Raw genomic sequence first — 57,671 nt, 5'->3', positions numbered from 1 at the left:
GCCGACGCTGATTAAATACACCGCTGATCTGGTGCAGCAAAATGCCACCCTGCAAGACTTTTCTGCTTCCAACGGGTGGAGAAATCGGCTGATCCAAGGGGCTAACTGCTGGAGTACCGAGGTGTTTCAACGGGTATTGTTTGCGCTGTATAGCTGCATTTGGGCTACCACTCCCCGGTTTCAGCAACGCCTTGGGCAGCACTATGGCGTGGCTGCCAGCAAAATTGTCCTGCTGCCAAACTTTATTGACTTGCAACCTTTTAGGGCGATCGCGCGCCACCGCCCCATTTCCCAGCCCTCGGCCCCGCTAGAACTGCTCACCGTGGCCCGGTTGTTTCCTGTCAAGGGGTTAGACCTGTACCTGCGCGCCCTGGCTCGGCTGCCAGATCTGCCTTTGCGGGCGCGGATTGTGGGCAGCGGCTCGGAGACCTATCGCCAGCAGCTACTGGCCCTGGTGCATGAGCTGGACCTGGGCGATCGCGTCGAGCTGAGCGGCGCTATTGACCCTGAGGCGATCGCCTCAGCCTACGCCACCGCCGACCTGTTTGTGCTGCCGAGCCGCCATGAGCCCTTTGGCATTGTGCTAATTGAGGCGATGGCGGCGGGGTTGCCCATTGTGGCGACTGAGGTGGACGGTATTCCCCAGGTGGTGGAGGCGGGGGTGTCTGCCGTGCTGGTGCCGCCGGAGAATGTGGAGCGCCTGGCGATCGCCCTGCGCACCCTGGCGACAGATTCCCAGCGCCGACTGGCACTGGCCCACGCGGGCCAGCACCGCGCCCAAAGCTTTGGTCTAGAAGCAGGGATTCAGGGCTGCCTAGCCATCTATGCAAAACTCAGTCCGCACCCTTGGGAATGCCTTGCCCTAGGCTCCGAGGCAAGGCCCCAGGAGCACCATCGCCTCGGGTGACGCAGCCAATCCACCCTCCGCTCACCGCCATGAACCATCTGTCTTTAGCTCCCCAGGTCCCTGCGCTAGACGCCAGTGCGTCGCCCTTTGTGGCAATGACGCCCCTGCACCGATTTGCGGTCGGGGGGGTGTTGATCGCCTCCTTAGTCTGGCTGGGAATCTACCACTTTCTCCACCCCACCGGCCTGGAGGAAATGGAGGGCCTGTTTCTCGCCCTGGGCTTGAATGGGCTGCTGCTGTTGGCGCCGGTGATCGCGTACCAACCCACCTTTGGCTGGTTTCACCCGCTTGTTTTTGGGCTGTTGTTTACCTACCTCGACCACCTGCGCCGCGTCGACGTGTACCTCCATGGGTTGCAGTGGCACGCGGCCCTGCCCGGCTGGAGTGCCGAGAGCCTCACCGCCCTGCTGAACCAAGAACTTCTGCTGCAAGGGCTAGGGTTGCTGGCCTGGTACGGAGGATATTTTTTGTCCCCAACCCTGCCGGCCCCAGCGGTGCAGTTTCATCGCCCCCGCCACCTGGCGGCCAAGGTGAGCGGAGCGGTGCTGTTTTCGGCGGCGCTGTTTTCGGTCTATATGCAGAGCCGGGGGGGCATTGTCAGCCACATTTTGTCGTGGGGAGCAGGGCGCAACGAGGCGCTGGCCGGGGCCTTTTACTGGCAGTTCTTTACCCAGCTGGGGCTGATCGGCTGCCTCAGCTGGCTGGTCCTTGATCTGCGCTCGACAGCGCAGCCGCTATTTTGGGTCTGCACCCTGCTCAGCTTGGCTATGGCTTACTTAACCGGCGGGTCGCGCTCTAGTGTGATTTATTTCATGATTATGGGGGTACTGGCCTGGCTGATGCGGGAGCGCAAAATGGCCGTGATCCAGCTGGTGGCGATCGCCCTGGTGGGTCTGTTTTTAATGGGCATTTTGGGCAATCTGCGGGCCAGCACCTACGGCGGCACCATCGATTGGAACGTGCTGCGCGGCGGTGCGCCCACGGCATCAACCGGGGGCGAATCGGCTATGACCAGCGGGCTGAGCGAGGTGTCGCAGCGCACTAGCGTCTATTCTGGGGTGTTTCCCATCATTGGGCTGGTGCCCGACCAGGTCGATTTTATCTACGGCAGCTCCTACCTAGCGGTGCTAACGCTGCCGGTGCCTCGGGGCCTGTGGCCTGAGAAGCCAGGGCTGGTGGCGGGCATGGTGGGCGAAACGTTTTTTGACATGCCTGTAGGGATGCCGCCGGGGGGCGTGGGCGAAGCCTACTGGAATTTTGGCGTGCCGGGGGTGGCGATCGCATTCTTTCTATTTGGCATCTTTACCCGCTGGCTGACCGACAGCTTTCGGTACTATGCCGACCAGCCCGCTGCCATTGTCTTGTATGTCATTACGCTGTTTTTATTGGCAGAACCTTCGGGTCTGAGCATCATTGCCTGGCTGATGATGCTGGTGCCTGCCGTTGCTTTTTTAATGGCCATTGGAGCAATGACTCTAGGCCGGTCTCCAGGTGATTGATCTTGGCATCCTGGGGAAAAAGTTAGGAAAAGTTATGGCGATCGTCAACGCGGTTCTATAGATAAAACTACCGTTGGCGACCTTGTGCAAATATGAACGGCTGCACCGAGCAATAAACTAATTGTTTAATCGACTCATGCCCGAGGGAAAACAGCGGTAAGCGTCTGTCTAAAAATGCCGCCGCCTCCAGTGCTGCACCTGTAAGTAAGGATATTTAACATAAATTGGGGCCAGAAAACGATCGCTTCAGATGGCAAACTGGCACCCACGGCGGCGGGGTTCAAGCAACAATTTGTCCAGAGTATTACTACCTGGTTACGGCATGAATAGCATCGACCGTCTACCGTCGGGGTTGTTTGTCAAGGCAGATTTACCCACGCATAATTCACAGTCTAACCACGCTTCAATTCGTACATTAAAGCTTTTATTTTTTACTGCCTCCCTTGGCAATGGGGGAGCAGAAATGCATCTTTTGCGGTTGATCAACGCCCTTGATCGCAGTCAGTTTCAACCCTCAGTGGCCCTGGCCCAGCTGGGGGGCAGTTACGAGGCGGCTTTGGCCTCCGATGTGCCGGTGTTTGGACTTAATCCGCCCGGCATTTCCTCTAGCACCCTGCGTATGGTGCGGGCTGTGGCTCCCTTGCGCCGGCTAATTCAGGCCCAGCGGCCCGATGTGGTCTGCGCTGTCCTCGACCACGCCAACCTGGCGGCGATCGCGGCCTGCCGGGGGTTGCCCCACCGCCCTAAGCTGCTGGTGTGTGCCCAAAACTCACCTCTCAATCAGTACCACCGGCCTTGGCACCCGCTCGATCGCGCTATGCGGGGGCTGCTGGCCCGCCAGCTTGCTGAGGTCGATGGGCTAATCGCCCTCTCCCAAGGAGTAGCAGAGGAGTTTGCGTCGCTGATGCAGCCGCCCCAGCCTCCCATCCACGTCATTTATAACGCTGGCGTAGATGAGCAGGTGACCACTGGGGCGATCGCTCCCCTGATGGCGGAAGATCTGCCCCTGCCGCGCCCGCTGATCGTGGCCTGTGGGCGCCTGTGCGAACAAAAGGGCTTTACCTATCTGCTTGAGGCCCTGGCCAAAGTGCGGCAGACCGTGCCTGCCCACCTGTGGATTGTGGGCGAGGGGCCGCTACGCCCCCAGCTAGAGCAACAGATCCGGCAGCTGGGCCTCGATGGGGCAGTGCGGCTGCTGGGCTTTCGCCCCAACCCCTACCAGCTGATGGCGGCGGCGGATGTGTTTGTGCTGTCGTCGGTGTACGAAGGCTTTGGCAATGTGGTGGCCGAGGCCCTGGCTTGCGGAGTACCGGTAGTCTCAACCGATTGCCCCCACGGCCCGGCAGAAATCCTAGAGAACGGCGCAGCGGGGCTACTAGTGCCCCCCCGCGATGGGGCGGCTCTGGCGGTGGGCATTTTGCGCCTGCTCTACGAACCAGAGCTAAGGGCTCAGCTGGCGGCGCGGGGCCAGGTGCGATCGCAGCAGTTTCGCGCCGAGGCGATCGCCCGCCAGTATGCCGCAGTCTTTCGCCACGTGCTGCAACCGTTGACCTAACCTAAGTATCGCCATGCAATCTCTAGAATCTAAGCCACTGGCCCCCAGCCTCGGGCCTCAGCCAGCGGCACCGCCCCTGCGGGTACTCTACTACCTGGCCTATTACCAACGCATGGCCGGGGCTAACCGGGTGCTGTTTGAGCTGATTACCCATCTGCCCAATACTGTCACCCCTCTGGTGGTGCTAGCCGGGGAAGGTCGCGCCGCCGACGCCTATCGAGAGGCTGGTTTTGAGGTCGAGGTTTTACCCCCCGGTAAGCACCTCAACCAGTTTGGCAAGGCAATGTTGCAGTGGTCCACCTGGAAGCGCACCCAGGTGGTAATGACCGAGCTGCTGCCTTACACCTGGCAGTGCCTAGCGCTGATGCAGGAGTGGCAGCCCGACCTAGTGCATGTCGATGGCGGCCGAGGCACCCTGATGATTGGCGCGGCGGCAAAGCTATGGGGCTGCCCGGTAGTGGGGCACATGCATGGCCAGCTGCCCTTCGCGGGCATTTCTCACACCTATTTTGAATGGATTTCGAGCCGCATTGTCACCGTGTGCGATGCCATTCAAGCTGACCTCACCCCAACGGGCCGGGCCAAGGCCACCACCATCTACAACAGCGTGCGTCCCAGCCTGGCTCCCGGCCAGCCAAGCGCTTGGCTCAAGGCGCTCAAGCGCGAGGGCAAGTTAATAGTTAGCTGTTTTGCCTCAGTGGTGCCCTTCAAAGGCCATCACCACCTGCTGGAGGCGGTCGCCGAGCTGAACCGACGGGGCTGGGCCGATCGCCTAGTGGTGCTCTGCGTGGGGGATATTGAAGCCGAGTACCAGCACCACGCCGGCTGGCTGATGCAGCGGCGGCAAGCGCTAAACCTGCACAACGTCACCTTCACAGGGTGGCAGTCGAATCCCTTTGGGTTTTACCAGCTGACCGACATTGAGGTGCTGCCCTCGGTGAGCTATGAACGGCTTGACTACGGCGATTTCGAGATCGGTGCTGGCTCCAAGCGGGCTCTCGCTAATGGCCTACCGCAGGCGACGGGTCCTGCAAATCGCGTCGTTGAGATCGGCGGCAATGAAGGGTTCCCCACGACCCACTTGGAGGCCATGGCCTTTGGTCTGCCCATCGTCGGCACTGATATCGCTGGCGTGCGCGAACAGATCGAGCCGGGCGTCAACGGTCTGGTGGTGCCCCCCGGCGATCCGCTCGCCCTTGCCGACGCCCTTGAAACCCTGCTCCAGGATGGCGGCCTGCGATCGCAGCTGGGCCAAGCCGGGCGCGATCGCGTCCAGCGCGACTTTTCTACCGAAGCCCATGTCACCGCCATGGTCAACCTCTACCGTGACCTGCGCCCGCACACTAAACAGTCCCTCATCCCCGCCCACTAACTCCCGCCCCGCCTTTCTCCTCACACCATGCCCCCGTCCCGTCCTCTCATCGGCAGTCTCGTTGCTCTCACCACCGCTGGCCTGGTGGGGCTGGCCCACAGCCGTGCCCCCTCGGCCATCCTGCCGCCGCTGGCGGTCGTCGATCGCCCCGACGGTCAGCCCGAAGCCTATTACGCCGTGGGGGATAAGGCTCTGACCACCGGCCTAACGCTGCTCACTAACTATTGGACTACGCTGGTGAACGAACAGCCCAACTTAGCGCGGGGCCATGTGGATCACTACCTACCGCCCGCGCTCAAAGATCTGGGCTACCGCCCCGCCGATGCCCTGATGGCCCAGCTGGCCGAAACCTTCTTTGCTGCCCGCAATCCGCAAACGGGGCTGATTCCCTATGCCTACGATGCCGAGTTGCCCAGCGACCCCAATGACCCCAGCACCCGCACCACGACCGGAAACAAGCAGCCTGTAGGATTGATCGACCGAGCCGCTGAGCTGTGCCAGTGGTCTCCGGACGATCGCGCCCTGCAAACCCGTTGCCTAGAGCTAGCCCAGAGCACCCTGGAGCATTTCGATGTGCCCCAGTCCACCGCCGAACCCACCGGCCTGTGGGGTTGGGTCGATGTCACCAGCGGCGCGGCTCCCCGCCATGCCCTCACCCTGACCCAAGACTATGGCCAGGTAGCCCTGGGCATGGTGAAACTGGCCGATGCGAACTCCGCCTTGCAGCCCTGGGCCGACCAAAAACTCAGGTTTGTCTGGCAACATCCCCAGAACCCCACTCTGCCCCTGCTTTACGAGCAGTTTGTGCTCACCCAGGGGCTAGAGCGCCCCGAAGAACCCTCCAGCGACACCGACACCCTGTACTTTGTGCGTCAGCTGTTTGAGCTGTGCAACCTGACCGGTAATTCCCAGTACTGCGACTGGGCCATGGCCACGACCCAAGTCTGGGTTGAGCGGGCCTGGATACCGGAATGGGGGCACTTTATTCGCAAGCTTAACCCCGACGGTAGCCCGGCGGTCGATAGCCTCTACGGTGACGCCAAACATAACATTCTCTACATACTGGTGCAGGCCTATCGAGTAACGGGCGATCGCGCCTACCTCGACCGCCTTCTGCTCGCCTGGAACAATCTCAAAAACTTAGGCAAAAATGGCCTCGCCCCCGAGACGGTGCGCCAGGGAGCGATGGTGGCCGACCAGGGCCTTGACCCCGAGCAGACGATTTTTCTCGATATTCTGCTGGAGGCCTACGCCGCTAGCAGTGACCCAGTATTTCTGCAGGCGGCTGAGGACCTGGGCGATCGCATCCTAGAACAGGGCGAATCGGCCATGCGGCTAGACAGTGGTCAAGCTGGGGCAGCGCTGCTGAAGCTGGCCCAGGCTCGCTACCCAATCGGGCGGCTAGAGCTGGATCTGCCCACGGCTGGAACCCAGCTGACCCTGCGCCGCGGGGAACAAACTCTGCTGCAAACCCAGGTGCCGAGTGAGATTGCGATCCTCTACTTACCCCAAAGCACCTACACCGTCATTGCCCAGTACGAGGGAACTACCCACACCATACCGATCCAACTCAGCGAATCAATGCAGATCACGGTTCCCTGAATCCTGGGGGTCTATTTGCTTGGCACCGGATTGTTGAATTCAGTTTTTCTGCTGTAGCCGTAGTCAAGCTGATTAGGACGTTTAAAGATTCATCTGGGAAATATTGCAACTAGACTGGCTATGTTGCAGATGTCCAGTTGATTAAGACACCGGCTGAGGCAAATGCCGCGCCCAAGGACTGCTTGAAAGCCCTAATTCTCTGCTCACTTTCAATAGCTATAAAACCAGCCTGGAGCACCGCCAGTAACACCACCCAGACAGAGCGACAAAACACCTGAGGGTTGGCAAAATGGCACGACTTAATCTCTAGACTTATATACATTAAACACAGAATTCAGCCTACTTAGAACCACGAGATTGTGCTTAACAAGGCAATAATGCCTTGCCCAATTACTTTTTTCAAAAATGAAAGTTTTACATATTTGTGCGGTGGGAGCGACCACCCTAAAACTGCTGCGCCCCCAGATAGACTATCTACTAAATTGCGGGCTTGAGGTCGAGGTAGCTTGTTCCCCTGATGTTGAGGCCGAAACCTTTCGGCAGCTTGGCTACGTGGTGCGTCCGGTGCAAATCGATCGCGAAATTTCACCCGTCAAAAACCTGAAAAGTTTAATTCAGCTTGTACAGCTGATGCGGCAGCAGCAATATGATCTGGTGCATGTGCATACGCCCATCGCCGCTGCCCTGGGTCGTATGGCGGCTAAAATTGCTGGCATTGAGCGCGTTGTTTACACGGCTCACGGATTTCCCTTTCACGATCTGCTGTCGCCTCGGCAATATGCCAATTACTTCGCGATTGAGAAATTTTGTGCCCAGTTTACCGACCTGATTCTGACTCAAAGCTACGAAGATTTTGTCACCGCTCAACAGAAAAATCTTTGCTCGGCCCACAAAATTCGCCATCTCAATAACGGGGTTGACAGCCACATTTTTTCTCGACAGCGACTCAGCCTAGAGGATCAAACCAGACTGCGCGAGCTTCTAGGCATTCCCCATGACGCGTTGGTGGTAGGCACCATTGGGCGGCTGACCCGACAAAAGGGGTTTGCCTATCTGGTAGAGGCGATCGCCCAGTTGCGGCCCCGTTTTCCCAAGCTGCGCCTGCTGATTATTGGCGGCGAACTGAGCACCGACCCCGAACCCTTTCAAGCCGAACTGTTGAGTCTGGTACAGGGGCTGGGACTGCAAGACTGCGTTGTCTTTACCGGCTTTCGCGACGACACCCCTGAACTGCTGGGGCTGCTGGATGTGTTTACCCTACCCACCTACTTTGGCGAGGGGCTGCCTCGCTCCATTCTCGAAGCCATGGCCATGGGGTTGCCGATTGTCACCACCGATATTCGCGGCTGTCGCGAGGCGGTCATTCCCCACGAAAACGGGCTGATTGTGCCGCCTAAAGATAGCGATGCTTTAGCCAGAGCCATAGCGCAGCTGCTGGGCGATCGCGCCCTGCGGCAGCAGTATGGCGCAGCCAGTCGCCAGCGGGTAGAGACACTCTACGACGAGCGCTATGTCTTTGAGCGCCTGGCCACCTGGTACCAGGAGCTGGGGCTGCAGATGGCGGCTCCAACCTTGGAGAAGGTCACGGTTCAAACGCTGTCGGCTCCTAGCGCCCTTTGCTAGATTTCCAGTTTTTTGGGCTTCCCTGCGCGATCGCGCGCATTGCCCAATCGTACTTACACAACCGGAGGTGGTGTCCGTGCAAACCTATTTTGAAACCCGTTCTCTGGCCCAGTGGACTCTGATCGAGCAAGCTCGCCTCGATCAGCGCCAAGGCATCAAATTTCAGCTAGCGCTGAAGCGGTTGCTAGATGTGGTGCTGGCGGCGGTGGGGGTGGTGATGATTGCCCCGCTCTTGGTTGCGATCGCGATCGCCGTCCGCCTCAGTTCCCCTGGCCCAATTCTCTTCATACAGGAGCGCATGGGCAAGTTTGGCCAGCCCTTTTATATCTACAAATTCCGCACTATGGTCGATGGGGCGATCCATTTTGGGGCCGGCATTAACACCTTTGAGGGCGATCCTCGCATTACAGCCGTGGGCAAGATTTTGCGGGATTATCACCTGGACGAATTGCCCCAGCTCTTTAATGTGTTGCGCGGTGAAATGAGCCTGGTGGGGCCTCGTCCCCTGCTGATGTCAGCGCTCAAAACCTATACACCTCAACAGCAACAGCGCTTGCTCATGCTGCCGGGCATGACTGCCTGGGAAGCTGTCAAGGGAGGCTTAGACAACAGCCTAAACGATCGCCTTCGTCTGGATGTTTGGTATGTCGAAAAGTGGTCGCTGGGGCTGGATCTTTGGATTTTGCTGCTTACGATCCCGGTGGTTTTGCGTAAGGAAGGGATCTATGAACAGCGGGACATAGAACTCCCTTAAATCCACCTAAATCCACCGTAGCCAATGTAGTTGTTTCACGTTTATCTACCATGACTATCGCCGCCATTCACCAGCCCCAGTACCTGCCCTACCTCGGTTTTTTTCATAAGCTTGCCCAGGCCGATGTGTTTGTTGTCATGGATAACGTTGAGTTTTTGCGGCGAGGCTTGCAGCACCGCAATAAAGTCAAAACCAGCCAGGGCGATCAGTGGCTTACGGTGCCGGTTTTGCACCAGCAAAATCAGCACATTCTCGATGTCAAAATCAACCCCGACACCACCTGGAACCGGAAGCACTGGGGCACTCTAACCACCAATTATTCGCCTGCGCCCTACTTCGATCGCTACGCCACAGATTTGCAGTATTTGTTGCAGCAGGATTGGCAGAATCTCTGCGCTCTAAACATGGCGCTGATCAAGTGGGTCATGCAGCAGCTCGACATCCACACTCCCATGATTCACCTGTCGGAATTGCCGACTCAGGGGCACAAAAGCGAGCTGCTGCTCTCGGCCTGCAAAGCCGTGGGAGCCGACACCTATCTCTCGGGGCCGGGGGGGCGCGACTATATGGATCTTGCCCTTTTCGATGCCGCCGGAGTGAAAGTTGTCTGGCAGGAGTTTGTGCCGCCCCACTATACCCAGCTCTTCCCCGAGGCGGGTTTTATTCCTAACCTATCGATTTTAGACGTGCTGTTTTGCTGCGGCCCTGATACCCGGTGGTTTTTAGAGGCGCCGGTGAAGCAATCGCGGCCCCTAGCCCTAGGCATTGCTTGACGCCAGAAATTGCCCTCCCTGCCCTTGGGTTTGGCTGTCGCTGCCCCCAACTGATGCGGATCCTCTTCCCTTCCTCCAAACCGTTCTATGAGTCAGTCTGTTTTAGTAGTCGCCCCCCACCCCGACGATGAGGTCTTGGGCTGCGGCGGCACCATCGCCCGCCACGCCGACGCGGGGGACAGGGTGCATGTGGTGATTATGACCAAGGGCGACCCCGATCTCTACCCCGACGACGACCAGGCCGCCCTAAACCAGGATATTCGCGCCGCCCACCATGCCCTCGGGGTAACCAGCACCACCCATCTCGATTTTCCGGCTCCCCGGCTCGACAGCCTGCCAGGGTACCAATTGGCCAATGCTATTGGCGAGGCGATCTCGCGCGCGCGGCCCACAATTCTATACCTGCCGCACCGGGGTGATATTCACGCTGACCACCAGCGGGTCTACCTGGCGGGGCTGGTGGCGGCGCGACCCATTAACGGCTGCCCGGTGCGGCAGGTGCTCTGCTACGAAACCCTTTCGGAAACCGAATGGGCCTCGCCGGAGGGTGACCAGGTGTTTCGGCCCACAGTGTTTGCCGACATTACCCCCTACCTAGAGACCAAGCTCAAGGCAATGGACTGCTACCGCGACGAGGTGAAGGCCTTTCCCCATCCGCGATCGCTGCCCGCGCTGAAAGCCCTAGCTCAGCTGCGGGGGGCCACAGTGGGCGTCGCCGCCGCCGAGGCCTTTGCCCTGGTTCGCCAAATTGTCTGATGCCGTTTATCTCTGCTGCTGGTGCCCGTTTATAAGGATGAGCTGAGCTATGACTACCACCCTCCAACCGCTGCCATCACCGCCCTCCTTAGCTGAGCCCAAGGGCTACCCGGTGATTGGCCACGCCCTCAACTATCGATTGAACCCACTCAATTTTTATAGCCGCTGCGCCGAGTACGGTGACTTTGTGCGGCTACGATTTGGCCCCCACCCGGTCTATTTTCTTAACCACCCCGATTTGATCAAAGAAGTCTTTGTCACTAAGGGGTCGAGCTTTTTGGCGCGGGCCGAGGGGCGCGAATCGCGCTTTTTTGACCCGCTGTTTGGCAACGGACTGGCCGTGAGTGAGGGCACCTTTTGGCGGCGGCAGCGGCGGCTGACGCAGCCGATCTTTCAGCGCTCCCACCTGGTGAATTACGGCGATTTGGCGGTGGCTCAGATGCGCGCCCAGGTCGACACCTGGAGCGCTGGCGACGTGTTCGACATTCGTCCGGTGATGACCCGCTGTGCCCGCCAGATCATTGCTCATATTGCCTTTGGGGAGGCGGGGCTGGCCCACTTGAACAGCATTGAGGCGGTGTTGAATGCGGCACTGACGGAGTACGACAACCGCGATCGCAACTGGCTGCTGTACTTGATGCCCGAGCATTTTCCCACCCCCAGTAACCGCCGCTACCACGAGGCGGCCGAGGCCATGGATCGCTGGATTTACGAGGTGATTGAGACCAGGCGGCAGCACAATTCCAATACTGGCGACATGCTCTGCCAGCTGCTCAAAGTGCAGGATGACACGGGAGTGGGCATGAGCGATCGCGAGCTGCGCGACGAGTTGGTTAACGTCATCGTCGGCCACGACACCATTCCTGACGTGTTTTGTTGGGCCTGGTGGCAGATCGCCCACTACCCCGACTGGGAAGACCGCCTGGTCGAGGAATGGCGAACGGTGCTCGGGGGGCGATCGCCCAGTATGGAGGACATTCCGCGCCTGCCCTTGACCGAGTGGACAATTAAAGAAACCCTGCGCCTGTACCCTCTGGCTTGGGTAACGGGCCGGGTGGCCACCCAGGCCTGTGAAATTGCCGGGCAGCCCATTCACCCCGGCGAAAACGTGGTGATGTGCCAGTGGGTCACCCATCGCGACAGCCGCTGGTTTGATGACCCCCACCGCTTCAACCCCCTGCGCTGGGCCCCCGATGCGACCCAGCGCATTCCTCCCCAGGCCTACTATCCCTTTGGCGGCGGCCCCCGCGCCTGCACTGGCCAAGGGCTAACCATGCTGGAGACGGTGCTGCTGCTGGCCGATATTGGCCAGCGGTTTCAGCTGCGGCCGTTGCCAGGGCAGAACATGGAGCCCCACCCAGGGCCGTCGTTCTCGCTGCGGCCTCCCCAAGGCCTCCAAGTGCAAATTTTAGTTCGGTAGGCGGATTGAAACCGACCTCGTAGGGACACCCCCAGGCACTGCCCCTACCCACCGGATCGCAAAAGACTTTAGCTAGCGTGAGGAAGCGCCTATGCAGCTCGATGTTTTGACCCCCGATAGCTCGCGCTGGCGATCGCTGCTCGACCAAATACCCCACGACATCTACCAGCTGCCAGACTACCTGTTGGTAGAAGCGGCCCGCACCCGCACTCTACCCGAGGCCATGGTGGTAGAAGATCAGGGCCAGATGCTGCTCGCCCCCTACCTGCTGCGCCGCTGCGGCGACCCCACCGCTGACGAGTGGGACGCCGCCGACCAGCTCGATGCCGTGTCGCCCTACGGCTATCCTGGGCTGCTGCTCAATGAGGCGGCCCGGGGAGATGCAGAGTTTATCGATCGGGCGCTCGCTCAGCTCTGCGGGGGGCTCAAAGAAAAGGGCGTCTGCTCAGCCTTTTTTCGGCTGCACCCGCTGCTGAATGCGGATTTTAAAACCGATATGTTTGGCTGCACGGTGGTGGACCACGGCGCAACCGTGGCGATCGATCTCATCCAGCCCGAGGCACAGCTGTGGAACCAGACTAAGTCGGGCCATCGCAACAAAATTAACCGCTGCCGCCGCCAGGGTTGGGTGGCCAAACTGGTGCCCTGCGCCACACACCTGCCGGTGTTTGTCGACATCTACACCGAAACCATGGCGAGGGTGGGGGCCACCGGCACCTACTTTGAGTTTGACCAGGACTACTTCGAAGGCCTACACCGAGCCCTGGGCGATCGCCTGCACCTGTGCGTGGTCGAAACCGAGGGTGAAGCCGCCTCAGCGGGCCTCTATACCGAGTCCCACGGCATCGTACAGGCGCTGTTTGGCGGCACCCGCACGGCCTTTCTCAAGCAGTCGCCCACCACCTTAGAAACCGACTTTGTGCGCCAGTGGGCCAAGGGGCGCGGCGCCCAAGTGCTGCACCTGGGCGGCGGTGTAGGGGCCGCCCAAGACCCGCTATTTGAGTTTAAGGCCGGGTTTTCACCGGGGCGATGGCGGTTTCAGAGCCTGCGGCTGGTGAGCGACCCAGCCCAGTACCAGGCCCTGGCCAACCGGCGGGCTAAGGCTTTAGGCGTCGTTCCCGAGGCCCTGACCCAGGGCACCTTTTTTCCCGCCTACCGCGCCACTATAGAGGAGTAAGCCATGCCGAAACCCATTTTGCTATCGCCCCCTCACCTGGGCGAGGCCGAGCTCGAGTACGTCAAAGAGGCCTTTGCCACCAACTGGATCGCCCCCGTCGGCCCCCATATCGATGCGTTTGAGACCGAATTTTGCCAGGCTGTGGGATCGCCCCACGCGGTGGCGGTGAGCTCGGGCACGGCGGCGCTGCACCTGGCCCTGCGGCTGCTGGAAGTAGGGCCGGGGGACGAGGTGCTCTGCTCAACCCTCACCTTTGTGGCCACGGCCAATCCGATTGTTTACCAGGGGGCAACGCCAGTCTTTATCGACAGCGATCGCACTTCCTGGAATATGGACCCCAACCTACTGGAAAGGGCCCTGGTCCAGCGCGCCCGACGAGGTAAACTGCCCAAAGCCGTGGTGCTGGTGCACCTCTATGGCCAGAGCGCCGACCTGGATGCCATTGGGCAGCTCTGCGATCGCTACGGCGTGCCCCTGATTGAAGACGCCGCCGAGTCGTTGGGAGCCACCTACCGGGGGCGGGCTACTGGCACCGTTGGCCACCTAGGGATTTTTTCTTTCAATGGCAACAAAATTATCACCACCTCTGGCGGCGGCATGCTGGTGACTGCCGACTCGGCCCTCGCCCGCCAGGCCAAGTTTTTGGCTACCCAGGCCCGCGACCCCGCTCCCCACTACCAGCACTCGCACTTGGGCTACAACTACCGCCTTAGCAACGTGCTGGCGGGCATTGGCCGGGGGCAGCTGGCGGTTCTGGGGGAACGGGTTGCTGCCCGTCGCCGCAACTTTGCTACCTACCACCAGGCTTTGGGCTACCTACCAGGGATTACCTTTATGCCCGAAGCCGCTTACGGCACGGCCACCCGCTGGCTCACCTGCCTGACCGTAGATGAGGAAGAATTTGGCTGCGATCGCGAAACCATTCGCCTAGCCCTAGAGGCTGCCCACATCGAGTCTCGTCCAGTGTGGAAACCGTTGCACCTTCAACCCGTCTTTTCAAACTGTGAAGTGGTGGGTGGGGCCGTCGCCGCCGATCTGTTTCGGCGGGGGCTGTGTTTGCCCTCAGGCTCTAGCCTACGCCCCGACGAACTGGGGCGCGTGGTTTCCCACGTGGCCCACCAGCACCAGCCCGCTTGGGCGACCGCCATCCCCTGCTAGGTTGGGGGGTAAACATAACGGACTCAATCAACTTTTCATCAACCCTGGGGCAGCGCCCAACGTTCCACTTTGCATAGGTCCGGTTCCCCTAGCGCGCCCATGGGGGTAATGCCAAGCGCCACCGCCACCAAAGCCATAGACAGGTGCAAATCGGCCCCTAAAAGTGTAGAAACGCCAATCAGCCATAGAAGCTATCACCGAGCTACAGACTGGCTTCAACGTTGTCGGTGATGAGGTTGTTGAGCGGCAAGTTTTTATCGTGAGCAAGCTGTAGAGCAAAGTTCGGGGCATTGTGATAGTTGACCTGGCTGCACACCAGACGGGCATCGCCAGTGCCGCTATCGTCAATGTTGCAGAGCTCTACCGCATAGCGAGAGAGGTAAACAGAATAAAACCGAGAGATTTGAGTCACGGTGCTGTGAAATTAGCTGTGAAATTAAAGGAATAAAATCGTTGCAAGCTTGGGACTAATTCACCCTAACCTTTCGGAAAGCCGAGGAGTAGCTTAGTTCACAGCAATCAAGTTTTTTAATATCAAAAATCCAGGAAGACTGCTGAGACTGGCACAAGAAGCAACGCGCTTTAGCTAAACATATTCTGTGGGCGAAGCAAAAAACTTGCATAAAAAACCTCTCCTGAAATCGAATCCATGTGAACTTCTAGAGTGTCTTAGGATCGGCCTAGAAATGGACTCTTTCTTGCGGTAAAACCGTGTATCCAAGGAATTACCTGTATCAACGGATCTCACGAAGAATTTGATTTCTCAAACAGTTTACTGTTTTTACACAAACTGTTTAAAAAAGATTAGCGAAGTCAGATACTTCTCTAGGAAGACTGTATAAGGGTTTTTAACCCAAGTGTTTGAGGAATTGAAGGAAACAAAAACCGCAATGTCAGGGCCTAAATCAACCAAAATCCTCTTGCCCTTATAGGGCTTAACTTGGCATCGCTCCTAGTTTGCTTCATATTTATTCCCACGCTCCGGGTTGCCATTTACATAGCTATCGTCATATAGGTTGCTCATAACGAAAACGTTCATTACAGAACGGGGTAATGGTTGAACAATATCGAGTTTTGCAGTGGCAGTCCATCCAGAAACATATCCTTTCTAGAGAACGGAACCTTAAGCTAGGGCAGTGGCGTTCAAAAACTTATCTTAGGTCTAACGGTTTGTTGTGAGGGAATTGTGAGGAGAGAAAATTATTTTCCTTTTCGTCACTAATCCGAAAATATATTCAACAATTCTTTGCGGAAAGTCGTCTTTTTGGAGTTGATGATAGCTTTGTTTAAAGCGCTGCTCAATCTTGATGCTAATTACTGGTGCAGCGGCAAGACCCCATTCTCAGCGGGTTTTAGTGGGCGCTAACATCTTTGGTGCACCTCCATTGCCGGAGATAGGCGGGCCGAGTTAGGGAAGGCCAGGAGCAGAGGCAACGATGACCAACAATTCAGATTTAGCGCGCCAAATAGAAGCAGTTCAAACTTGGCTGAGCGAGATACAGCAGGAGACGATCGCCGATCTGCCTGCCTACCCATCACCGCTATCGGTCTCAATTGCGGAAACCTCGATTGTCCTGGAAGAATTGCATGTGGTCGTCGAAGCAATGCGTTTGCAGAACGAAGAGCTGCTCGCGGCCCATTACAGCCTCGAACATGAGCGCCAGCGCTATCAAAACCTGTTTAACTTTGCTCCTGACGCCTATGTGGTAACCGATGCCCGGGGCACCATTGAGAATATCAATGGGGTGGCGGCCCAATTGCTCAACGTGCGTGCTTCTTTGGCCCAGGGCAAACTCTTGACATTGTTCATTGCCGAGGCTGACCGCGCCTTTATCAATGGTCAGCTCTACTCTATAGCTCCCCCCGGAGCCGCTTCCGCAGCCGCAGCGGAAGCCATTGGCTCAGTGGGAACGGTCTTTTTGCAGGACCAAGAGCTATCGATCTTGCCGCGTGGGCGGGGGCCGTTTAAGGTAGCGCTGTCGGCGACGGTAGAGCGCGATCGCCAGGGCCGAGTTGTGCGTCTGTACTGGCTGCTGCGCGACATTGACGATCGCAAGCAGCTAGAGCTGGCACTACAAACCTCTAAGGCTCAGCTCAGCCAAATTTTAAATAGTGCGGTCGCCGTCATTGTTAGCTTTCAAATCTTTGAGAATGGTGACTGGGAGTACAACTACTTTTCCTCGGGCTGCGAGAGCATTTTAGGCTACCCACCCGAAGCTTTTATGGCTGACAAACAGCTGTGGCGATCGCGCATGCATCCTGACGATCTGGCCACCTTGGATCAGCAGTTTGCCGACCTGTTTGCCGAGCGTAGCGCCGTTTGGGAGTATCGCTTTCGACACCGCGACGGGTCGCTGCGCTGGCTATCTAGCACCTACGCTGCGCAGAAAATTGCTGAGGGCTGCTGGCAAATCACTGTGGTGGGTCATGATATCACCGAGCGCAAGCAGGCGGAAACAGCCTTGCGCAAGTCAGAGGCTAAGTATCGCTGGCTGTTCAATGAAATCGATAAGGGTTACGCCATCGCCGAGAGCATTGTGAATGAGCAGGGTGAACCGGTTGATCACCGTCTGATCGAAGTGAATCCGCGCTTTGAAGCATTGACTGGTTTATCCCGCGACATTGCCCTGAGCGGCCGCACCCTTCGCGACATTGCCCCCAAGATCGATGACCACTGGCATCGGACCTATGGCCAGGTGGCCATCACCGGCACTCCTACTCGCTTTGAGCAAAAGGTCGACGGTTGGGGCCGCTGGTACGATGTCTATGTCTTTCGAGTGGGGGACCCAGCTCTGCGCCAGATTGGCATCTTATTTAGTGACATTAGCGATCGCAAGCAGGTGGCCCTCACCCTCCAGCGCCAAATTCAGCAAGAATATCTGCTTAACGACATCAACGAGGATGTTCGCCAATCTCTTGACCTAGAGGCGGTACTGGTGCGGGCAGTGGAGCGCAGTCGGGCCGTGCTAGAGAGCGATCGGGTGATTGTGTTTCGGTTTGTGGGCAGTGGCGCAGGTCAGGTGATCGCCGAATCGGTGGGCAGCGAGTTTGTGTCTATTCGGAGCGGCACCATTCATGACCTCTGCTTTAGCGATCGCGACATTGAGGCCTATCGCCAGGGCCGGGTAGGGTCGATTGACGACCTAGAGCAGGCCGATATAGAGCCCTGCTACGCCAATCTGCTGCGGCAGTTTCAGGTCAAGGCCAACCTGGTGGTTCCCATTCTGCGTAGTGAGCCAGGAGCGCATGGGAACCACCAGAACAACGAGCCCTGGGGCCTGCTGATTGCCCACCAGTGTGCTGCCCCTCGCCAGTGGCAGCCCGCCGAAATTGCCCTGCTCAAGCGCATTGCTAGCCAAACTAGCGTTGCCATTCAGCAGTCAGAGCTCTACGGGCAGGTGCTGCAAGATCTGCAGGAGCGCGAACGGATGCAGCAGGTGTTGCAAGAGAGCGAGGCCCGGTTTCGCACCCTCAGCGCCACTGCCCCCATCGGCATTGGCCAAATCGATGGTCAAGGTCACTGCGTCTACACCAACGCCCGCTGGCAGGCGATCGCGGGACTGAGCGTCGAAGCATCCCTGGGGGAGGGCTGGCTGCAGGTGGTGCATCCCGATGATCAGCCGCGCTTGGCCCAGGCCTGGGAGGAGTATCTGGCGGGACGCCGCCCGTGCCTCCCCGAGTTTCGCCTGCTCACCCCCACGGGCGACCTGCGCTGGGTCGAGGTGGCGATCGCCCCTATACATACCGCTACAGGCAACATCAGCGGCTACGTCAGCACGGTCGAAGACATCACTCAGCGCAAAAAGGCCGACCGCCAACTTCGGCAGCAGGCGGCCCTACTCGACATCGCCTCTGACGCCATTTTTGTGCGTGACCTCGACCACCGCCTGCTCTATTGGAATCATGGGGCCGAACGTCTCTACGGTTGGAGCGCCGCCGAGGCCCTCAATCGCCCGGTGCACGACCTGCTGCGCGGCGACCTGCCCCAGCTGAGCAGCATTATGCACACCCTCTACACGGAGGGCGAGTGGCGTGGCGAGCTGCACGAGGTCACCAAAACTGGTGAGGCAGTTACCGTATCGGCCCGCTGGACGTTGGTGCCCGACGAGGCGGGTCAGCCTCGCTTTATTCTCTCGGTGGAGACCGACATCACCGAGAAAAAAGCGCTTGAAGCCCAGTTTTACCAGGCTCAACGGCTAGAGAGCTTGGGCCGTCTCTCCAGCGGCATTGCCCACGACCTCAACAATGTGTTTACCCCTATTTTGACCATGGCTCAGCTGCTGCGCCATACCCAAACGGACCTCAGCGGCAATGCCCAAGATCAGCTGCGTCTGCTCGAAGACAGCGCCAAACGGGGCATCAGCATGGTGCAGCAAATTCTGTCGATCACCCGCCCCAGCAGTGGGATGCGCACCGAGGTTGACCTGCCGCCGCTGCTGCAAGACCTCAGCCGCATGCTGGAGCAGAGTTTGCCCAGGCAAATTACGCTGCGACAGGTAGGGTTTGAGCCTGGGGCAGTGCTGCCCCGCGTCAGTGCCGACCCCACCCACCTGCACCAGGTGCTGATGAATCTCTGCGTCAACGCCCGCGACGCCATGCCCAAGGGAGGCACGCTCACTATTGTGGCCGAGCCGGTGGCGATCGATGCCACCACTGTGGCCATTAGCCCCGACGCCCAAGTGGGCCAGTACCTACGGCTGACCGTGGCCGACACCGGCACTGGCATTGACCCGGCCGTGCGCGATCGCATCTTTGACCCCTTCTTCACCACCAAGGGCCAGGAGCAGGGCACCGGGCTGGGGCTGGCTACGGTGCTGGGCATCGTCAGAGGCAGCGGGGGCTTTATGCGGGTCGAGAGCGAGGTGGGGCAAGGCACTCAAATGCAGGTCTATCTGCCTGCCCTATCCACCACCCAGAGCAACAGCCTCCAGGCTACCGAGCCGGAGGCTCCGCAGCCTGGTCAAGGAGAGGTGATTTTATTGGTCGATGACGATGACTCGGTGCAGCGGGCCGTGCGATCGCTGCTCATCAACTACAACTACAGCCCCCTGGTTGCCAGCAGCGGCCTCGAAGCCCTCGATCTCTGTACCCGGCACCAGCCTAAGCTGGCAGTGCTCGATATCATGATGCCTGGCATGGATGGCCTCACCCTAATTCAGCACCTCATGGCCAGCCAGCCCGATCTCATCATGGTTGCTACCAGTGGTCTGGCGACTTACCAGCCTGCCGCCCTTGCCGCTGGGGCTAGGTTTTTTTTGCCCAAGCCCTACGATTTTCGCGATCTGCTTTCGACGATGACAGACCTGCTGCGTTAACCCTCTCCCGATTTGAGATTAGATCCTCTCTTCGTCAGCTTTGACTAGCTTCTAGGAGGCAAAATTCTACGGCTGCTCGTCTTCATCGTACTCATCATCTGCAATCCAAGTGCCGACCGGGCGTAGGACATCAGGAATTGTCGCATCATCGGTGAATTCCAGCACGGTCTCCCGATAGCCCAGATATCCTGACTCTGTGAAGGTCAGTAGCATGCGTCCCAGCGCTGGCCACACTATATCGGCAAACTCCCAATCGTGGTTAAACCCGGCGCGGTCAGCGATCGATCGCAGCGCCCAAAAATAGCTGTTGCGCACCACTGAGCCTGACTTCTTGTAGGCCGGCACGTCCTTCTGATGAAGATAGAGAATGTCTTGATCAATTCGAGCGCGCACAGCTAACCAACGGTAGATGGGTGATACGGTAAGGCTATTAACAATAAGTTACAGACGGTCCTGGGTTAAAGACTCGTTGGTCAGATTCAGCTTCGATCGCAGTAACTTAACTTCTGGAGCTTGCCCTTTTCATGTCCGCTGCGGTCTGTCTGCAAAACGTCCACAAAGTCTACAACGGCGTATCTGTCGTTAACGATCTCTCTCTAAATATTGAAGCCGGAGAAGTTTTTGGTCTACTTGGCCCCAATGGCGCGGGCAAGTCAACTACCATTCGCATGGCTACCACCCTGACCCGGCCCAGCGACGGCCATGTAGTTGTCGCTGGCTATGACGTTAACCGCCAGCAGCTCGACGTGCGTCGCCAAATTGGCGTAGTGCTGCAACAAACCAGCGTCGATGGCGACCTCACCGTGTGGGAAAACATGGAGCTGCACGGACGGATGCACCACATTCCTGCTGGGCAGCGCCGGACTGCTATCGACACCTGGCTAGAGTATGTCGAACTGGGCGATCGCCGCGATGACAAGGTCAAAACCCTCAGCGGCGGCATGAAGCGACGGCTACAAATTGCCCGCGCCCTGCTCCACAACCCCAAAATTCTCTTTCTCGATGAGCCCACCGTGGGCCTCGACCCCCAAACCCGCCGCCGCCTGTGGGAAATCATTCGCGGCCTCAACCAGCAGGGCATGACCATGCTGCTCACTACCCACTATATGGAAGAGGTGGAGTACCTGTGCGATCGCATCGGCATTCTCGACCAAGGCAAGCTGATTGAGCTGGGCACTCTAGAGCAGTTTCGCCAACGCCACGGCGAAGGCATCGTCATGACTCAACAGGGCGATCGCTGGGACTACCAGTTCTTTCCGACCCTAGATGCTGCCAACGCCCACCTCGACCAGCAGCCCGACAAAACCGGCATGATGACCCGCCCCTCCAACCTCGAAGATATCTTCGTCGAGCTGACAGGTCGCAATCTAGATTAAAGCTTGATGACGGTGCATTGCTTCTATAAGGCGACTTTTAGAAAACTTTCTCCCCAATGGTGAGCAGTGCCCACCCTACGGTGGCTACTTTTATAAGCTCTTTAGATGGTGCATTGCTGCGCGAATGCACCCTACGAAGCCTGTTCTTATAGGAGCCTTAAGCCTCTAATCAACCACTTTGCAAAATATAGGTTTAAACCGATGATCGGTTACTCCTTTCCGTGGGGTGAAGGGCGGCGGAACGCCCTTCGAGACGGGGGTCTGGGGCCAGCGAAATGGCCCCAGCGGCAGATCTGGCTTTGCCCCTAACTGTGCACCGCACCCACCAAATCTTGCTGAGTGAACCCATTCGGCAGGGCAAACGACGTTTGCCCTTACATGGATTGTCTTACCTCCCCAAATCAGCCGTTTCCCACAATCGGCGTTAGGCTTGAGGATGGTTTCAGGGTACTGACAATCTATGCCTGGTCTGGCCACCACCATTGAAGCGATTTTGTACCTCAAGGGGCAGCCCCTCGACATTGCCAAGCTGGCAGAGCTAGCCCGCTGCGATCGCGAAGACGTCGAAGAAGGGCTGATCGAGCTAATGAACGACTATGCCCACCGGGACGGAGCCTTAGAGATCGTTGAAACCGTCGATGGCTACTGCCTTCAGCTCAAAGAGCGCTATCGGTTTTTAGTAGATTTACTGATTCCCATCGATTTGGGAGTAGGGGCACTGCGAACGCTGGCGGCGATCGCCCTCAAAGGTCCCATCAGCCAAACCGACCTCGTCGATCTCCGCGGTTCCGGCGTCTACCAGCACGTGCCAGAGCTAGTCGCCCAGGGCTTTGTGCGCAAGCGCCGCCAGGCCGAGGGGCGATCGTCCTTAGTCCAGGTCACCGACAAGTTTTATCAACACTTCGAAATTGATGCGCTGCCCCAGCTCCGACCTAAAAGTTCAACCGCCCCCGCCATGGCAGAGACAGATGCTAACGATGGGGATGAACTCGAGTTTGAGTCCGAAATCGAGGAAGCCTCGTAACGCTCCTCGCCGATGCCATCAAACTATTGTAAAGACAATAATCGCGGCTGCTGCGCGTCAAATCGCCTTCTAGACTGGGTTTGAGTCAAACAGCGTGAACCCAAGCGACTGCGCCGACGCAATATTACACGATTCGTTACGCTATCATCGGGAATATTAGTAGGTATAGGCAGGCCAGGGGTTGCCCTTGTTGCATGGATTTTATCACCCCAATATTTGGTACTCGCCGTCGCCTACGTTGTGACCAAAGGTCTTTGAGATTCTATGGTATTTAACCCTGAAGATACTGAATTCATTAGCATGTCGGCCAATAGCGACCACCCCAATGAGTTGCTTAAATATCTCCAGCACCAATCTCCAGAAGTGCTCACTCGGGTGGCCCAGGCAGTCAGCGGTGAAATCAAGCAGATTATTGCCCACAACGTGCAGGGGTTAGTCGGTGTGCTGCCAGGGGACGGATTCAACGTCCAAGTCACCACCGATCGCGAAAATCTAGCCGGGCTGCTAGCCTCCGCCATGATGACTGGCTACTTTCTCCGCCAGATGGAGCAGCGCATGGAGCTAGAGCACACCGTGTCGGGGTCCCTCTTTGGGGCTGACTTCGGCTCTGACGATCTCGACTTCGACGATTAGGGCTAGCCTGGCTTCCGCTCCCTTTGCCCTGACTAACCCACCGGGAACGGATGCTGCTGAATGGCTCTGGCTAAGTTTTCTGGAGTGCCAATATCCAGATAGCTGCCCTGGGTAAAGGGCTGTGCCTCTATCCGCAAACCCGACGCCAACGCCGCCTGCATGACATCCCCAATCGGGACTTCAGTGTAGGGCGGCAGGATAGTTAGATGCTGGGGAATTTGGGTGCCGATCAGAGCCTGCTGGCGATCGCGCACAAACCCATGCAAAAAGTCTGAGAAGCTGGGCCGCCAGGCGGCGATCGCCCACATGTAGGGCAGATGAGTCAGGCCAGACTTTTCGTAAATGCCCCGCACTACGCCGCTCTCGTCAAAATCGACCACCCCCACCTTCTCCGGCTGATCGGTAGGAAACAGCCCCAGCACCACATCCGCTGTGCCGCCGTGCAGCCGCTCCAGCAACACCTGATAAGCATCTCCCGGCTCAAATAGAATATCTGGAAAACCAAGCACCACCGTTGCCCCGCGTAAAAAAGGGTAGGCCTGGTTGAGGCTGAAGGGCACCCCAAAGGGCACATGCACCGTCAAGTAGCTCAGGTGCATGCCTAAATCGGCCCCATCACCCAAAAAGTTGGGGATATCCCACTTACCGGACCGCAGAATGAAAAACGCCTGCTCCACCCCGGCCCGCCGCATTTTTTCCAGCAAATAGTGGCACACCACCTTGGGGCGAGGCCCCGATTGATTCGTTAGCATGCGAAAACCAATCGGAAATAGTTCTTTGCTCATCGGCAAGGGTGAAATGCGCGTGCCTTGCCCAGCGGCGGGAATTAAACCAATGGTGGGTAGCGATGTAGGCATCGGAATCGGGAACCTCGACGGCGAATCAATCGTCCTTAATTATCCTGGTAGTAGGCGTGGGCTAAGCATGATGCACCAATTCTGGCAGGCCACCAATCAGCTGTCTTCACTATCTTTGGCGCTAGGGCAACGCTTCGGCCACAGCGTCACTGCGCTGGCTCTAATGGCGACCTCCTTAGCTGGGCTGGCCATAGCCACACCCCAGGCCAGCGCCGCAGAAGACATTCACATCACCTACGGGTCGTTAGAAGCGCCGCCCATTTCTGTCAGCGACTTAGAATCATTCGCCACTACAGGCATTGCTAGCCGCGACCTACAGCTGCTGCTCAACGTGCTTCGCATTGAGGAAGAGCAGGCCCGCCAAGTGCTAACCCAGAACGTGCTGGTGGATGTAGACACCGTGCGAGAAATGTCGGACACCTTCGCCGGGCAGTTTCTCTGGCGGCTGCTAGCCACGACCATTGAGTTTTCTGATAACGATACCCCTGGCTGGGAGCTGCTGCGCAACGCCGTTTTAGATACGGCAGCCACCGGCCAGCTCACCCTAATCGACGTACTCCGCACCATTGAGGCAACCACGCTGCAGGTTGACGGTCGGCGGGTGATGGCGATCGCATCTCAAATCGACCTTGAAAGGGCGGGTAGCTTAGCCTCCATACTGCTGGGCAAGTAACGGTATTAGGGCCATCACTAGCGATCGTCTCCTGCTTTAAACAGCGGCTTAGAATGGTGGAAATGGGACCGCCCTAGGCCTTTGTCTATGTCCAAAATCGACTCAACTCCTACAGGTCAGGCTGTGGCCGTCGGCAATCTCTACGCCGAAGACTTCTACGCTTGGACTCAGGCTCAGGCAGAACTGCTTCGCCATCAGGCCTGGAGCCAGCTTGACCTACCCAATTTAATTGAGGAAATCGAATCCTTGGGCAAACAGCAGCGCCAGGAACTTCGCAATCGCCTCAGCATACTGATTGGGCATCTATTGAAATGGCACTACCAGCCCCAGGGGCGCAGCCGCAGTTGGCTAGCCACCTTACGTATTCAACGGCTAGATATCGCTGACTTGCTAGACGATAACCCTAGCCTCAAACCTTATCTAGCCGAAGCCTTTGGTAAAGCCTATATCAAGGGAATTGAACTCGCTGCGGGCGAAACCAATTTGCCCAGCAGCACCTTTCCCTCCCAATGCCCCTACAGCCTGACCAAAGTGCTGGATGCTAAATTCTTCCCTGGCGAACCCAGCGATCTGATCGCTGAGGAAAACTAGACCCTGCGCTACGGAAATATCGGCTTGCTGTCGCCCCCGCCGAACGACCGATGCCTCTATCCTGTGCAACAACCGTTACATTCCGTTGCATGGATTGGAAAGTTTACGAATGTATAGAAAGATCGCTTGGGGTTTGGTGGCAGCAGCGGTTTGGGAAGCGCGCGCGGCAAAGACTGGTCGCTATTTGGGGTGCGATCGCCTCCCTCATCCCCCAAAGCCCACTCTCAGACAGGCGATCCCTTAGATTCAACCCTCTCTCAACGATCCAAGCTGCCTACAGACAAGCGTTTCAGAATGCCCAGTGCCCCAGAAGATTTAAGATTCTCTTATTTGCTATTGTTCTGTATTAATAGAAGTCAGAACCTAAATTTTGATCTGATGCTTTAAAGGCTTTTAATAGCCATTTTTGCAGTCAGGACATTCCTCGGTTAAGCTCAGCAGGCTTTGAATTGATTTTGCGGGGCTGTCTATTCTCACTCCCCCTTCCCAATGCCTAGGCGGTGTCGTCATAATCCAAACAGCCGAAACACCTTGGGCCGCGTAGTCAACTGCGTAGACCCTATTTGTTGACCAGCCGATCCACGTCCAGCGGGTAGAACATCTATCCAAACAGATGGCCCCTGGACCTGGGTTTGGCTCTATCCGCCCTAGACGAGTATTTTCCCCTATGGATCACCAGACTCTCAAGCTTTCTGTGTACGGGAAAGGGGGCATTGGTAAGTCCACCACCAGCTGCAACATCTCGGTGGCCCTGGCCAAGCGGGGCCGCAAAGTCTTGCAGATTGGTTGTGACCCCAAGCACGACAGCACCTTTACCCTGACCGGGTTTCTGATTCCCACCATCATCGACACCCTGCAAGAAAAAGACTTCCACTACGAAAACGTGTGGGCCGACGATGTGATCTATAAGGGCTACGGCGGTGTGCACTGCGTTGAGGCGGGCGGTCCTCCCGCTGGTGCAGGCTGCGGCGGCTACGTAGTGGGCGAAACCGTGAAGCTGCTGAAGGAACTCAACGCCTTCGACGAGTACGACGTCATTCTCTTCGACGTGCTGGGCGACGTGGTCTGTGGTGGCTTTGCAGCCCCGCTAAACTATTCTGACTACTGCCTGATTGTGACTGACAACGGTTTTGACGCGCTATTTGCCGCCAACCGCATTGCCGCCTCGGTGCGGGAGAAAGCTCGCACTCACCCCCTGCGATTGGCAGGGCTGATCGGCAATCGCACCTCGAAGCGCGACCTGATTGATAAGTACATCGAGCATGTGCCCATGCCGGTGCTAGAGATTTTGCCCCTGATCGAAGACATTCGCATCTCGCGGGTGAAGGGCAAAACGGTGTTTGAGATGGCCGAAACTGACCCGGCTCTAGATCCGGTCTGTCAGTACTACCTGAACATTGCCGACCAGATCTTGGCTCGTCCCGAAGGCGTGGTGCCCAAGGATGCCGCCGATCGCGAACTGTTTAGCCTGCTATCTGATTTCTATCTCAATCCCCCTGCGGATGCGCCCCAGCAAGAGAAGGAGGAGATGGATTTGATGATGGTTTAAGCGCACGGTGGGCATTGCCTACTCTACTTAATCCCTTGCTGCAAAAATCCCCCTCGAACCAGTTCTAATCTTGAAGTGCTGCATTATCATCGGTACGCGGCTGTGCAAACTCGGCAGCTACCGATAAGCGATTTAGCAAAAAGTCAGGATTATGGCCTTTTTCGAGAACTTTACCCAAGTCATTCGCCAAAAGTGGTTGGACTACGTGCAATCTAACCGGGCCTGGTTGACGCTGCAAATGCAGCAGACCTCAGTCCGGACCCCCGATGGCGGTCGCCGTCCATCTTCCTTTTTGGTGTTGGGCGTGGTGAATGCTCTAGAACCCAAGCTGTCGAACTTGATGGTGCCCTTCTACAAGCTCAACTCTGACGAGGACGCGCTGGTAGAAGTGCTGGGGCTCAACTTTGACCCCGAGATGGTGCTGGATAACCCCGACCATACTCAAACCATTGAGGCCAACGACGAGCAGCCGCTCTTGCCCGATAGCCCAGATATGTAGCCCCATCTAGACCAGGCCGGGAACTGCCGTTTTTAGCCGGTAGAACTCCACTTCTGGGCTGGGATACAGCCAACAAGATAGACTCGGACGGTAGCGGTTTTCTGGTTTAATCAATCTCTGAACATGAGGTTGGCGAACCCCGCCCGAGGCATCTGTGAACAGCAAACAACTGCGGCGATCGCTCAAAATCAAGTGGCTAACCTACTACCGCGACAACCGCGAGTGGATCGACAAACTGGGCATTTGGGTAACCAGTAACGGGCAGCGGCGACCCTCGTCGGGCTTCATTTTGGGGGCATTGGCCACCCTAGAGCCTGACCTGACCAGCCTGCTACCCCTGGTGGTGGATTTAAGCAGCAACCCCGATCGCATTATTTCTGCCCTGGGTTTAGATATCAGCCCGGTGAAGGAGCTAGCAGCGCTAGAAAAGGCACACAAGATGTTGCCCGGTAGCGCTCAGGCCGAGGTTTCTCTGGCTTCAGCCGAGCCACTGACCATCGACGCTCTACCACCGCTCTCCCCCGCCTACGACGACGAAGCCTGCTCCGGTGCAGGCGGCAGGGAGGATGATCGACCCAGGCCATAAGTCCTTCACTAGGGAGATACCCCGACGATGACCCTGGCCCAAGCTCAACCCCAACCCTCTGCTCTCGAATTTGACTGCGACACCGGCAACTACCACACTTTTTGCCCGATCAGCTGTGTAGCGTGGCTATACCAAAAGATTGAAGACAGCTTTTTCTTGGTTATCGGCACTAAGACCTGCGGCTACTTTTTGCAGAATGCCATGGGGGTGATGATTTTTGCCGAGCCCCGCTACGCCATGGCCGAGCTAGAGGAAGCCGACATCTCAGCCCAGCTCAACGACTACGAAGAACTGAAGCGGCTGTGTGAGAGCATTAAGCGCGATCGCAACCCCTCGGTCATCGTCTGGATTGGCACCTGCACCACCGAGATCATCAAAATGGATCTCGAAGGGTTGGCACCCCGCCTCGAAGCCGAAATCGGCATTCCCATTGTGGTGGCCCGCGCTAATGGCCTTGACTATGCCTTTACTCAGGGCGAAGACACCGTGCTAGCCGCCATGGCCCAGCGCTGCCCCACTGTTGAAGAGGCCGCTGCCAAGCAGCCCGCTGCTGTGAAAGAAGAAGCCAAGTCCGGCGGTATTCAAAAGCTGCTGGGTCTGGGTCGCAAGAAAGAAGAAGAGGTAGTGGTCGCCGAAGACACCCCCTACCACGACCATCCGCCCCTGGTGCTGTTTGGCTCAGTGCCTGACCCCATCGTCACCCAAATGACTTTGGAACTGAAGAAGCAAGGTATCAAGGTCGATGGCTGGCTGCCCGCCAAGCTCTACACCGATCTGCCTGTGGTTGACGAAGGCTACTACGTCGCTGGCATCAACCCCTTCCTCTCGCGCACGGCCACTACGCTGATGCGCCGCCGCAAGTGTAAGTTGATCGGCGCCCCCTTCCCCATTGGCCCCGACGGCACCCGCGCCTGGATTGAGAAGATCTGCTCGGTGTTTAACATCGAGCCTCAGGGCATGGAAGAGCGCGAAGCCAAAATTTGGGAGTCGGTAGAAGACTACCTGGAAATTATTCGCGGCAAGTCGGTCTACTTCATGGGCGACAACCTGCTGGAAATCTCCTTAGCCCGCTTTCTCACCCGCTGCGGCATGACGGTGCAAGAAATCGGTATCCCTTATATGGATAAGCGTTACCAGGCGGCGGAGCTGGCTCTGCTAGAGAAAACCTGCAACGAAATGGGCACTCCCCTGCCCAAAATCACCGAAAAGCCCGACAACTACAACCAGATTCAGCGCATTCAAGAGTTGCACCCTGACCTGGTGATCACCGGTATGGCCCATGCGAATCCGCTGGAGGCGCGCGGCATTAACACCAAGTGGTCGGTGGAGTTTACCTTCGCCCAAATCCACGGTTTTGGCAACACCCGCGACATTCTAGAGCTGGTGACGCGACCCCTGCGGCGCAACAACAACCTCAAAGACCTCGGCTGGGAGAAGCTAGTTAAAGAAGAAGCGAAAGTGTAAGGCAGCGATAAGACTACTAGAAGCCGGGTTTCTTGAAGAAGCCCGGCTTCTTTATAAACGTCTTGTTTTGCCTGATAGGCTCAGTATTAGAGATTAGTGAAGTTGCTAAGCGGATGTTGTCTCTAGGTAAGTTTTCGGGAATTGTGATAGGAGACCAGCTTTAGTCTGGTAGCCCCTGCAAAGGCATGGGATCAGAATTTCGAAATTGGAGATGCTCATATGACCAGTCCACAACCTTCCAAAGGCCAAGCTAACTTACAACTCGCAATTTGGAATAAACAAGCTGAGTCTTCGACCAGCGAAGAGCTGTATATCAGAATACAAAAGCTTGGCCTACCGGAGGAAATAGTAGCTAGGCTTCATGACTTACTCCTAAAGGTGCAGCAAGTCGCAGGAAAAGTTATTCATATTGGAAAAATAATCTTAATCAAACTGCTCGAATTTGTCGAAGAGCATTTCTTCCTGGTTGCTGGGGCAGGAATCGGCGCTGTGCTAGGTGCTGCATTGGCAGGGCTAATAACCTCAACGCCTTTTGTTGGGCAATTTCTAGCACCTATAGCAACTGCCTTAGGATTAACCGTTACTGCCCTAGGAGCAATTGCAGGTAACGAATTAGATAAGGTTATCCCAAATTTTGGCAAGAGCCTTATTGACACGGCCAAGGAATTTTTTAAGCTTTTCGCAAACATCTTAAGCGCGATCTTTGGCGATCAGCAAGCAGTTACCTTTGTTGCCTAAACTTCATATTATTGCAAGACGTAATTAAAATGACGGAATTGAAGAAGCCTAACAAGAAAGACATCCTTGAAGCCATTGACAAGCTGGAGAAGAATCCCAGTGCCCGCACTAAAATTCTTGGAGAGATGGGTGTAGCAGGGATGGGAGCTGCTGGAGTTGGAGCATTGGCTGCTTTTTTTGGAGCTAGCGTAGCCCCTATTCCTATAGTCACTGCGCTTACAGGGTTTGGAATGGTTGTTGCGGCTCCAGTAACTCTAGTAGCTGGTGCTGCGATTGCTGGGGGTGCTGCTGCTTATGGGCTGACGAAATTGGCGACCAGTGGAGCATACGATAAGGGTAAACAGGAAGAAATTAAGCAAAAGTTGAAGGACAGATTAAAGGAATTTGAGGTAGAGGAGCAAAAGACGAAACTAACTGAAGAAAACAAAAATGCCTTCATTATTTTCCTCAAAGAACCTCTTCAGCTTGATTTAATTACCGCTGAGCAAGCCCAAGAATTGATAGAGTTGATTGAAAATGGCCAAATGACTTTAGAAGAAGCATATGGTCTTCTTAACAGCATTATCGAGGAAACAGGTAATACCAAAAAATCTTAACAAGTTAAGGATTTTCATTTTTTTGCCAAGATGTTTAATTCTAGAATTGAGTTTGACATCTCTTTAAAGATGTAATTCACATGCCAAAGAAATCAATATGGGGCGAACGAGTTCTTATCGCTCCTCGCCCAAAGGGTTGAATTGATGAAAATTTCTTTAAAAGAATTGTTATATGATTCAATTTAACAATTTTTTTCTAAAAGCAGGGAATTACATTTAGGACAATCTCAACAGCGTCAGCCTACTTATTAAGTAGTTTTTGAATTTGGAGCAAGGTTGTTTTTAGAAAACCATCTATGTGCTGATGAAGTTGAACTACCCGCTGCTAGCTCGTAGTTCAACCATTCAAACCCAATCCCCGTGTCCGCTTAGTTTTTAATCGGCAGCACCTCTTCACCCGTTTCCGTAGCAACAAATTCCTCAGCGGGGATGCCAAACCAGACTGTAAGCGTTTTACCAACCTCGTCGCAATAAACTTTTAAGGTGCCCATAAAGCGTTTCTTCTAGACATGCTCCAGCCGCTCAGCAATCCATACTTTAATAATCAATTGGCGACTCACCCTTAACCGCAGCGCCTCACAATCTAGAGCCTCAATCATTCAAACGGGGAAGTCAATATCTATGCGCCGCTGCTCATAGCCGGGACGTTTGATCTGAGATAGGTCAAGATCATCGATGATATCTTCTTGACCTTCATCAAACTTCTGGTCAAACTCTTCCGCTTTCATATAGCTCTACCTCCCGCTGCCGTGCCCGTCGAACTGAGATGATGCGAGTCTTGCCCTCTTTATAGATTACGACCACCGCACACAGCTATGGCCCAAGCCACTGACGACCTCAACGCTAACCCCACCGAGGCGCAGCAGAGTCTCGAAGCCGTGCTTAAACCTGGCGACGTAGGCTAAACCGAGACGCAGGCACGCTAAACAAATCTCGAAAGCGAGCCTGGCGCTCAGCCACAGGCTCCGGCGCATCGTACCAGAGGCTTTCGTAGTAGAAAAAGGCCACCCCTAACCCCTGGGCCGTCGATCGCATCACCTGGGATTGAATCATCGACATCGGCATGGGGCGATTGCGTAACCCAGTCAAAATGCCAATGCCCACCGGGATTTGAGTTTGGGCCGTCTGAATTTCGGGCCGCAGAATCTGATCCGTAAAGCTGGTCATATCCCAGCGGTAGACCTGCACCAGCAGCTCATCCACCAGGCCACGGTTGATCCAGCCTACCCAATCTTGCAAAAACGAGTTGTAGGCCGTGTCATAGGGATTGGGCGACACCGAAAAGATGGCTTGGGGACGATGCTGTTTCACGGTCTGGTTAAGCTGAGCTACAAAGTCCGTAATCTTGTCTGCCCGCCAGCGCATCCAGGCCGGATCCCGCGGGTTACTCGGCACCAGCTGTTTGGTTTCCTGCTGGTATAGCGCCATGGTGTAAGGGTCATAGCCAAAGTCGCTGGGCAGGGCCGTGTGGTCATCGAACTGAATGCCGTCAATGTCGTAGCGGACGGCAATTTCGGCCACCAGGTTGGTGATGAACTGCTGCACCTCTGGCTTAAACGGGTTGAGCCACACCACTTCCCCGGCCGCACTGATCGAGGTCTGGCTGCCATCCTGGCGCTGGGTCAGCCAGTCTGGGTGAGCTAGAGGCAACTCCGATAACGGCGGAGCCATAAAGCCAAACTCAAACCACGGGATGGCCAACAAGCCATGGCGGTGAGCTTGGTTAATCACATCAGCCAAAATGTCCTGCCCCGCAGCGCCCCGGTGAATGTAGGGTATCCCAGCTCGCTGGGTAATCACGCTGGGGTAGAGGGCATAGCCCGAATTCCAGACCACGGGATAGACCGTATTGAAGTTGAGCTGAGACAACTCGGCCATGGCGCTCTGCACCCGAGAGGAATCCCGCAGGATATTTATATCGTTGGTGGTCAGCCACACCCCCCGAATTTTTTGGAAGCTCTGGGGAATCGGCGCGGTCTCCCAGGAATCAGTTCCCCAAGGCACTACCGGTGGCGAAAATGCGATTGCAGGCCCACCCAGCATCACCACCGCCAGCAGCGCGGCCCAGAACAGCAGCACCCGATGTTTGTGTTTGTGTTTGAGCTGAGAGGTCATAAGGGGGAAAGGGCTATTGGCTGTCGGCTATTTTAAGGGCTTTGGCTTTTGGACGCGATCGCCTTGATCCCGTCCTGTTACTCAAGACATATCTCTATGCCCAAAATCCGGACGATTGATCAATTTCAAAAGTTGATCAATTGATAATACGCGCTTTTGCAGCCAGTGCGGCACACCGATGGAGGTGAAACCCTTCCAGACGTTAGGCTATACCTTACGCGGTAAGGAAATGCTGTAACAGGGGGCGCGATCGCTATGCATAGTGAGTTTTCGTGATGCGCCTTAAGTCTCTCAGGCTGCTGGCATGGGCCATTACTCGGCAAGCATTTCAGCGCCGATGCAGTATCAAGTCCGTAACTGGACTGAATATAACGCTGGTTTGAAGCAGCGCGGCAGTCTCAATTCTCCATAGCCTTGGCTTTGCTGAAGCTCACGCTCGGAGCAAACCCCAGATCGAGCCCAACACCGGCAGACCCATGCATGTGCTCAAATGTCTGCGGTATTAATCGAACTATGCGCAACGCAGACTGGCAACTCTATTCACGCCTCACCACAGCCCAGTGGCAAAAGAGCAAAAAGCCCCAAAAGAACCTTTCCTTTGGGGCTTTTGATTGAAGCTGATTAACTGAATTCTGATTAGATCGACAGCCCCAGGCGCAGACCCAAAAAGGCGTGGACAAACATCACCGCCAGGGCAAAACTGCCCAGGTAAGCATGGGCGGTGCGCAGAGAGTCTTTGCCGCCACCAAATTTGGTGATCGAGATTGCTCCGTTGATAGCTAGTAGCGCGATCACCAGACTGCCAGTCCAAAAGTGGGGGCTTTGGAAGATGTCCTTGTCCTGCATGACCAGCGACAGCACCCCACCGGTATAACCCAGGCTAATAAAGGTAAACATCCACAGGGCCAAACGCTTGTGAGTGTGGCGGTTTTCGGCTTTTTTCACCGCATCGTCATCGCCAATGCGGCCCTTCCAGCCCATGTAGGCGGTAAAGCTGCCCATCACAAAAATCACAATGCCCATCATCGCCGGGTGGCCCCAGTGGACGATCGGCTCGGGGGTGCCAAACCCAGCAAAGAAGTCGGCAATGGGCTGCAAGAGCCCGCGAATACTAGAAACCATCACTATCTCCCAACAAATAAGCGCCATCCCTAAGGTGCCATATTTTCTCTATCGAAAGGCAGAGAGACCCGGTATCCCGAAACCAAAAGTTATGTTATGGAATTGCGACAAGTCTAGCCCATAGAATTTGAATAGAATGCCAAATCAAAAATTTGCCTACTAAAATAAGGTAATGGAACTAGATAACCTTGATATAAAAACTCTGTCGCTCCTCTGCCAGCGAGGGCGCGTGACTTGGGCTGAGCTGGCCGGTCAGCTAGGGTTGTCTGCTCCAGCGACAGCCGATCGCGTCAAACGCCTTGAAGAGCGCGGCATCATCACGGGCTACAGTGCCCAGCTCGATGCCGAAGCCCTGGGGTTAAATTTGACGGCATTTATTGCCGTAACGCTCGACCAACCTCACCACCGCGAGGGCTTTTTAGCCGCAGTACAGGCCGCCGCCGAAATTTTGGAATGCCACCACGTGACCGGCGACGACGACTACCTGCTGAAGGTGCGCTGCTGCCACACCCGCGCCCTGGAGGCATTAATTACTGAAGGGCTGAAGGCGATCGCAGGGGTAGTCAAAACCCGCACGCTGATTGTGCTTTCTACCGTGAAAGAAACCCAGGTGCCATCGCTAGATCATTTGAGTGAGTCCTAAGGAGGGGCTATGGAAGGCTGGACATTGCTAAAGGGCGTGGGGCTGGGGCTAGCGATCGCAGTCCCCGTTGGCCCTATTGGGTTGCTCTGCATTCGCAGGTCACTTACTCAGGGCCAGCTCGTGGGGCTGGTGACGGGGCTGGGAGCCGCCACCGCCGATGGCATCTATGGCAGCATTGCTGGGTTTGGCCTGACTGCGATCGCCGATCTGTTGGTTAGGCACACCCAGGCCATGCAGCTGATCGGAGGCTTGTTTCTCTGTTATTTGGGCCTTACAACGCTGCGGACCGACCCTGCTACCGAAGCAGCTAAGGTCTCTAGTCGAGGGTTGTGGGGAGCCTACGCTTCTACTCTAGTGTTGACGTTGACGAACCCGGCCACTATTCTTTCTTTCATTGCGATTTTTGCTGGGCTGGGTCTGGTGGGCACCAGCCAGTCGTGGGGAGCCTCGCTAACCCTAATTTTTGGGGTGTTTTTAGGGTCTGCTCTGTGGTGGCTGTGCCTGAGCTGGGGTGTAACGCTTTTTAGCCAAAAGCTGACACCCTCCCGACTTAAGTGGTTAAATCGGCTGGCCGGTGCAGCTATTTTTGGCTTTGGGGCAGTTGCGATTGCGTTCACCTTTAAAGGCTAAACTCCAGATTCCCACTTCAGGTACTGCCTGTGACCATGCTGCGAACTCATCCGCTTTCTTCTGCACCAACCCGGCGACCTAGCGCAGTGGCCTGGGGGCGATGGCTGAGCCTGGCGCTAGCCTTGGTGGTGGTCGGCTGGCTGGCGCTCACAACAGTTCCCAACGCCCAAGCAGCGCCCCCTGAGCTGATCGCTCAATCCATTCAAGATTTGCAAAATAAGCAAAAGACCCTTGAGCAACAGCGCAACGAACTTCAGCAGCAGCAAACCGAGCTGCAAAATCGCCAGGCCACTTCAGAATCTACTCTAAAGGGTCTGGAGAACAGCATTGTTTATACGGCGAACCAGATTGGCGAAACTGAGTTTCGCCTTAACCAGGCCGAGAAAGAGCTGAAAGACTTTGAGGCCAAGCTTGCCAAGGCCGAAGCCGACTACGAAAACGTGCGCACGGGCACTGTGGCCCGGCTACAGTATTTGCAGCGGCAGCAGGGCAGCGAAGGCTGGGCTGTGCTGCTGCAAAGCCAGAATTTTAATGAGTTTCTAGACCGCCAGTACCAGCTCAAGCGGGTTTATGCCTCCGATCGCCAGGTGCTGGCCGACCTCAAGGCCCAGGCCGAAGCTATTCAAAAGCAAAAGGCCGCCGTCGAAGAAAAGCGCAACCAGGTCGCTCTCCTGCGCCAGCAGCTGCTCTCCCAAAAGCAGCAGTACGAGGCCGAAGCTAACGAAGAAAAGCAGCTGATCTCTCGCCTGAGGGATCGTCGCGGTGCCTTAGAAGCCGCTGAGGCCCAGCTTGCCCGCGACTCAGAACAGATTGCTGGCCTGATTCGCCAAAAAATTGCCGCCAGCACCGGAGTGATTCGCGGCACGGGGCGGTTTGTCTTCCCCGCCAACGCCAACATTTCAAGTGGGTTTGGCAATCGGGTACACCCCATTTTGGGCTACAGCCGCTTCCATGCTGGGGTAGACTTTTCAGCCGGCTACGGCAGCACCATTCACGCCGCCGACTCGGGCCGGGTAATTTTTTCGGGCTGGTACGGCGGCTACGGCCAGGCGGTGATCATTGACCACGGTGGCGGGCTCAGCACGCTCTATGCTCACTCTAGCCGCTTGTTTGTTAGCGAGGGGCAAACAGTGCAGCAGGGGCAGGCGATCGCCGCTGTCGGCTCCACCGGTCTCTCCACTGGTCCGCACCTGCACTTTGAGGTGCGGCAAAACGGCAATCCAGTGAATCCGGCGGGGTATTTGTAGGCAGTGAAGGAGTAAGAGGGTAAGGAGTAGAGGGTAGGGAGTAGAGGGTAGGGAGTTTGATCACTGGGTTTAACCACCCGTACCCATCCACCCCTTACCCCCTACCCCCCACAGTTTCTAGCCCAAGCTCTTTTTGAGATGAGCCATAATGCGAGCCTTACGGGGATCTTCGCTCTTGGCAGGAGTGACGCCGGCGAAGTTGATCTTGCTGGTTAGGGCAAGGTGCTGCTTAATTTGATCTTTACTAGCCACGGAGATACCTCAGAGAAACGGAACGACAGGAAAAGCCTGAACGACCAAGGCATAGACCCCGGCAGTTCAGCCTGGGAATTGGCATCCCAAAATATTCTCCCTATAAACAATTTAATGCATGTGCCCAGGGTTACTGCAAACTCCTGAGGCTAGATAGCAGTGGTCCACACAGGCGTTGCGCCCAACCTTGAGCGCGGTGTCTAAAACCCTAGGGCTGCGGTAAGCGCGATCGCGTCGGTTAGCCCATGCTCAAAACGTTGCAGTGGGTTGAGCGAGGGCAGCTCTGCCTTATTTGAGCTTATGTCGCTTTTTCTTTGGCACCAAGCTGAACTTGGAGGGCTGCTGTTTAAAGCAGCCAGACCACGAATCTGACTTCTTTTAGGATTAACTCTGCCTCAGTTAAATTTCTCTAGTTTAGGTTGAAAGTATTTCGAACTACACTTTATGTCCTTCCTAACCTATTACCAAAATTACGAATCAGCCTGGTTATGGCCTTAATAGCAGCGTCCATCAGTTAGGCCTTGGCTGATAATTTTAGGAGTAGACAATCGTAAATCTCGCTTGAACTCTGGGTAGCCAAGCTCGAATCATAAGTTTTTCTAATGCAAAGCATAGATGATTTATGGGCTAAGTTACTCTTAACCCTAGAGTCAGAGGGTAGAATTTAGCTTGATTTTCAGCTTTGGACGGCATCATGCATTATGGCAGACTCTGGAACTTCTCCGATTAGTGAAAACTTTGATTCTTTACCCCGTGAGGTTAGGGTTGACAACCTCCGCAACGTTCTAGAAACCCTGCAAATTGCCGACGAAATCGCCAAACAGGGCTATCTCATCACCAGCTCAGAACTGGCTGATTTGATGGATGTGAACGCCAGCGCTGTGACTAGCCGAGGCGAGTTTTGGGCCTGGCGCAACTGGTCAGTGTCGCGGGTGCGGCGCGAAGGTAACCAAATTCTTTGGCAAATTGAGCGTATCGACTAGCAGCTTTTAGACCTTCAAACTGAGGATTTTAGATTTTGGCGGTGAGCTGTGATTCACCGCTAGTAACGCTTCGCGACCACCCAATGCCCCTGGGCAAGCGTAGATCTGCTCCTACCCATCCACCCCCTACCCCCTACCCAGCCACTCCCGTAGCACCGGCAGCACTGGGCAGGGGTTCGACGCCTGCACATTCTCTGGCTTGCTCCAGGTAAACGGGGCCTGCTGGGCCGCCGACATCCACAGCAGGCGCTTGGCGCGGGTCATGGCGACGTAGAGCAGCCGGTATTCTTCGGCGGCTTTGAGGTGCTTGGCCTGCTCCCAAGCCGAAATAATGTCAGGAATTTCGCCTTGCCCTGGGGCGAAACCGGCATGGGCATGGGCACGGATCTGAGCCCGGGCCACCTCCGCCAGAGTAAAGTCGCCCAAAAACTCGCCTTGGGGCGGCACCCACAGGGTACCGGGAATGGTTTTGTCGTGGAGAAAGGGCAGAAACACGACGTCCCAATCGAGCCCCTTGGCCTTGTGCATGGTAATCAGGGTGAGCTGGCCAGGGCGGGTGTAGAGCGACTCAGTGTCTTCGGTGTCGACGGCGGTGAAACGCTCGGAGCCAACGATATCTTGCAGTACGCCGATCGCAGCCGCCAGCGTATCATCATTGCGAATTTGCTGGCTGACGCGGGCAGCGAGTTTGTCAGCGGTGGCCAGCTCGCTCTGGTTGTAGCCCAGGGTGAGCCCAATGAAGGAGAACAGGCTGTAGGGGGGCAGCTCGAGGCGCGATCGCAGCAGCCCAGCACAGTAACGCCGTGCGATCCGCGCCGCCTCAGTGTCGGGCGGCGCATCCAGCGGGCCGGGATAGAGAAACTGCTCGGGAGCCTGGGCCAAGGCGTTGAGGTCTTGGGTGGGCACCCGTTGGCGATCGACCAGCACCCGCAGCGCCCCCTTGAGCCGGTCAGCCGAGTGGGGCCGCTCAACAAATTGCAGCAGGGTGAGCATTTCCTCAGGCACCTGGGTTTGGCGGTCTTGCTCCCCTACGTCGTAGAACTTCAGCCCCATAGCGGAGAGATCTACGCCACCCACCAGGTCAGGATCGCGCAGCAGGTTGCCGACAAACTGCCCCTGGCGACCCTCCCGCACGAGGATGGCAAAGCTGGTTTCAGGATTCGCCGCGTAGAGATCGCTGACCCGTTGGGCGATCAATCTGACTGAATCCGCTGTGGTCGGTGGCGAGAGAATTTCTACCCCAGCCCCCAGCGGCTGTGGGTTGGCTCCGAGCTGAGGGTCATCGGGGTCTACAGGGGCGATCGCCTGATCGCGAAAGGGAGTCTCTGGCCCAGCAACCTGCGCCTGGTTCACCCAGGCCAGCATGCGGTTGGCAGCGGCCATAATGATGCCACTGCTGCGCCCGGCCTGATCCATCGTCACCAGGCGGCCCTGGAGGCGACAGTCGTCGCAGAACTGGTTGAAGAACACCGGATCTGCCGGAGTAAACGTCGAGTTGATCGCCTGGTTAGGATCGCCCACCCGCACCAGGTTAGGCTCTCCATAGGGATCGTCAGGATCAGCCGCCAGCAGAGTCAACAATCGGGTTTGCAACGGCGAAGAATCCTGCGCTTCATCTTCGAATACAGCGAAGGTGCGCCCCTGCCAAAAGCGGCGGCTGTCGGGGTCGCCTAGGGTACGCAGGGCACCCAGGATCATGTCGTCGTAGTCGATCCAGCCCCGTTGCGAGAGCAGAGCCTGGTATCGATCGTACAGACCGGCTGCAATGGTGAGCACGTCGTAGTCCTCAACGTCTCCGAGCAGAAAGTGGTTGACGTTTTGGGCCAGGTCCAGAAGGGCAGCGGGCAGCAGCCCCGAGCTTTTAGCTTCGCGAATTACCGTGTGGGCCAGGCTGGGCAACACCTCAGTTCGCAGTACCGACTGCCGCCTGAGCTGCTCGGTTTCTTCGCCATCAAACTGACGCCCTTCGATCAGGCGGTAGTAGAGGTTGGGGTTGGCCACAATCCACTGCTCTACACAAGCCCGCAAAATGCGGTTGTTTTGCGATGGCGAAACCAGCGTCAGCGTATCCAGGTTCAGGTTAGAGAGTTCAGGGTTGCGGGTGGCGATAGAGAGGGCCAGCCCGTGCAGGGTAGAGACCGTAAAGCTGGTCTGGGGCAGTCCGAGCGTCTTTAGGTGACCGCGCACCTTGGCCTTAAGGTTTGCTGCCGCCGATCGCGTAAAGGTCACCAGCACCAGCTGGCGGTTCAGATGCAGCTGGTGACGGGCGATCGCGATCGCCGCCGCCGCCGCCATCCCTGTAGACTTGCCCGAACCGGGCACCGCTGACACCGCTAGCCGTCCGTTTTCCCAGTCGGCTAGAGCCTGCTGCCCCCGCCGCAGCCCGGCGCGAATCTCCTGTAGCGCGGCCTCTCGATCTACGGGTGCTGCCACCATAGGGTCTCTCCACGGACTTTTGTATCAGGATAACGAGAGTAGGGGAGTGGGGAAGGTGGGGGAAGAAAGTTTTGAGTGTTTAGTTTTGAATTTTGAGTTGTTGCTTCAAGACGTAATTCAGAACTCAAAATTTAGACTCTTTTACCCTCTTTACCTCTTCATCAAGCTGTGGGCTGAAAACATTGTCATTACCGAGGTCAAACGTGGGGTTATAGATCTGTCGGTATTGGCTAGAGCAGCCCCTACTCGGGAATAATCGGCAAAATCAGCTGGGAGACGGCAGCTTTGTGGTGGTAAACCGTCTGGGTTGCAGTGGCTGGTTGGCGCTCAGTGGGAATTGTGCGGCCCGTATTGGGATTGCGATCGAAGCGGGGGTAGCTGCTGCTGGAAACCTCTAGTCGAAGGCGATGGCCGGGGAAGAAAACCTGGCTGGTGGGCCACAGATCGATCGCAATTTCGGTGGGTACCTGAGATTCCGCTAGGGTATTGTTGCCGATCGCATTGTCATAGCTCCGCCGAAGAATCCCTTCAGAAACGTTGTACCCCGTGCCATCGGGATAGACATCCACCAGTTTGGCCGTGAAATCTGTGTGGGGTGCCGTGGTGGAAACCTGGAGCCGCAGCTGCACGGGCCCCGTCACTTCGAGCGCTGCGGTTAGTGGGGGAGTGGTGTAGACCAGCACATCTTGCCGCTGTTCCACTGTGTTTTGGGGCTGAATGCCTGCGTTTGGTCCGAGCATGGTACCCCCAGCACTGGGCACCGGGTGCTGCGGATCGTAGATAAAGCGATCGCTGGCTTCCTCCCCCGGCGGCTCCAGACTGAGGAGGCCGTCACCGTTGAGAGTATTCGCCTGGCCGTTGCTGTGCAGGTAGTAGGGCGTGTAGCGCGTGCGGAGTAGAGGCCAAGTCGATTCTCCGCGCCAGGTGTTGCGACCCATGACGTAGATCAGCACCGGGCTGGGCTGGGCCGTCTCGGCAGCACCTTTGAGCTGCTGATCAAACCAGGGCAGGCTGGGGCCAATGCTTTCGAAGCGGTAGTTGCGGGGGCGGCTGCCGTCGGGGAAGGTGACAGTGTTAGCGTGAGTCCAAGGGCCGATTACCAAGCGGGTGGCTTCGGCAACCGAGGGGGCCGCATGGGCGCGAATCTGTTCAAAGTCGGCCAGTTGGGTAGGCAGAAACGGATCGTACCAGCCGGCCATTAGCAGGGCTGGAGCCTGGAGCCGGCGGTTGCGATCGCTGCCATCGACCGCTTGCCAGTAGCGATCGCGATCGGTGTGGCTGGCCCAGGTATCAAAGAACGGAATATTCTGCACTGCGCGGTCATCGGCCTCTAGCAGAGGCCACCCCTCAAAACCCTGCTGTAGCTGATCCGGGGGGAGGGGAACATCCTGGGAGCCGTAGCTGAGAGTCGCCCAGTAGAGGGCGCTTTCTAGGGAAAACGCGCCGCCGGGGTAGAACATACGATAGAAGTCGGTGCTGCAAATTTGTGGAATCAGGGCTGACAACCTCGGCTCGACCTGGTCGGCCAGCACCCATTGGGTATAGCCAAAGTAGGAGCCGCCCCACATGCCGATGTGCCCGTCATACCAAGGCTGCTGGGCGATCCATTGCAGCGTAGCGCGGCCATCTTGCGCCTCGTTCAGAAAGGGCGGATCGTAGCTGCCGCTCGACTCGTAGCGCCCCCGGGTTCCCTGAATTACCGTGGTGTAACCGTGACTGGCCCAGAGATGACCAATGGTGCGGGCAAACAGAATGTGTTTAATCTGCTTGGAGTAGGGAATGCGGACCAGAATCGTGGGTGTGGCTGCGGTCGTACGGGGATGGTAGACATCGGCGACCAGCGCCGTGCCGTCGGGAGCAGTCACGGTCACTCGGCGTTCTAGACGGACGCCATAGCTGGCGGGCGGATAGTCTAACTGGTGGCCCAGCCAGGCGGCGGCGATCGCACTACCCCGACCAATGACCAACAGCAGCAGCGCGGTTAGCCCCGCCAGCAGCCACAGCCAGGACCGCTTGTACGAGAACAGCCGCAAGCGTTGGCGAAACCTCTCCGAAGGAGAATCGCCTAAATTCCTTGCACTCATGGTTGCCTCCCATGGCGATGGCCCCAGCCCCAGAGCCAGAGATAGGCAGCCAGCACCCAGTGAAACACAATGGGAATTGTGTCTTCTCCCAGCCAACGACGCTCTGGATAAAGACTCATGGTGATGCCGTAGCGAATCACCATCACCAGGGCGTAGCCGTAGCTCGCGTACTGTAGGCCTTGACCAAGGCGGCGGTGAGGCCGTCGAAACCAACCCCGCCCCTGGGCCAGGTCACGATTGATCTTGACCTGGAGCGCCAAAATCAGTAACTGGCTAGGCAACAGCAGCGGGTAGGGAAGCAGGCCCGAATACCAGTGGGCCATAGGGGGCAAAAAGGGCACCTGAAAAAAGGCCACCAGCACCTGCCCTAACACCCGCAGCAAAAACAGCAGGGTCAGCCCCCACAGCCAGGGCACCAGATGCCGACTCGGCCCCAGCCGATACAGCCGCAGACCATCAGTGGGGATGGGCATAGGGCAGCGTCAGCTCATAGGTTTGCGCGATCGCCCCGACATCTAGCGGTAGAGGCTGCTGGGTGAGAACCTGCCATTTGTACTGTACTTCCCGCTGGCCTTGAGCTATAGCCCAGCGCTGGGTCGCCTCCGCCCAGCCCGGTTTCATACGGTGGAGGCAGGGGGCGTTTAGCCGCTGAGAGGCGCGTTTTTGACCGTACTCAACGTTGTTTTCAGCCAGGGCCGCATCTAGGGCTGACAGCAGAGTTTCAATCCAGTCCTGACTGGGAATATCAGACGTTTCCCAGTACAGTTCGTAGCGCATGGCTTGGGCATTGGCCACCAGCCGATAGGCTCCTACCGGCTGGTGAAACTGGTGTTGCAGGGCGGCGATCGCAGCCAGCACATGGTTGACATGCAGCTTTTCCCCAGTCAGGTTACTCATGTCGCGGCCCTTGCGTAAAAAGGCAATCACGGGCGATCGGTGATAAAAATCTGTCACCTCCACCACGTCGTTGATGTGATAGCGGTAGAGACCACCAGGGGTGGTCAACAGAATCTGGTAGCGCTGCCCCCGTTCTAGCTCATGGCTGAGCAAAATCGGTGGATCGACCTGATCCGCACAGGCTTCCGGAATGAATTCATAGACATTCAAGGTCAGATCTAACAGGCCAGCGGGAGTATTGTTCTGGTAGGGCAGGGTGATGCGGGCTTCACTGGCCAGATAGCCCAGATCGCGAATCGGCAGTGAGCCATAGTCAGCGGTGAGTTGTCGGGCCTGTGCCCCCACCGAGCCGCCCGTCCAGCAGCCCAACAGGTCTAGGTGAGGCCAGCAGTCCCGAGGCCGCAATGCCCCGGTGGTATTGAAGATGTGTTCTAGCTGTTTGGCCCGCTTAGGCTGGGGCCGCTGATCTGGAATACCCTCGCCCCCCTCGCTACCAGTGCCGTCATAGATAGCCTGGATCAGTGATTCTGCCTGGTGCGTCATTACCGTGGCCAGCCGCTTGAGGGTGCTGGGGTTGGGCGTGCACAGGAAAGAAACCTGCCGCGCTAGGGCGTAGCGGGCAATAGCCCAGTAGCGACGATCGTAGTCGGGAATCTCAAACACTGGGTAGGGGATGGCATAGGTGCGACGAATTAAAGCCGGGATCTGCTGATAAATTCGCCCTGACAAGCTGCCGTAGGGAATGCCGCCTGGGGTGTAGCCTTCGATCGCTGGGCTGACAATCCCCACCACCGCCCGGCTCAAAAACGTGGGGTGATCTTGCAGAATGCGGTAGAGCCACTGCCGCATCAGCTGTGACCCGCCCCGCTCTACCCTAGCGGTGACGGGAATATATTTGGGCTGCCCAGTGGTGCCACTGGTCAAGGTGAACATCCGCACGGGCTCATTCAGCAGAATTTTGTCCTGGCCTGCCATCATCCGCTGCACGTAGGGTCGAAAGCCTTCGTAGTCGCGGATGGGCACTGCCCGGCGATAATCTACTGGGGTGCGAATCTGATCAAACTGATGCTCGCGGCCAAACTGGGTGTCACCGTGGCGGCTGAGCAACTGGCGCAATAGCCGCGTTTGGGCCAGCTCAGGCTCTTGGGTGGCAACCTCTAGCCGGTGTTTCAGGGCTCGCCCCTGCCAGCGGAGGCCGAGGGTATACAGTCTGGCCATCGTCTTACGCCGCCTTAGCTGAGAGTGAAATTGTCTGCTGGGCGTATTTTTCCAGCAGGGCATCCTGAATCTCCACCCCTAACCCTGGCCCCTTCAGAGGCTTAGCCAAACCTTGATGGCCAAAGTGAATGGGGCGACGACTGAGATCTTCCCGCAGCAACAGGCTGCCGTAGGAGCCTTCGCAAAAGCTGATCTCTGGCAAATAGGCCGCCAAGTGCCGCCCTGCGGCGGAGAGAATCGCCGTCTCGCCCACCTGGCAGCCCACCTGTACCCGAATGTCAGCAGCCTGGGACAGCTCGGCGATCGCCAAAGTTGTCCCCAGCCCCCCACATTTCGACAGCCTCAGATTAAAGCCTCGGCAGGCCTTAGCCTCGATCAGCGCCTCGGCATCCGCTAGGGTAATCAACGACTCATCAGCCATTTGAGGAACGGCTGATGCTGCCTGCACCATCGCTAAATCTTGGGGATCGCCGCGCGGAATCATTTGCTCGGCGCTGTCGATTTGGAATTCTGCTAGAGCCTCACAGGTAGCGATCGCACTTTCCACCGAGTAGGCCCCATTGCCATCTACCCGCAATGACACCTCTGGCCCCACCGCCGCGCGAATCGCCGCCAGCCGTTCTCGATCCGCCTCTCCGGTAATCTTCACCTTTATATGGGGCAGGCCAAACTGCTTGAATCGTTTGGCATGTTTCACCGCGCCCTCAATGCTGCTGGCCGTGATCACGCCGCTGTAGGTTACCGGGTGCCGAGGCGGCAAGAGTTCTCCCAGTGAAACTCCGGCAGATTTGAGCAGACAATCGATCAGAGCTAGCTCAAAGCCGCAGCGCGCCGCATTCCAGGCCACCACGCCAGTACCAGCATTGGCAGAATCCTCAATCGGCAGGGCCAACGACCCTAGCCAGGCGATCGCATCCTGCCCAGCCCAGTGGAAATAGTCGGTGGCTTGAACCGCCGGCCATAGGGTGCGTTCCATAAACCGCAAGCAGCCCTCCACCGTCTCCCCGGTGACGTAAGGCCGCGCCACTGCCTCACCATAGCCGATGGTGCCGTCTTCGGCCCGGAGCCGCACCACGATGGAATCTGAGCAGCTGCGCGATCGCACACTGTGGGCAAAAGCTTCGACAAAGGGAATTTGTAGGGCAAACAGGGTAGCGTCAACGATTCTCATGGGCAGAGCCAGCAAGCAGGGGCAGGTCAGCGAAGTATCGCTTGATAAAAATGTTCTCGCGGAAAGTAATGTCGAGAATGGTCTCTAGATCCTCAGCCTCGATCTCGTAATAGGCCAGGTATTGCTCAACGCTGTCTAACCCTTCCTCAGCGTGACGAATATCAACTTCAGAATGGTGATCAAACCAGGTCAGACTTGCAGGCGACAGACCGCGATGCTCCGCTAATGTCTGGCCGATGCGACCAGCGAGGCGAGAGAGCATCCACTCAAAGCAGGTTACCTCTAGAAGCACTGACAGCCCCAGTTCCTGCATCGTGCCAAACAGCAGCGGATCGGTGCAGAGCTGGCGGATTTGGGCCTGGGCCGCCTGGGCCAGATGCGTCTGGCGATCGCGATCAAACCCCGCCGCCGTCGCCAGTTGATACAGCAGATCGGGGTGGCAGATGGCCACCTCATCCAGCCCCAATTCTTCGAGCAGATTGTGTTTAATCTGGGGCGCGGCCTCCGGCGGTGCCACCGCGTAGAGAAAAGCCAAGATTTGTGGACTCTTCAGGTGGGTCTGACAGAGATTAAAAATAAAGACATCGTACTCCTGCAGGGAAGCCTGCCCCTGCTCCAGACGCTGAAACCAAGGGGAGTGCTCAAAGGCCTGTACCTGCTCTGCATATTGAGTCTCAATCAGTGGACGAATCGCCTGCGCCATAAAATTTTTCTAAAATTAGAGCGTCAATCCCAGGATTTTGCTGTCAAGGTGCTAGACCAGCCACTCCCTCCCTGGTTAACCTCGATTACCCCAGTTCAGCAGAAGCTTAATGGTTGCTTAAATTCACCCATCGCGAACAGTAAGGTGGGCAGTGGCCCACCACTAGAACTACTCTTCAAAAGTCGCCTAAATCCGACCGTAGTTACAAACCTTTGCCTGCTACCGCCTTACCCGCTCTTGGATTCGGGCGGCGAGCTGCTTTGTCTCAGGTATGGGCAGCAGAAATGCGCCAACGATGAAGATCAGCAGCCCTACCCCGCCGGGAATCAGTAGTTGCAGCAGCAGCACGCCGATACCCTGGGTGCCAAGCCAGGTTTCTAGCCATTGGAGGGTGCCCCAGGCAGCGGTACCAGAGATGAAGCTGAGTAGGGTGAGAAGGGCGATCGCGCCTCCCCATTCCCGCAGCGGCAGCCCCCGCAGTCGCCGGTGCAAAATCACCGTCAGCGCCAGGGTCGAAAACACATTCACCCCCACGGTGGCCAACACCAGCCCTGGTGCCCCCAGCCAGCGGATGAACCAAAATGCCATCACCACATTCAGACCAATGTTGATCAGGCTAATACGGAAGGGCGTCTGCCCATCGCCCAGAGCATAAAATACCCGCACCAGCACATCGCGAGCCAGGTAGACAAACATGCCAATGCCGTAGACCATCAAGAGCGACGTCACCAGATTGGACGCCTCTTGGTCAAAAGCGCCCCGTTCATAGATCACCCGCACCATGGGCAGGGCCAGCACCACAAACATCGCCCCCAAAGGCAGCATAGTCAACGCCGTAAACAGCAGGCTTTGGCGAATGCGGAGCTTGAGTTCGGGCCAGTCTGCCGGGTCAGCCAAGCGGGCAAACATGGGCAAGAACGGCACCAAAATCACGTTGGAGATAATGCCCAGCGGCGTTTGCACAAGCAAGTTTGCATAGCTCAGCGCCGCTGCCGTACCGGGAATAAACGAAGCAAAAAAGAGGTTGGTAAACAAGTTGATTTGCAGCATTCCTGAAGACAGCGTAGCGGGCAGCAGCACCCGCATTACCTCTTGCACCTCGGGCATCGACCAGTCAAAGCGCAGCTTGGGCCGCCCTAAACCAGACTTCCACAGAGCCGGGAGCTGCACGAGCCATTGCAACACGGCTCCACCCAGCGTGCTGCCCGCTAGCACCGCGCTACCCACCATAAAAAACTCTGGGCTAGTCACGTCGCTGCCGATCGCCCCGTAGAGCAGCCCCAACCCCACTAGCACCGCCCCGCTAGAGAAAATTGGGCTAATCGACGGCAGCCAAAACTGGTTGTCGGCGTTGAGCGCCCCAAAGCCAGTGCCGATCAACCCGGCCAGCAGGGCCATGGGTGCCATGATGCGGAGCTGCAACACCGCCATATCTCTAGCTACCAGGTCGTTTTGGGCCAGGCCAGGGGCAATGGTGTTGATAATTGGCCCAGCCAGTAGAATCAGCAGCAGCGAGAGGCCAATTAAAATCAGCCCGACCAGCGTATTGACGGCTTCGAGCAGGGCAGCGGTGTCTTTGCGGTCTTGCTGCCGCGCCACGACACTGACGATCGCACTGTGAAACGGCCCGTTGATGCCCCCCAGCAAAATCAGCAAAAAGCCGGGGATGATGTAGGCAAAGCTGTAGGCATCGGCCACCGACCCCACCGCAAAAGCCGCCCCGATCGCCTGCTGACGAAACAACCCCACAAACTTGCTAAGGATGGTGGCCACAGCCACAATGCCGGCAATATTAGCCAGCGATCGAGAGGGTTTGGCGTCTGACACAGGGCCTCGCAGGGGGTGAACAGCAGTGGCGCCACCGTCGGCGTCCAGAACCATCCCTCATTTAACTGCATAATCGAACTCGCCATCGGGTCGTTGGGCAAGAGCTATTGTACTTGTTAAGGTTTTCGAACCGAGCCTATAGGTGAGCCAGAATAGAGATGTAGCGCAACCCGCTGTAGGTAGATCATCCCTGCAAGTTGCTGCCTAGGCTGCTGCGAGTCAAATCGCAGTCAGTCCAAGCGGTTGAGCCATTCATAGCCCTTAGCCCCAGGGCTACAGCTAGGGAAGTTCCTTAGTCGTGGGCACTTTCTATCACCCGATCGCACCATGTACACTTCATCTCCAAAGCTACCCCTAGACAATCAAGCTCTCCTGAAAGAAAATCAACGTCTCCAGGCCGAAAACAACGCTCTGCGCCAAGAAAACCAGCAGCTTCAGCAGCTAATTCATCAGCTAGAGCGGAAAGTGCGTCGCTACTCGTAGACTGCGATCGCCCGAGGAGCCGGTGCTTGACCATCTTCCTCGACCGCTGCAACCCAGCCTGTGATTTTTAGCCGACCGTGGGTAGCATGTCTGCATAGACCTGCTACCAGCTCGATTCACAATGCCCCTGGGCCAACGTTTAAAAGCAAAGCGCCGTCTGCTGATCGCCGCCATAGTCGGAGGCTTGTTGGTCACGAGCTTTCCATTTGTGGTGGTGGGTGGGCTGCTGGCCAAAACGAACTGGGATGAGTGGCAACAGTGCCGGGGCTATACCCAGTTCAACCCTACGCTGTGGAACGACTCAACTCTCAGCGCCGCACCCACCTATGTGCGGCTCTGCATGGCGGATGACTTGCTGGCGAGATACCTGCTGCTGGGCAGGCCCCAGGCGGGCGTGGTCGAGCTGCTCGGCCCACCAGAATCCCAGAACGGCTTTGCTGACTACGACATGGTTTACAGACTGGGGCCAGAGCGCCAGTTCATCAGCATTGACTACGAATGGCTGGTGATTAAACTCGATGCGGCGGGCCATGTCAGCGATGCTGCGATCGCCACCGATTGAGCGTTGAGCCTAACGAGAGCTCTATCCCGGAGGCGTGGTGAGCCACCTCAGGTTGGTCCTACGATGCTGTCGCTGGGCTGCCGGCTCGATGCAGCGGAGTTTCTCTGGCTGAAACCTGATGAGGGGCGATCGCTAGTCGCAAGTCCGTCCACCGTGCAGACTGTCGGGACTGTGTTGCCGGCAGGCTCTTGCGTAGAGACGAGATACGGCCTTGATTGTGTTACAAGCTAAGGTACAAAGCCTTGTTTTTTAAGTTGGTAAAGCAAATAGTTTGAGAACCTTGACCCTTCATACACCTAAAAGGAATCGCTAGCTTGCTTAGACATACTGGCTAGGACCTGCACCGCCGTTTACGCCTCACTCCCACTTTGCTCTTGATTCACGGTCCGGCTCAGGTATGTCTAATGCATTGTCGCAACAACTTACAGCGCTTATCCCTGATAACGAACCTGAGCGCTTAGCGGCGCTACAACGCTATAACATTCTTGATACGCCTCCCGAAGCAGCATTCGATCGCATCACCCAACTGGCAGCGCGGTTGTTTAAGGTACCCACCGCCCTCATTTCATTGGTAGATGAATCGAGAGCCTGGTTTAAGTCTTGCGTTGGCTTTGGTGCCAGTGAAGCGCCGCGCGACAACACACTGTGCAGCTTCGCCGTGTTGACCACTGAGCCGCTGATTGTTCCCGATGCCCGACTCGACGATCGCTTTGCCTGCAATCCCTTTGTGCAGATGGAGCCGGGTGTGCGGTTCTATGCCGGTGCGCCCCTGCTGAATCAGGATGGCTTCAACTTAGGAACGCTATGCCTGCTCGACAGTCAGCCCCGTCTGCCATTGACTACCGAGCAGCAGGCCACCCTAGTTGATTTAGCCGCCATGGTGGTGGATGAATTGGAGCTCAGATTGGCAGCCCAAACCGTTGCTCAGTCCGAGGAGAAATACCGCACGCTGTTTGACTCGATCGATGAAGGCTTTTGCATTTGCGAGATGCTGTTTGATGAACAGGGTAAGCCAAACGATTACCGCTTCCTAGAGGTCAATTTAGCGTTTGAACAACTCACTGGATTGAAGCAAGCAGCGGGTCAACGAATGCGGGAGCTAGCTCCCAACCATGAAGCTTATTGGTTTGAGACCTATGGCAGAGTTGTACAAACCAGGGAGCCTGTTCGGTTTGAGAATTATGCCAGCGCCCTAAATCGTTGGTTTAATGTCAACGCCTTTTGCGTCGGTGAGCCGCAAAACAATCAGTTTGCTGTTTTATTTACCAATATCACCGAGACGAAGCGCATCGAAGCCGATCGCAAACAGGCAGAAGCTGTCTTGCAACAGACCTCAGCCGAACTCGAAAGCCAGGTGCGAAAGTTTGATGCCACGCTTTCGACTATCGCCGATTCTGTGTTTAGTTTTGACCGCGATGCACGGTTTCTTTACGCCAATCAAGTGTTGCTTGACGTGTGGGGAATCACCGCAGCAGAGGCGATCGGCAAAACGATGGCTGACCTCAACTATCCTACAGACGTTGAGCGGCAAGTATTGGATGATCTGCAACGAGTGTTTGAAACCGGAGAGATCGTTAGAAACGAAACTCCCTACACGAATCCAGCCGGAGTTGAGGGCTACTTTGAATATAGTCTTAGCCCGGTGATTGCCGCCGATCGCACTATCAGTTCAGTTGTCGGTTTATCTCGCGACATCAGCGAGCGCAAACGAGCAGAAGCAGCTTTACGCGAGAGTGAAGAACTAAAACGACGCATCTTAGAGAGCAGTAAAGACTGCATCAAGGTTTTAACGTTAGAGGGACGACTCGTTTACCTGAGTGCAGGCGGATTGAATCTTCTAGAAATTGACGAGCCTGCATCTGTCCTAAACATCCAATGGCTTGATTTCTGGCAAGACGACGATCGCCAAAATGCAGAAGCAGCATTTATGGCAGCCAAAGCAGGCAATGACAGCCAATTTCAAGGTTGTGCTCTCACAGCAAAGGGCAATTTGAAGTGGTGGGATGTCATTGTCACTCCCATCCGAGACGCATCAGGACGGGTTGGACAACTGTTGTCGATCTCACGCGACATCACAAAGCAAAAGCAAGCTGAATCGGAGCAAGAGCAACTGCTCAAACGAGAACAAGCGGCACGAGAAGAAGCAGAACATGCCAACCGGATCAAAGACGAGTTTTTGGCAGTACTGTCCCATGAGCTGCGATCGCCCCTCAACCCAATTCTTGGCTGGACACAGCTATTGCAAAGAGGCAAACTCGATGCCAACCGCCAACGCGAAGCTTTGGCAACAATCGAGCGCAATGCCAAACTACAAACACAACTGATTGAAGATCTCCTCGACATCTCCCGCATCATGCAGGGCAAGCTGAGCTTGACGATCACTCCTGTTAGTTTGACGTTTGTGATTATGGCAGCGATCGAAACGGTGCGATTGGCCGCAGAGGCCAAAAACATCCAAATTCTGCTTGACCTCACCCTTGAGAGCATTTCGGTGACGGGTGATGCAGCTCGACTACAACAAGTAGTTTGGAACTTACTCACCAATGCCGTTAAGTTCACGCCCAGCGGTGGACAAGTAACGGTTGAATTGCGACAACTCGATCGCCTGGCTCAAATTCGCGTAACGGATACTGGGAAAGGTATCAATCCACAGTTTTTACCCCATGTGTTTGAGTATTTTCGTCAGGCCGACGCCACAACGACCCGCAAATTTGGTGGCTTAGGGTTGGGGTTAGCGATCGTGCAGCAAATCATGGAAATGCACGGCGGCACAGCTTGGGCAGAGAGTGAGGGTGAGAACCGAGGCGCAATCTTTACTGTGCAGTTACCCGTCAACCTACAAGAACAATTGAGTGAGCCAGAGTTACCTCACGACAACTTAACGACAGAGGCTGGTTTGAGCGATCTGCAAATTTTGCTGGTGGATGATGAGACTGATGCGCGTGAATTTCAGACGTTTCTGCTAGAGCAAAGTGGAGCGCGAGTCACCGCCGTTGCGTCTGGAGCTGAAGCACTGCAATCCCTTGATCGGTCCATTCCCGATGTGCTGATCAGTGATGTGGGCATGGCAGAAATGGATGGCTATATGCTGATCCAGCAGATTCGATCGCGTCCCCATGACAGAGGTGGCATCATTCCGGCGATCGCTTTGACCGCCTATGCCAGGAATTTTGATCAGCAAAAAGCAATTCAGTCGGGATTTCAAACTCACATCACAAAACCTGTAGAGCCAGCACTATTAATGGTGGAAATTGCCAAACTCCTCAAACCCAATTGACGTTGGGCAGAAACTTCCTGCTTAAACCACTAAAGCTCTATAGACTACGCTCCATACTTTTTCAACGCCGTCGTATCCCAAGCCTGATCGACCTCGCGGGGCAAATCGAAACTATCCGACTGGAGCACCTCCTTCAAATCGGCAGCGAGCTGCTGCGACTTAGCTACCAGCTTCGGCATATCCGCTTCGATCTCGGCCATCTCGCGCATCGCTTTAATGTCGTGGTGGCGAAAGATGCGGGCGGCTCGGTGGGCGTGGTAAGCTCTGAACCCCAGCAGCTTCAGGGCCTCGGCACCCAAGCTCAGGGCAGATTCAAAGGTTTCTCGCTCCACGACGGCAACATCTCGGCGCAGCAGCTCGTAGGCGTGGCGGCGATCGATGGCCCGCGCCAAAATCTTCAGGTGGGGAAAATGCTGTTTCACCAGGTCAATGGTTTGCAGCGATCGTTCTACGTCGTCGATCGCCATCACAAACAGCTTGGCCTCGGCCGCCCCCGCCGCATAAAGCAGCTCAATTCGCGACGAGTCGCCGTAAAACACCTTGTGGCCAAACTGACGCAGCAGATCGATGGTGGCCGGGTCGTGGTCTAGCACCGTAGTCTGAATCCCGTTGGCAACCAGCAGGCGATTGACGATCTGGCCAAAGCGCCCAAAACCTGCAACAATCACTGGGGTTTCGCCATCGTCGATGGTGTCGGGTTCTCGCTGCTCGCCCTGGCTCACAAAGCGTGGCTGCACCAGCCGTTCATTGGCAATCATCACCAGGGGGGTGAGGGCCATCGACAGAGCTACCACCACCACCAGCGGTGCAGTAATGGTCGTTGGCAAAACCCGGCTCTGCTGAGCAAAGGAAAACAGCACAAAGCAAAACTCTCCCCCCTGGGCCAGAGCCATGGCAAACAGCAGGTTTTGGCTCAGCGACTGCCGAAAGAAACGGCCCAGGGCCAGCAGCACCAACCCCTTGAGCAGCATCAGCCCAATCACTAAGTCCAAAATCAGCAGTGGCTGGCGGGCCAGCACATTAAAATCGATGCTGGCCCCCACCGAGATAAAGAACAGGCCTAGCAGCAGACCTTTAAACGGTTCAATGTCGGTTTCTAGCTCGTGGCGATACTCGTTGTCGGCCAGCACTACCCCAGCGACGAAGGTGCCCAGGGCGGGCGATAGCCCCACCATCTGCATAATCAGGGTAATGCCGATCACCAGCAGCAGGGCCGTCGCCGTAAACATCTCCCGCAGGCGCGTATCGGCAATGAACCGAAACACTGGTCGCATCAGAAACCGACCGACCACAATAATGCCCCCCACCGCTCCCATCACTAGCAGGGTGCGCTGCCAAGCGGGTAGCCCTCCGCTGGCCTCGGCAGTGGCTACTAGCACCGCTGTATGAGGGCCGATCGCGGTCTGGCCCATTTCCAGCAGGGGCAGCAGAGCCAGCATGGGAATTACCGCAATATCCTGAAACAGCAGCACCGAAAAGGAGGCCTGCCCCGCCTCAGTTCTCATCAGGCCCTTTTCATTCAGGGTTTGCAGCACGATCGCCGTAGACGAGAGCGCCAAAATCATGCCGATCGCCAGGGCCATCGTCCAGGGTAAGCCCACCAGCAGGGCAATCAGGGCGATCGCCCCGGTAGTCACCGCCACCTGTAAGCCCCCTAGACCCAAGATCGGCCCCCGCATCTGCCACAGCAGCGAAGGCCGCAGCTCCAGACCAATCAAAAACAACATCATCACTACGCCAAACTCGGCAAAGTGCATGACGTCGTCCTGCTGTTCCCCCACCAGGCCCAGCACAAACGGGCCAATAATCACCCCCGCAATCAGATACCCCAGCACCGACCCCAAACCCAGTCGCTTGGCGAAGGGCACCGATAGCACCGCCGCCATTAGGTAGATAAACGCCTGAAAAAATAAGTCTTCGCTATGCATGGGGGGCTACCTCAGGAGCGAGCAATACCTGGCTCAAGTCTTGGTTGAGCTGGGTCAGACCAGGCAGCGCCGCCCAGTTAATTTGGTTGTCGCGCAGCGCTTGAATTAGGGTGCGATAGTCTTGGGCGCGATCGCTGATTTCGGGGCCGTCAAGCAATTGGTGGGTGCCGTGAACAACAAACGGCGGCAGATAGTTCATGCCGCACAGCCGCGCGGTTTGGGCAAAGGGGGTCAGCAGCTCACCGATGGTGTAGTAGTTGTAGCCGTCTCGCTGATAGGCCTGCTGGCTGCCGCCAGTAGAAATAGCGGAAAGGCATTTTTTGCCCTGCAAAGCTGTACCCTCGTGGCCGTAGGCAAAGCCATGTTCGAGCACCAGGTCTTGCCACTCTTTGAGAATGGCGGGGCTGCTATACCAGTAAAAGGGGTGCTGCCACACCACGATGTCGTGGTCAATTAGCAGCTGCTGCTCGCGCTTCACATCAATATGGAAGTCGGGATACTCCTCATAGAGATCGTGGAGGGTGACCCCCTCGAGGTCGGCGATCGCCCGGACCAGCTGACTGTTGATGCGAGATTTGTTGAGAGCGGGGTGGGCAAAGAGCACCAAAATCCGGTTGGAAGGAGTCATAGCCACAGAAAAAGAGAGCAGATTGGCCCTGGCGCGATGTCCCAAGGGAGTCGGTTGAGGTCATCGGTTTTGCCACCGCAACTGTAAACGATTTAGGCCATCAGTGGTGGTGCCCCACCTATCCTTTTGGCTACACAGATAATAAAAGTCCTGGCTCAACTACCCCGAAGAACCAGGACTCTTGAGAAGCGGAGAGTCTCCATCCGTCTCAAGGTTAAGGGGGTGACAGAGGGCGATCGTAGGGGGCCGCTCACACACCTCAGATTATTCAAAATGCTGAAAAGAAGACTCTTGTTGTGGGTAAGGTATCGGGGTGAGTCTTTTGTAGGGCGGGCACCGCCCACCACTGGAGATCGTTTTTGTTAGAAACTTGCTTGAATAAGATTTTTTCTCTTAGAAAAAGGTGCCGGGCGGACGGGGTGGGTTAGCCCAATAGGAACCCACCCGTTTACGCCAGGGTCGTAAGGTGGGCAGTGCCCACCCTACGGAAGACGGCCTTAGTTAGCCAAAGCGGCTAGAGGTCGAGGCGATCAAGAAGGCGGCGTAGGTGAGAATGTAGCCCACTGTAAAGTGAGCTAGACCCACAACCCGACCCTGAATGATGGACATGGCAACGGGCTTGTCCTTCCAGCGAACCAGGTTCGCCAGGGGAGTGCGCTCGTGGGCCCAAACCAGGGTTTCAATCAGCTCCTGCCAGTAGCCCCGCCAGGAGATCAAGAACATGAAGCCGGTGGCCCAGACCAGGTGCCCAAAGAGGAACATCCAGGCCCAAACCGCTAGGTTATTCATGCCGTAGGGGTTATAGCCGTTGATTAGCTGCGACGAGTTAAGCCACAGGTAGTCTCGGAACCAGCCCATTAGATAAGTCGAGTTTTCGTTGAACTGAGCTACGTTGCCCGCCCACAGGGTGAGATGCTTCCAGTGCCAGTAGAAGGTCACCCAGCCGATGGTGTTCAACATCCAGAACATCGCTAGGTAGAACGAATCCCACGCAGAGATATCGCAGGTGCCGCCACGGCCAGGGCCGTCGCAGGGGAAGCTGTAGCCGAAGTCCTTCTTGTCGGGCATCAGCTTCGAACCGCGGGCATCCAGCGCACCCTTGACCAAGATCAGGGTGGTGGTGTGCAGACCCAGGGCGATCGCATGGTGAACCAGGAAGTCGCCAGGGCCAATGGTCAGAAACAGCGAGTTGGTACTGCTGTTAATGCCATCCAGCCAACCGCCGAGCCACACGTTGCCGTAGTTAGGCCAAGCCGTCGTCGCAATGCTGTCTGGGTTGGATAGGAGAGTATCAAAACCGTAGAGCAGCTTGCCGTGGGCAGCTTGAATCCATTGTGCAAACACGGGCTCAACCAGAATTTGCTTTTCGGGGGTGCCAAAAGCAACCACCACGTCGTTGTGTACGTATAGACCCAGGGTGTGGAAACCCAGGAACAGCGACACCCAGCTCAGGTGCGAGATGATCGCTTCCTTGTGCTCCAGCGCGCGGTATAGCACGTTGTTCTGGTTAGCAACCGGATCGTAGTCGCGCACCAAGAAGATCGCACCGTGGGCAAAGGCCCCCACCATAATAAATCCAGCAATGTACTGGTGGTGGGTATACAGAGCCGCTTGGGTGGTGAAGTCCTTGGCGATAAAGGCGTAGGGCGGCATGGAGTACATGTGCTGCGCCACCAGAGAGGTGACCACCCCTAGGGCCGCTAGGTGAAACGCCAATTGGAAATGCAGCGAGTTGTTGTAGGTGTCGTAAATGCCCTTGTGGCCTTCCCCGATCGCACCGCCAAAGGGAGTGCCTTCAGGGGGCCGGTGAGCATTCAGGATGGTCTTCATATCGTGGCCGATACCGAAGTTAGTCCGGTACATGTGGCCCGCAATGATGAAGATCACTGCGATCGCCAGGTGGTGGTGAGCAATGTCCGTCAGCCACAGCGCATCGGTTTGGGGATGAAACCCACCTAAGAAGGTGAGAATCGCTGACCCGGCCCCGTCACTGCTGTTAAATACGTGGTTTGGCGTGTCTGGGTTCTGGGCATAGACCCCCCACTGACCGGTAAAGAAAGGCTTCAACCCAGCCGGGTGAGGCCGTACCGACAGGAAGTTATCCCAACCCACATGCTGCCCTCGGGCTTCGGGAATAGCGACGTGAATCAGGTGACCGGCCCAGGCCAGCGAGCTGACACCAAACAGACCAGCCAGGTGGTGGTTCAGGCGCGATTCTGCATTTTTGAACCAGGCCAGGCTGGGGCGAAACTTGGGCTGTAGGTGCAGCCAGCCAGCGAACAAAAAGATCGCCGACAAAATCAGCAGGAAGACAGCGCCGCTGTAAAGGTCGACGTTGGTGCGCATACCAATGGTGTACCACCAGTGGTAAACCCCAGAAAATGCGATGTTAACCGGATAGCTGGCCCCCGCCTGGGTGAAGGCATCCACGGCGGGTTGGCCAAATTGCGGATCCCAAATCGCGTGAGCGATCGGTTTCACGCCCAGCGGGTCTTTCACCCACTGTTCAAAGTTGCCTTGCCAGGCGACATGGAACAGGTTGCCCGAAGTCCACAGAAAGATGATTGCCAGGTGGCCAAAGTGGGAGGCGAAGATCTTTTGGTAAAGATTCTCCTCCGTCATGCCATCGTGGCTTTCAAAGTCGTGGGCGGTGGCAATCCCGTACCAAAGCCGACGCGTGGTCGGATCTTGGGCCAGGTCCTGGCTAAATTTTGGGAATTTAGTTGCCATGAATCAAAACAGGTTTGATGTACGAATGGGTCAGAAAACGCAATTCGTTGAAGTGCAGTGGATTGGGGTTGGTAGGGGCGCACCGCAGTGTGCCCCTACGGGAATCCCATGACCAAACGGGTCATCCCACCGCGATTATTCGAGCCAGGAAGAAGGCCCACGTAGTGGCAATTCCCCCCAGTAGGTAGTGGGCCACACCCACAGCCCGACCCTGAGTGATGCTCAGAGCCCGAGGCTG

49 protein-coding genes and 1 pseudogene (1 of these 50 running past the window's edge) are annotated in these 57,671 nt (G+C 56.7%); 31 read left to right on the top strand and 19 right to left on the bottom strand.

Annotated features, from left to right (window positions below; all coding sequences use genetic code 11):
• From H6F75_RS24730 to H6F75_RS24675, 12 genes are all read left to right on the top strand, one after another.
• Positions 1-907, top strand: the 3' portion of a protein-coding gene (locus H6F75_RS24730) for a glycosyltransferase family 4 protein (RefSeq protein ID WP_190755528.1). It extends 368 nt beyond the left edge of the window; only the last 907 of its 1,275 coding nucleotides appear in the window; its start codon lies beyond the left edge, outside the window; its stop codon occupies positions 905-907.
• A 29-nt stretch (positions 908-936) separates the two neighbouring features.
• Positions 937-2,406 (top strand): O-antigen polymerase, encoded by a 1,470-nt coding sequence (locus tag H6F75_RS24725; protein WP_190755526.1) that lies wholly within the window; start codon positions 937-939, stop codon positions 2,404-2,406.
• Between the two features lie 463 nt (positions 2,407-2,869).
• On the top strand, positions 2,870-3,961 hold the full coding sequence (locus H6F75_RS24720) for a glycosyltransferase (protein ID WP_206754696.1): 1,092 nt from the start codon (positions 2,870-2,872) through the stop codon (positions 3,959-3,961).
• Positions 3,962-3,974: 13 nt separating this feature from the next.
• Positions 3,975-5,333, top strand: coding sequence for a glycosyltransferase family 4 protein (locus tag H6F75_RS24715; protein WP_190755522.1), 1,359 nt, complete (start codon positions 3,975-3,977; stop codon positions 5,331-5,333).
• 27 nt (positions 5,334-5,360) lie between these two features.
• On the top strand, positions 5,361-6,935 hold the full coding sequence (locus tag H6F75_RS24710) for a hypothetical protein (RefSeq protein WP_190755520.1): 1,575 nt from the start codon (positions 5,361-5,363) through the stop codon (positions 6,933-6,935).
• Between the two features lie 405 nt (positions 6,936-7,340).
• A complete protein-coding gene (locus tag H6F75_RS24705; protein WP_190755518.1) occupies positions 7,341-8,558 on the top strand; it encodes a glycosyltransferase family 4 protein in 1,218 nt (405 codons plus the stop codon).
• Positions 8,559-8,634: 76 nt separating this feature from the next.
• Complete coding sequence (locus tag H6F75_RS28615; RefSeq protein ID WP_199304121.1) at positions 8,635-9,312, top strand: sugar transferase; 678 nt, start codon at positions 8,635-8,637, stop codon at positions 9,310-9,312.
• A gap of 50 nt (positions 9,313-9,362) precedes the next feature.
• Positions 9,363-10,085 carry a WbqC family protein gene (locus H6F75_RS24695; protein ID WP_190755514.1) on the top strand — a complete coding sequence of 241 codons (723 nt, stop codon included), beginning with the start codon at positions 9,363-9,365 and terminating at the stop codon, positions 10,083-10,085.
• An 87-nt stretch (positions 10,086-10,172) separates the two neighbouring features.
• Positions 10,173-10,841 (top strand): PIG-L deacetylase family protein, encoded by a 669-nt coding sequence (locus H6F75_RS24690; protein WP_190755512.1) that lies wholly within the window; start codon positions 10,173-10,175, stop codon positions 10,839-10,841.
• A 49-nt stretch (positions 10,842-10,890) separates the two neighbouring features.
• Complete coding sequence (locus tag H6F75_RS24685; protein WP_190755511.1) at positions 10,891-12,261, top strand: cytochrome P450; 1,371 nt, start codon at positions 10,891-10,893, stop codon at positions 12,259-12,261.
• Positions 12,262-12,352: 91 nt separating this feature from the next.
• Positions 12,353-13,438, top strand: coding sequence for a GNAT family N-acetyltransferase (locus H6F75_RS24680; protein ID WP_190755509.1), 1,086 nt, complete (start codon positions 12,353-12,355; stop codon positions 13,436-13,438).
• Between the two features lie 3 nt (positions 13,439-13,441).
• Positions 13,442-14,596: an aminotransferase class I/II-fold pyridoxal phosphate-dependent enzyme gene (locus H6F75_RS24675; protein WP_190755507.1), complete on the top strand. Its 1,155-nt coding sequence runs from the start codon at positions 13,442-13,444 to the stop codon at positions 14,594-14,596.
• Positions 14,597-14,798: 202 nt separating this feature from the next.
• Here H6F75_RS24675 and H6F75_RS24670 read toward each other — a convergent pair whose 3' ends face one another.
• Positions 14,799-15,008 (bottom strand): hypothetical protein, encoded by a 210-nt coding sequence (locus H6F75_RS24670; RefSeq protein WP_190755503.1) that lies wholly within the window; start codon positions 15,006-15,008, stop codon positions 14,799-14,801.
• Positions 15,009-16,032: 1,024 nt separating this feature from the next.
• Between H6F75_RS24670 and H6F75_RS24665 the strand changes: the two genes are divergently transcribed.
• A complete protein-coding gene (locus H6F75_RS24665; RefSeq protein ID WP_190755501.1) occupies positions 16,033-19,911 on the top strand; it encodes a PAS domain S-box protein in 3,879 nt (1,292 codons plus the stop codon).
• Positions 19,912-19,977: 66 nt separating this feature from the next.
• Here the strand turns inward: H6F75_RS24665 and H6F75_RS24660 are convergent, their stop codons facing one another.
• Complete coding sequence (locus tag H6F75_RS24660) at positions 19,978-20,304, bottom strand: hypothetical protein (protein ID WP_190755499.1); 327 nt, start codon at positions 20,302-20,304, stop codon at positions 19,978-19,980.
• Between the two features lie 131 nt (positions 20,305-20,435).
• On the opposite strand from H6F75_RS24660, the gene H6F75_RS24655 reads away from it, so the two are divergent.
• The 3 genes from H6F75_RS24655 (at position 20,436) to H6F75_RS24645 (ending at position 22,944) form a co-directional block, all read left to right on the top strand.
• Positions 20,436-21,287 (top strand): ABC transporter ATP-binding protein, encoded by an 852-nt coding sequence (locus tag H6F75_RS24655; RefSeq protein WP_190755496.1) that lies wholly within the window; start codon positions 20,436-20,438, stop codon positions 21,285-21,287.
• 460 nt (positions 21,288-21,747) lie between these two features.
• Complete coding sequence (scpB, locus tag H6F75_RS24650) at positions 21,748-22,311, top strand: SMC-Scp complex subunit ScpB (RefSeq protein ID WP_190755494.1); 564 nt, start codon at positions 21,748-21,750, stop codon at positions 22,309-22,311.
• 264 nt (positions 22,312-22,575) lie between these two features.
• A complete protein-coding gene (locus H6F75_RS24645) occupies positions 22,576-22,944 on the top strand; it encodes a DUF760 domain-containing protein (protein ID WP_073610354.1) in 369 nt (122 codons plus the stop codon).
• Between the two features lie 32 nt (positions 22,945-22,976).
• Here H6F75_RS24645 and H6F75_RS24640 read toward each other — a convergent pair whose 3' ends face one another.
• Positions 22,977-23,801: a sugar phosphate nucleotidyltransferase gene (locus H6F75_RS24640; RefSeq protein ID WP_190755488.1), complete on the bottom strand. Its 825-nt coding sequence runs from the start codon at positions 23,799-23,801 to the stop codon at positions 22,977-22,979.
• Between the two features lie 67 nt (positions 23,802-23,868).
• Here H6F75_RS24640 and H6F75_RS24635 point away from each other — a divergent pair, with 67 nt between their 5' ends.
• From H6F75_RS24635 to H6F75_RS24600, 8 genes are all read left to right on the top strand, one after another.
• Positions 23,869-24,474, top strand: coding sequence for an alpha/beta hydrolase (locus tag H6F75_RS24635; RefSeq protein WP_190755486.1), 606 nt, complete (start codon positions 23,869-23,871; stop codon positions 24,472-24,474).
• A gap of 87 nt (positions 24,475-24,561) precedes the next feature.
• Positions 24,562-25,065, top strand: coding sequence for a DUF29 domain-containing protein (locus tag H6F75_RS24630; RefSeq protein WP_190755484.1), 504 nt, complete (start codon positions 24,562-24,564; stop codon positions 25,063-25,065).
• A 667-nt stretch (positions 25,066-25,732) separates the two neighbouring features.
• Complete coding sequence (bchL, locus tag H6F75_RS24625; protein ID WP_073611316.1) at positions 25,733-26,614, top strand: ferredoxin:protochlorophyllide reductase (ATP-dependent) iron-sulfur ATP-binding protein; 882 nt, start codon at positions 25,733-25,735, stop codon at positions 26,612-26,614.
• Between the two features lie 151 nt (positions 26,615-26,765).
• Complete coding sequence (locus H6F75_RS24620; RefSeq protein ID WP_190515561.1) at positions 26,766-27,113, top strand: DUF5331 domain-containing protein; 348 nt, start codon at positions 26,766-26,768, stop codon at positions 27,111-27,113.
• A 154-nt stretch (positions 27,114-27,267) separates the two neighbouring features.
• Complete coding sequence (locus H6F75_RS24615) at positions 27,268-27,699, top strand: DUF5331 domain-containing protein (protein WP_190755482.1); 432 nt, start codon at positions 27,268-27,270, stop codon at positions 27,697-27,699.
• Positions 27,700-27,726: 27 nt separating this feature from the next.
• On the top strand, positions 27,727-29,163 hold the full coding sequence (locus tag H6F75_RS24610; RefSeq protein ID WP_190755480.1) for a ferredoxin:protochlorophyllide reductase (ATP-dependent) subunit N: 1,437 nt from the start codon (positions 27,727-27,729) through the stop codon (positions 29,161-29,163).
• Positions 29,164-29,382: 219 nt separating this feature from the next.
• Positions 29,383-29,901: a hypothetical protein gene (locus H6F75_RS24605; RefSeq protein ID WP_190755478.1), complete on the top strand. Its 519-nt coding sequence runs from the start codon at positions 29,383-29,385 to the stop codon at positions 29,899-29,901.
• Positions 29,902-29,930: 29 nt separating this feature from the next.
• On the top strand, positions 29,931-30,497 hold the full coding sequence (locus H6F75_RS24600) for a hypothetical protein (protein WP_190755476.1): 567 nt from the start codon (positions 29,931-29,933) through the stop codon (positions 30,495-30,497).
• A 368-nt stretch (positions 30,498-30,865) separates the two neighbouring features.
• On the opposite strand, the gene H6F75_RS28610 is transcribed toward H6F75_RS24600, so the two are convergent.
• The 4 genes and pseudogenes from H6F75_RS28610 to H6F75_RS24580 all read right to left on the bottom strand — a co-directional run bounded on the left by H6F75_RS28610 (position 30,866) and on the right by H6F75_RS24580 (position 33,734).
• A complete protein-coding gene (locus tag H6F75_RS28610) occupies positions 30,866-30,988 on the bottom strand; it encodes a hypothetical protein (protein ID WP_277874289.1) in 123 nt (40 codons plus the stop codon).
• A gap of 12 nt (positions 30,989-31,000) precedes the next feature.
• Positions 31,001-31,225, bottom strand: a pseudogene (locus H6F75_RS28915) (CopG family transcriptional regulator).
• Positions 31,226-31,379: 154 nt separating this feature from the next.
• Positions 31,380-32,612, bottom strand: a complete 1,233-nt coding sequence (locus H6F75_RS24590) for a glycoside hydrolase family 10 protein (protein ID WP_242020343.1) — start codon at positions 32,610-32,612, stop codon at positions 31,380-31,382.
• 636 nt (positions 32,613-33,248) lie between these two features.
• On the bottom strand, positions 33,249-33,734 hold the full coding sequence (locus H6F75_RS24580; protein ID WP_190755474.1) for a DUF4079 domain-containing protein: 486 nt from the start codon (positions 33,732-33,734) through the stop codon (positions 33,249-33,251).
• Positions 33,735-33,906: 172 nt separating this feature from the next.
• On the opposite strand from H6F75_RS24580, the gene H6F75_RS24575 reads away from it, so the two are divergent.
• The 3 genes from H6F75_RS24575 to H6F75_RS24565 are packed head-to-tail and all read left to right on the top strand — an operon-like array spanning position 33,907 to position 36,254.
• Complete coding sequence (locus tag H6F75_RS24575; RefSeq protein WP_190755472.1) at positions 33,907-34,377, top strand: Lrp/AsnC family transcriptional regulator; 471 nt, start codon at positions 33,907-33,909, stop codon at positions 34,375-34,377.
• A gap of 9 nt (positions 34,378-34,386) precedes the next feature.
• A complete protein-coding gene (locus tag H6F75_RS24570; RefSeq protein WP_190755470.1) occupies positions 34,387-35,007 on the top strand; it encodes a LysE family transporter in 621 nt (206 codons plus the stop codon).
• A 35-nt stretch (positions 35,008-35,042) separates the two neighbouring features.
• Positions 35,043-36,254 carry a M23 family metallopeptidase gene (locus tag H6F75_RS24565; RefSeq protein ID WP_190755942.1) on the top strand — a complete coding sequence of 404 codons (1,212 nt, stop codon included), beginning with the start codon at positions 35,043-35,045 and terminating at the stop codon, positions 36,252-36,254.
• A 117-nt stretch (positions 36,255-36,371) separates the two neighbouring features.
• Here the strand turns inward: H6F75_RS24565 and H6F75_RS28600 are convergent, their stop codons facing one another.
• Positions 36,372-36,506, bottom strand: a complete 135-nt coding sequence (locus H6F75_RS28600) for a hypothetical protein (RefSeq protein ID WP_255524785.1) — start codon at positions 36,504-36,506, stop codon at positions 36,372-36,374.
• Positions 36,507-37,207: 701 nt separating this feature from the next.
• On the opposite strand from H6F75_RS28600, the gene H6F75_RS24560 reads away from it, so the two are divergent.
• Positions 37,208-37,489, top strand: coding sequence for a hypothetical protein (locus H6F75_RS24560; protein ID WP_073610147.1), 282 nt, complete (start codon positions 37,208-37,210; stop codon positions 37,487-37,489).
• 126 nt (positions 37,490-37,615) lie between these two features.
• Here H6F75_RS24560 and H6F75_RS24555 read toward each other — a convergent pair whose 3' ends face one another.
• From H6F75_RS24555 to murJ, 7 genes are all read right to left on the bottom strand, one after another.
• Positions 37,616-39,925, bottom strand: a complete 2,310-nt coding sequence (locus H6F75_RS24555) for an ATP-dependent helicase (protein WP_190755468.1) — start codon at positions 39,923-39,925, stop codon at positions 37,616-37,618.
• Between the two features lie 242 nt (positions 39,926-40,167).
• Positions 40,168-42,009 (bottom strand): CocE/NonD family hydrolase, encoded by a 1,842-nt coding sequence (locus tag H6F75_RS24550; RefSeq protein WP_190755466.1) that lies wholly within the window; start codon positions 42,007-42,009, stop codon positions 40,168-40,170.
• Positions 42,006-42,482 (bottom strand): hypothetical protein, encoded by a 477-nt coding sequence (locus H6F75_RS24545; RefSeq protein WP_190755463.1) that lies wholly within the window; start codon positions 42,480-42,482, stop codon positions 42,006-42,008. Before H6F75_RS24545 ends, H6F75_RS24550 begins: the two co-directional genes overlap by 4 nt.
• Entirely contained in the window at positions 42,466-44,124 is a 1,659-nt protein-coding gene (locus H6F75_RS24540) for a GH3 auxin-responsive promoter family protein (RefSeq protein ID WP_190755461.1), read from the bottom strand. The genes H6F75_RS24545 and H6F75_RS24540 overlap by 17 nt, the downstream gene beginning before the upstream one ends.
• A gap of 4 nt (positions 44,125-44,128) precedes the next feature.
• Complete coding sequence (locus tag H6F75_RS24535) at positions 44,129-45,295, bottom strand: enolase C-terminal domain-like protein (RefSeq protein ID WP_190755459.1); 1,167 nt, start codon at positions 45,293-45,295, stop codon at positions 44,129-44,131.
• Positions 45,282-45,998 (bottom strand): iron-containing redox enzyme family protein, encoded by a 717-nt coding sequence (locus H6F75_RS24530; protein WP_190755457.1) that lies wholly within the window; start codon positions 45,996-45,998, stop codon positions 45,282-45,284. The genes H6F75_RS24535 and H6F75_RS24530 overlap by 14 nt, the downstream gene beginning before the upstream one ends.
• A gap of 219 nt (positions 45,999-46,217) precedes the next feature.
• Entirely contained in the window at positions 46,218-47,825 is a 1,608-nt protein-coding gene (murJ, locus tag H6F75_RS24525; RefSeq protein ID WP_347710705.1) for a murein biosynthesis integral membrane protein MurJ, read from the bottom strand.
• Between the two features lie 327 nt (positions 47,826-48,152).
• Between murJ and H6F75_RS24520 the strand changes: the two genes are divergently transcribed.
• The 3 genes from H6F75_RS24520 (at position 48,153) to H6F75_RS24510 (ending at position 52,147) form a co-directional block, all read left to right on the top strand.
• Positions 48,153-48,308 (top strand): hypothetical protein, encoded by a 156-nt coding sequence (locus H6F75_RS24520; protein ID WP_190755453.1) that lies wholly within the window; start codon positions 48,153-48,155, stop codon positions 48,306-48,308.
• Between the two features lie 121 nt (positions 48,309-48,429).
• Positions 48,430-48,870 (top strand): hypothetical protein, encoded by a 441-nt coding sequence (locus H6F75_RS24515; RefSeq protein WP_190755451.1) that lies wholly within the window; start codon positions 48,430-48,432, stop codon positions 48,868-48,870.
• 397 nt (positions 48,871-49,267) lie between these two features.
• Complete coding sequence (locus H6F75_RS24510) at positions 49,268-52,147, top strand: PAS domain-containing protein (RefSeq protein WP_190755449.1); 2,880 nt, start codon at positions 49,268-49,270, stop codon at positions 52,145-52,147.
• Positions 52,148-52,191: 44 nt separating this feature from the next.
• Here H6F75_RS24510 and kefC read toward each other — a convergent pair whose 3' ends face one another.
• The 4 genes from kefC to H6F75_RS24490 form a co-directional block, all read right to left on the bottom strand.
• Positions 52,192-54,075 (bottom strand): glutathione-regulated potassium-efflux system protein KefC, encoded by a 1,884-nt coding sequence (gene kefC / locus H6F75_RS24505; RefSeq protein ID WP_190755447.1) that lies wholly within the window; start codon positions 54,073-54,075, stop codon positions 52,192-52,194.
• Entirely contained in the window at positions 54,068-54,703 is a 636-nt protein-coding gene (locus tag H6F75_RS24500; RefSeq protein WP_190755445.1) for an NAD(P)H-dependent oxidoreductase, read from the bottom strand. Before H6F75_RS24500 ends, kefC begins: the two co-directional genes overlap by 8 nt.
• Positions 54,704-55,204: 501 nt before the next feature.
• A complete protein-coding gene (gene psaB, locus H6F75_RS24495) occupies positions 55,205-57,433 on the bottom strand; it encodes a photosystem I core protein PsaB (protein WP_190755443.1) in 2,229 nt (742 codons plus the stop codon).
• Positions 57,434-57,554: 121 nt separating this feature from the next.
• Positions 57,555-57,671 (bottom strand): hypothetical protein (locus H6F75_RS24490; protein ID WP_190749126.1); only part of this gene is annotated, 117 nt, incomplete at its 5' end.

It is taken from the genome of Nodosilinea sp. FACHB-131 (assembly GCF_014695395.1).
Taxonomy (GTDB): domain Bacteria; phylum Cyanobacteriota; class Cyanobacteriia; order Phormidesmidales; family Phormidesmidaceae; genus Nodosilinea.
This window is presented reverse-complemented; position numbering and strand designations above follow the sequence as displayed.

What these genes read in the sequence shown, in the direction of transcription:
- H6F75_RS24635 (WP_190755486.1), top strand. Translation starts at nt 23,869, where the DNA reads ATGATGCACCAATTCTGGCAGGCCACCAATCAGCTGTCTTCACTATCT.
- H6F75_RS24600 (WP_190755476.1), top strand. Translation starts at nt 29,931, where the DNA reads ATGACGGAATTGAAGAAGCCTAACAAGAAAGACATCCTTGAAGCCATT.
- H6F75_RS24510 (WP_190755449.1), top strand. Translation starts at nt 49,268, where the DNA reads ATGTCTAATGCATTGTCGCAACAACTTACAGCGCTTATCCCTGATAAC.
- H6F75_RS24555 (WP_190755468.1), bottom strand. Translation starts at nt 39,925, where the DNA reads ATGGTGGCAGCACCCGTAGATCGAGAGGCCGCGCTACAGGAGATTCGC.
- H6F75_RS24545 (WP_190755463.1), bottom strand. Translation starts at nt 42,482, where the DNA reads ATGCCCATCCCCACTGATGGTCTGCGGCTGTATCGGCTGGGGCCGAGT.
- H6F75_RS24540 (WP_190755461.1), bottom strand. Translation starts at nt 44,124, where the DNA reads ATGGCCAGACTGTATACCCTCGGCCTCCGCTGGCAGGGGCGAGCCCTG.
- H6F75_RS24720 (WP_206754696.1), top strand. Translation starts at nt 2,870, where the DNA reads ATGCATCTTTTGCGGTTGATCAACGCCCTTGATCGCAGTCAGTTTCAA.
- H6F75_RS24570 (WP_190755470.1), top strand. Translation starts at nt 34,387, where the DNA reads ATGGAAGGCTGGACATTGCTAAAGGGCGTGGGGCTGGGGCTAGCGATC.
- H6F75_RS24690 (WP_190755512.1), top strand. Translation starts at nt 10,173, where the DNA reads ATGAGTCAGTCTGTTTTAGTAGTCGCCCCCCACCCCGACGATGAGGTC.
- H6F75_RS24645 (WP_073610354.1), top strand. Translation starts at nt 22,576, where the DNA reads ATGGTATTTAACCCTGAAGATACTGAATTCATTAGCATGTCGGCCAAT.
- H6F75_RS24565 (WP_190755942.1), top strand. Translation starts at nt 35,043, where the DNA reads ATGCTGCGAACTCATCCGCTTTCTTCTGCACCAACCCGGCGACCTAGC.
- H6F75_RS24710 (WP_190755520.1), top strand. Translation starts at nt 5,361, where the DNA reads ATGCCCCCGTCCCGTCCTCTCATCGGCAGTCTCGTTGCTCTCACCACC.
- H6F75_RS24725 (WP_190755526.1), top strand. Translation starts at nt 937, where the DNA reads ATGAACCATCTGTCTTTAGCTCCCCAGGTCCCTGCGCTAGACGCCAGT.
- psaB (WP_190755443.1), bottom strand. Translation starts at nt 57,433, where the DNA reads ATGGCAACTAAATTCCCAAAATTTAGCCAGGACCTGGCCCAAGATCCG.
- H6F75_RS24620 (WP_190515561.1), top strand. Translation starts at nt 26,766, where the DNA reads ATGGCCTTTTTCGAGAACTTTACCCAAGTCATTCGCCAAAAGTGGTTG.
- H6F75_RS24685 (WP_190755511.1), top strand. Translation starts at nt 10,891, where the DNA reads ATGACTACCACCCTCCAACCGCTGCCATCACCGCCCTCCTTAGCTGAG.
- H6F75_RS24705 (WP_190755518.1), top strand. Translation starts at nt 7,341, where the DNA reads ATGAAAGTTTTACATATTTGTGCGGTGGGAGCGACCACCCTAAAACTG.
- H6F75_RS24550 (WP_190755466.1), bottom strand. Translation starts at nt 42,009, where the DNA reads ATGAGTGCAAGGAATTTAGGCGATTCTCCTTCGGAGAGGTTTCGCCAA.
- H6F75_RS24655 (WP_190755496.1), top strand. Translation starts at nt 20,436, where the DNA reads ATGTCCGCTGCGGTCTGTCTGCAAAACGTCCACAAAGTCTACAACGGC.
- scpB (WP_190755494.1), top strand. Translation starts at nt 21,748, where the DNA reads ATGCCTGGTCTGGCCACCACCATTGAAGCGATTTTGTACCTCAAGGGG.
- bchL (WP_073611316.1), top strand. Translation starts at nt 25,733, where the DNA reads ATGGATCACCAGACTCTCAAGCTTTCTGTGTACGGGAAAGGGGGCATT.
- H6F75_RS24520 (WP_190755453.1), top strand. Translation starts at nt 48,153, where the DNA reads ATGTACACTTCATCTCCAAAGCTACCCCTAGACAATCAAGCTCTCCTG.
- kefC (WP_190755447.1), bottom strand. Translation starts at nt 54,075, where the DNA reads ATGCATAGCGAAGACTTATTTTTTCAGGCGTTTATCTACCTAATGGCG.
- H6F75_RS24560 (WP_073610147.1), top strand. Translation starts at nt 37,208, where the DNA reads ATGGCAGACTCTGGAACTTCTCCGATTAGTGAAAACTTTGATTCTTTA.
- H6F75_RS24630 (WP_190755484.1), top strand. Translation starts at nt 24,562, where the DNA reads ATGTCCAAAATCGACTCAACTCCTACAGGTCAGGCTGTGGCCGTCGGC.
- H6F75_RS24695 (WP_190755514.1), top strand. Translation starts at nt 9,363, where the DNA reads ATGACTATCGCCGCCATTCACCAGCCCCAGTACCTGCCCTACCTCGGT.
- H6F75_RS24680 (WP_190755509.1), top strand. Translation starts at nt 12,353, where the DNA reads ATGCAGCTCGATGTTTTGACCCCCGATAGCTCGCGCTGGCGATCGCTG.
- H6F75_RS24605 (WP_190755478.1), top strand. Translation starts at nt 29,383, where the DNA reads ATGACCAGTCCACAACCTTCCAAAGGCCAAGCTAACTTACAACTCGCA.
- H6F75_RS24665 (WP_190755501.1), top strand. Translation starts at nt 16,033, where the DNA reads ATGACCAACAATTCAGATTTAGCGCGCCAAATAGAAGCAGTTCAAACT.
- H6F75_RS24715 (WP_190755522.1), top strand. Translation starts at nt 3,975, where the DNA reads ATGCAATCTCTAGAATCTAAGCCACTGGCCCCCAGCCTCGGGCCTCAG.
- H6F75_RS28610 (WP_277874289.1), bottom strand. Translation starts at nt 30,988, where the DNA reads ATGGGCACCTTAAAAGTTTATTGCGACGAGGTTGGTAAAACGCTTACA.
- H6F75_RS24580 (WP_190755474.1), bottom strand. Translation starts at nt 33,734, where the DNA reads ATGGTTTCTAGTATTCGCGGGCTCTTGCAGCCCATTGCCGACTTCTTT.
- H6F75_RS24675 (WP_190755507.1), top strand. Translation starts at nt 13,442, where the DNA reads ATGCCGAAACCCATTTTGCTATCGCCCCCTCACCTGGGCGAGGCCGAG.
- H6F75_RS24515 (WP_190755451.1), top strand. Translation starts at nt 48,430, where the DNA reads ATGCCCCTGGGCCAACGTTTAAAAGCAAAGCGCCGTCTGCTGATCGCC.
- H6F75_RS24535 (WP_190755459.1), bottom strand. Translation starts at nt 45,295, where the DNA reads ATGAGAATCGTTGACGCTACCCTGTTTGCCCTACAAATTCCCTTTGTC.
- H6F75_RS24500 (WP_190755445.1), bottom strand. Translation starts at nt 54,703, where the DNA reads ATGACTCCTTCCAACCGGATTTTGGTGCTCTTTGCCCACCCCGCTCTC.
- H6F75_RS24590 (WP_242020343.1), bottom strand. Translation starts at nt 32,612, where the DNA reads ATGACCTCTCAGCTCAAACACAAACACAAACATCGGGTGCTGCTGTTC.
- H6F75_RS24640 (WP_190755488.1), bottom strand. Translation starts at nt 23,801, where the DNA reads ATGCCTACATCGCTACCCACCATTGGTTTAATTCCCGCCGCTGGGCAA.
- H6F75_RS24575 (WP_190755472.1), top strand. Translation starts at nt 33,907, where the DNA reads ATGGAACTAGATAACCTTGATATAAAAACTCTGTCGCTCCTCTGCCAG.
- H6F75_RS24610 (WP_190755480.1), top strand. Translation starts at nt 27,727, where the DNA reads ATGACCCTGGCCCAAGCTCAACCCCAACCCTCTGCTCTCGAATTTGAC.
- H6F75_RS24530 (WP_190755457.1), bottom strand. Translation starts at nt 45,998, where the DNA reads ATGGCGCAGGCGATTCGTCCACTGATTGAGACTCAATATGCAGAGCAG.